Source organism: Bradyrhizobium sp. AZCC 1588 (assembly GCF_036924735.1).
GTDB lineage: Bacteria > Pseudomonadota > Alphaproteobacteria > Rhizobiales > Xanthobacteraceae > Bradyrhizobium.
This window is the reverse complement of the sequence record NZ_JAZHSC010000001.1, coordinates 4534046-4590262: the sequence shown is the minus strand read 5'-3', so window position 1 is coordinate 4590262 and position 56217 is coordinate 4534046. Positions and strand designations below refer to the sequence as shown.

At 62.5% G+C, this 56217-nt stretch carries 58 protein-coding genes and 1 tRNA gene (1 of these 59 running past the window's edge); 27 read left to right on the top strand and 32 right to left on the bottom strand.

All coding sequences use genetic code 11. From position 1 onward, the window contains the following. Both trhO and V1277_RS21595 read left to right on the top strand, forming a co-directional pair. Window positions 1–337, top strand: partial view of an oxygen-dependent tRNA uridine(34) hydroxylase TrhO gene (gene trhO, locus V1277_RS21600; RefSeq protein WP_334418019.1) — the final stretch only. It extends 416 nt beyond the left edge of the window; only the last 337 of its 753 coding nucleotides appear in the window; its start codon lies off the left edge, out of view; it ends in the stop codon at window positions 335–337. Next, complete coding sequence (locus tag V1277_RS21595; protein WP_334418018.1) at window positions 321–545, top strand: SlyX family protein; 225 nt, start codon at window positions 321–323, stop codon at window positions 543–545. The genes trhO and V1277_RS21595 overlap by 17 nt, the downstream gene beginning before the upstream one ends. A gap of 70 nt (window positions 546–615) precedes the next feature. On the opposite strand, the gene V1277_RS21590 is transcribed toward V1277_RS21595, so the two are convergent. Next, window positions 616–837 carry a hypothetical protein gene (locus tag V1277_RS21590; RefSeq protein ID WP_334367330.1) on the bottom strand — a complete coding sequence of 74 codons (222 nt, stop codon included), beginning with the start codon at window positions 835–837 and terminating at the stop codon, window positions 616–618. A gap of 132 nt (window positions 838–969) precedes the next feature. Here V1277_RS21590 and hemE point away from each other — a divergent pair, with 132 nt between their 5' ends. Next, window positions 970–2016: a uroporphyrinogen decarboxylase gene (gene hemE / locus V1277_RS21585; protein ID WP_334418017.1), complete on the top strand. Its 1047-nt coding sequence runs from the start codon at window positions 970–972 to the stop codon at window positions 2014–2016. A gap of 139 nt (window positions 2017–2155) precedes the next feature. Here the strand turns inward: hemE and V1277_RS21580 are convergent, their stop codons facing one another. From V1277_RS21580 to V1277_RS21570, 3 genes are all read right to left on the bottom strand, one after another. Continuing rightward, the gene (locus V1277_RS21580; RefSeq protein WP_334369999.1) at window positions 2156–3769 is read right to left on the bottom strand and encodes a GMC family oxidoreductase; all 1614 of its coding nucleotides are present in this window, start codon (window positions 3767–3769) and stop codon (window positions 2156–2158) included. A 107-nt stretch (window positions 3770–3876) separates the two neighbouring features. Next, window positions 3877–4650: an enoyl-CoA hydratase gene (locus V1277_RS21575; RefSeq protein ID WP_334418016.1), complete on the bottom strand. Its 774-nt coding sequence runs from the start codon at window positions 4648–4650 to the stop codon at window positions 3877–3879. Continuing rightward, a complete protein-coding gene (locus tag V1277_RS21570; RefSeq protein ID WP_334418015.1) occupies window positions 4647–5087 on the bottom strand; it encodes a MarR family winged helix-turn-helix transcriptional regulator in 441 nt (146 codons plus the stop codon). Before V1277_RS21570 ends, V1277_RS21575 begins: the two co-directional genes overlap by 4 nt. Window positions 5088–5263: 176 nt before the next feature. Between V1277_RS21570 and V1277_RS21565 the strand changes: the two genes are divergently transcribed. The 8 genes from V1277_RS21565 to V1277_RS21530 are packed head-to-tail and all read left to right on the top strand — an operon-like array spanning window position 5264 to window position 12020. Next, entirely contained in the window at window positions 5264–6028 is a 765-nt protein-coding gene (locus tag V1277_RS21565; RefSeq protein ID WP_334418014.1) for a GntR family transcriptional regulator, read from the top strand. Between the two features lie 52 nt (window positions 6029–6080). Further along, window positions 6081–7052 (top strand): ABC transporter substrate-binding protein, encoded by a 972-nt coding sequence (locus tag V1277_RS21560; protein WP_334418013.1) that lies wholly within the window; start codon window positions 6081–6083, stop codon window positions 7050–7052. Window positions 7053–7062: 10 nt separating this feature from the next. Beyond that, on the top strand, window positions 7063–7818 hold the full coding sequence (locus V1277_RS21555; protein ID WP_334418012.1) for an ABC transporter permease: 756 nt from the start codon (window positions 7063–7065) through the stop codon (window positions 7816–7818). Continuing rightward, a complete protein-coding gene (locus V1277_RS21550) occupies window positions 7797–8594 on the top strand; it encodes an ABC transporter ATP-binding protein (RefSeq protein ID WP_334418011.1) in 798 nt (265 codons plus the stop codon). Before V1277_RS21555 ends, V1277_RS21550 begins: the two co-directional genes overlap by 22 nt. Before the next feature lie 7 nt (window positions 8595–8601). Then, entirely contained in the window at window positions 8602–9402 is an 801-nt protein-coding gene (locus V1277_RS21545) for an ABC transporter permease (RefSeq protein WP_334418010.1), read from the top strand. A 12-nt stretch (window positions 9403–9414) separates the two neighbouring features. Continuing rightward, window positions 9415–10080: a polysaccharide deacetylase family protein gene (locus tag V1277_RS21540; RefSeq protein WP_334418009.1), complete on the top strand. Its 666-nt coding sequence runs from the start codon at window positions 9415–9417 to the stop codon at window positions 10078–10080. After that, window positions 10077–10946, top strand: coding sequence for a fumarylacetoacetate hydrolase family protein (locus V1277_RS21535; RefSeq protein WP_334418008.1), 870 nt, complete (start codon window positions 10077–10079; stop codon window positions 10944–10946). The genes V1277_RS21540 and V1277_RS21535 overlap by 4 nt, the downstream gene beginning before the upstream one ends. A 33-nt stretch (window positions 10947–10979) precedes the next feature. Further along, the gene (locus V1277_RS21530; RefSeq protein WP_334418007.1) at window positions 10980–12020 is read left to right on the top strand and encodes a uroporphyrinogen decarboxylase family protein; all 1041 of its coding nucleotides are present in this window, start codon (window positions 10980–10982) and stop codon (window positions 12018–12020) included. Here the strand turns inward: V1277_RS21530 and V1277_RS21525 are convergent. The 8 genes from V1277_RS21525 to V1277_RS21490 form a co-directional block, all read right to left on the bottom strand. After that, complete coding sequence (locus tag V1277_RS21525) at window positions 12013–12624, bottom strand: nuclear transport factor 2 family protein (protein ID WP_334418006.1); 612 nt, start codon at window positions 12622–12624, stop codon at window positions 12013–12015. The two genes, V1277_RS21530 and V1277_RS21525, sit on opposite strands and share 8 nt — an antisense overlap. A 110-nt stretch (window positions 12625–12734) precedes the next feature. Further along, window positions 12735–13004, bottom strand: coding sequence for a hypothetical protein (locus V1277_RS21520; RefSeq protein ID WP_334418005.1), 270 nt, complete (start codon window positions 13002–13004; stop codon window positions 12735–12737). Next, window positions 13001–13909, bottom strand: a complete 909-nt coding sequence (locus V1277_RS21515) for a DUF2778 domain-containing protein (protein WP_334418004.1) — start codon at window positions 13907–13909, stop codon at window positions 13001–13003. The genes V1277_RS21520 and V1277_RS21515 overlap by 4 nt, the downstream gene beginning before the upstream one ends. Before the next feature lie 282 nt (window positions 13910–14191). Next, window positions 14192–14617 (bottom strand): DOPA 4,5-dioxygenase family protein, encoded by a 426-nt coding sequence (locus V1277_RS21510; RefSeq protein WP_334418003.1) that lies wholly within the window; start codon window positions 14615–14617, stop codon window positions 14192–14194. A gap of 63 nt (window positions 14618–14680) precedes the next feature. Next, on the bottom strand, window positions 14681–15241 hold the full coding sequence (locus V1277_RS21505) for a carboxymuconolactone decarboxylase family protein (RefSeq protein ID WP_334418002.1): 561 nt from the start codon (window positions 15239–15241) through the stop codon (window positions 14681–14683). A 94-nt stretch (window positions 15242–15335) separates the two neighbouring features. Continuing rightward, a complete protein-coding gene (locus tag V1277_RS21500) occupies window positions 15336–15869 on the bottom strand; it encodes a VOC family protein (protein ID WP_334418001.1) in 534 nt (177 codons plus the stop codon). Window positions 15870–16088: 219 nt separating this feature from the next. Next, window positions 16089–17309, bottom strand: a complete 1221-nt coding sequence (locus V1277_RS21495) for a cytochrome P450 (protein WP_334418000.1) — start codon at window positions 17307–17309, stop codon at window positions 16089–16091. A 60-nt stretch (window positions 17310–17369) separates the two neighbouring features. Beyond that, window positions 17370–17579, bottom strand: coding sequence for a ferredoxin (locus tag V1277_RS21490; protein WP_334417999.1), 210 nt, complete (start codon window positions 17577–17579; stop codon window positions 17370–17372). Window positions 17580–17732: 153 nt separating this feature from the next. Here V1277_RS21490 and V1277_RS21485 point away from each other — a divergent pair, with 153 nt between their 5' ends. The 3 genes from V1277_RS21485 to V1277_RS21475 all read left to right on the top strand — a co-directional run bounded on the left by V1277_RS21485 (window position 17733) and on the right by V1277_RS21475 (window position 20695). Further along, window positions 17733–18371, top strand: coding sequence for a TetR/AcrR family transcriptional regulator (locus tag V1277_RS21485; RefSeq protein ID WP_334367310.1), 639 nt, complete (start codon window positions 17733–17735; stop codon window positions 18369–18371). Further along, entirely contained in the window at window positions 18368–19549 is a 1182-nt protein-coding gene (gene nhaA, locus V1277_RS21480; protein WP_334417998.1) for a Na+/H+ antiporter NhaA, read from the top strand. The genes V1277_RS21485 and nhaA overlap by 4 nt, the downstream gene beginning before the upstream one ends. A 276-nt stretch (window positions 19550–19825) precedes the next feature. Then, a complete protein-coding gene (locus tag V1277_RS21475) occupies window positions 19826–20695 on the top strand; it encodes a hypothetical protein (RefSeq protein WP_334417997.1) in 870 nt (289 codons plus the stop codon). 80 nt (window positions 20696–20775) lie between these two features. On the opposite strand, the gene V1277_RS21470 is transcribed toward V1277_RS21475, so the two are convergent. From V1277_RS21470 to nirB, 3 genes are read right to left on the bottom strand one after another with little or no spacing between them, the layout of a single operon-like run. Then, on the bottom strand, window positions 20776–23433 hold the full coding sequence (locus tag V1277_RS21470) for a nitrate reductase (RefSeq protein WP_334417996.1): 2658 nt from the start codon (window positions 23431–23433) through the stop codon (window positions 20776–20778). Between the two features lie 12 nt (window positions 23434–23445). Next, complete coding sequence (nirD, locus tag V1277_RS21465) at window positions 23446–23781, bottom strand: nitrite reductase small subunit NirD (RefSeq protein WP_334417995.1); 336 nt, start codon at window positions 23779–23781, stop codon at window positions 23446–23448. Next, complete coding sequence (gene nirB, locus V1277_RS21460) at window positions 23778–26237, bottom strand: nitrite reductase large subunit NirB (protein ID WP_334417994.1); 2460 nt, start codon at window positions 26235–26237, stop codon at window positions 23778–23780. Before nirB ends, nirD begins: the two co-directional genes overlap by 4 nt. 650 nt (window positions 26238–26887) lie before the next feature. Here nirB and V1277_RS21455 point away from each other — a divergent pair. After that, window positions 26888–28147, top strand: a complete 1260-nt coding sequence (locus V1277_RS21455; RefSeq protein ID WP_334370025.1) for an MFS transporter — start codon at window positions 26888–26890, stop codon at window positions 28145–28147. 34 nt (window positions 28148–28181) lie between these two features. Beyond that, window positions 28182–29894, top strand: a complete 1713-nt coding sequence (locus tag V1277_RS21450) for a protein kinase domain-containing protein (RefSeq protein ID WP_334417993.1) — start codon at window positions 28182–28184, stop codon at window positions 29892–29894. A 72-nt stretch (window positions 29895–29966) separates the two neighbouring features. On the opposite strand, the gene V1277_RS21445 is transcribed toward V1277_RS21450, so the two are convergent. The 7 genes from V1277_RS21445 to V1277_RS21415 form a co-directional block, all read right to left on the bottom strand. Next, window positions 29967–31403: an NAD-dependent succinate-semialdehyde dehydrogenase gene (locus V1277_RS21445; protein WP_334417992.1), complete on the bottom strand. Its 1437-nt coding sequence runs from the start codon at window positions 31401–31403 to the stop codon at window positions 29967–29969. Window positions 31404–31497: 94 nt separating this feature from the next. After that, complete coding sequence (locus V1277_RS21440; RefSeq protein ID WP_334417991.1) at window positions 31498–32157, bottom strand: ATP-binding cassette domain-containing protein; 660 nt, start codon at window positions 32155–32157, stop codon at window positions 31498–31500. Beyond that, complete coding sequence (locus V1277_RS21435) at window positions 32157–32858, bottom strand: ABC transporter ATP-binding protein (protein ID WP_334417990.1); 702 nt, start codon at window positions 32856–32858, stop codon at window positions 32157–32159. Before V1277_RS21435 ends, V1277_RS21440 begins: the two co-directional genes overlap by 1 nt. Further along, window positions 32855–33598, bottom strand: a complete 744-nt coding sequence (locus tag V1277_RS21430; protein ID WP_334417989.1) for an ABC transporter ATP-binding protein — start codon at window positions 33596–33598, stop codon at window positions 32855–32857. The genes V1277_RS21435 and V1277_RS21430 overlap by 4 nt, the downstream gene beginning before the upstream one ends. Then, window positions 33589–34632, bottom strand: a complete 1044-nt coding sequence (locus V1277_RS21425) for a branched-chain amino acid ABC transporter permease (RefSeq protein ID WP_334417988.1) — start codon at window positions 34630–34632, stop codon at window positions 33589–33591. Before V1277_RS21425 ends, V1277_RS21430 begins: the two co-directional genes overlap by 10 nt. Before the next feature lie 2 nt (window positions 34633–34634). Continuing rightward, a complete protein-coding gene (locus V1277_RS21420; RefSeq protein ID WP_334417987.1) occupies window positions 34635–35555 on the bottom strand; it encodes a branched-chain amino acid ABC transporter permease in 921 nt (306 codons plus the stop codon). Between the two features lie 71 nt (window positions 35556–35626). Continuing rightward, a complete protein-coding gene (locus V1277_RS21415; protein WP_334417986.1) occupies window positions 35627–36922 on the bottom strand; it encodes an ABC transporter substrate-binding protein in 1296 nt (431 codons plus the stop codon). Between the two features lie 136 nt (window positions 36923–37058). Between V1277_RS21415 and V1277_RS21410 the strand changes: the two genes are divergently transcribed. Next, window positions 37059–37895 carry a MurR/RpiR family transcriptional regulator gene (locus V1277_RS21410; RefSeq protein WP_334417985.1) on the top strand — a complete coding sequence of 279 codons (837 nt, stop codon included), beginning with the start codon at window positions 37059–37061 and terminating at the stop codon, window positions 37893–37895. A 28-nt stretch (window positions 37896–37923) separates the two neighbouring features. Next, window positions 37924–38748 (top strand): SDR family NAD(P)-dependent oxidoreductase, encoded by an 825-nt coding sequence (locus V1277_RS21405; RefSeq protein WP_334417984.1) that lies wholly within the window; start codon window positions 37924–37926, stop codon window positions 38746–38748. A 35-nt stretch (window positions 38749–38783) separates the two neighbouring features. Here the strand turns inward: V1277_RS21405 and ald are convergent, their stop codons facing one another. Next, complete coding sequence (gene ald, locus V1277_RS21400) at window positions 38784–39899, bottom strand: alanine dehydrogenase (RefSeq protein ID WP_334417983.1); 1116 nt, start codon at window positions 39897–39899, stop codon at window positions 38784–38786. Between the two features lie 142 nt (window positions 39900–40041). Between ald and V1277_RS21395 the strand changes: the two genes are divergently transcribed. Both V1277_RS21395 and V1277_RS21390 read left to right on the top strand, forming a co-directional pair. After that, window positions 40042–40515, top strand: a complete 474-nt coding sequence (locus tag V1277_RS21395; RefSeq protein ID WP_245309210.1) for an Lrp/AsnC family transcriptional regulator — start codon at window positions 40042–40044, stop codon at window positions 40513–40515. Window positions 40516–40740: 225 nt separating this feature from the next. Further along, window positions 40741–40923 carry a hypothetical protein gene (locus V1277_RS21390; protein WP_334417982.1) on the top strand — a complete coding sequence of 61 codons (183 nt, stop codon included), beginning with the start codon at window positions 40741–40743 and terminating at the stop codon, window positions 40921–40923. Between the two features lie 45 nt (window positions 40924–40968). On the opposite strand, the gene V1277_RS21385 is transcribed toward V1277_RS21390, so the two are convergent. Together V1277_RS21385 and V1277_RS21380 are read right to left on the bottom strand one after the other, a co-directional pair. Next, the gene (locus V1277_RS21385) at window positions 40969–41889 is read right to left on the bottom strand and encodes an SDR family NAD(P)-dependent oxidoreductase (protein ID WP_334417981.1); all 921 of its coding nucleotides are present in this window, start codon (window positions 41887–41889) and stop codon (window positions 40969–40971) included. 329 nt (window positions 41890–42218) lie between these two features. Beyond that, window positions 42219–42683 carry a YbhB/YbcL family Raf kinase inhibitor-like protein gene (locus tag V1277_RS21380; RefSeq protein ID WP_334370031.1) on the bottom strand — a complete coding sequence of 155 codons (465 nt, stop codon included), beginning with the start codon at window positions 42681–42683 and terminating at the stop codon, window positions 42219–42221. A gap of 232 nt (window positions 42684–42915) precedes the next feature. Here V1277_RS21380 and V1277_RS21375 point away from each other — a divergent pair, with 232 nt between their 5' ends. Further along, complete coding sequence (locus V1277_RS21375) at window positions 42916–44250, top strand: erythromycin esterase family protein (protein WP_334417980.1); 1335 nt, start codon at window positions 42916–42918, stop codon at window positions 44248–44250. A gap of 2 nt (window positions 44251–44252) precedes the next feature. After that, window positions 44253–45587, top strand: coding sequence for a phosphoribosyltransferase family protein (locus tag V1277_RS21370; protein ID WP_334417979.1), 1335 nt, complete (start codon window positions 44253–44255; stop codon window positions 45585–45587). 90 nt (window positions 45588–45677) lie between these two features. Here V1277_RS21370 and greA read toward each other — a convergent pair whose 3' ends face one another. Continuing rightward, window positions 45678–46184: a transcription elongation factor GreA gene (gene greA / locus V1277_RS21365; RefSeq protein WP_334417978.1), complete on the bottom strand. Its 507-nt coding sequence runs from the start codon at window positions 46182–46184 to the stop codon at window positions 45678–45680. Window positions 46185–46453: 269 nt separating this feature from the next. Here greA and pdxR point away from each other — a divergent pair, with 269 nt between their 5' ends. The 5 genes from pdxR (at window position 46454) to V1277_RS21340 (ending at window position 51296) form a co-directional block, all read left to right on the top strand. Next, a complete protein-coding gene (gene pdxR, locus V1277_RS21360) occupies window positions 46454–47911 on the top strand; it encodes a MocR-like pyridoxine biosynthesis transcription factor PdxR (protein WP_442894506.1) in 1458 nt (485 codons plus the stop codon). Window positions 47912–48178: 267 nt separating this feature from the next. Then, window positions 48179–48445, top strand: coding sequence for a DUF1127 domain-containing protein (locus V1277_RS21355; RefSeq protein ID WP_334417976.1), 267 nt, complete (start codon window positions 48179–48181; stop codon window positions 48443–48445). Continuing rightward, the gene (locus tag V1277_RS21350) at window positions 48442–49071 is read left to right on the top strand and encodes a LysE family translocator (RefSeq protein WP_334417975.1); all 630 of its coding nucleotides are present in this window, start codon (window positions 48442–48444) and stop codon (window positions 49069–49071) included. Before V1277_RS21355 ends, V1277_RS21350 begins: the two co-directional genes overlap by 4 nt. A gap of 53 nt (window positions 49072–49124) precedes the next feature. Then, window positions 49125–50321, top strand: coding sequence for an acyl-CoA dehydrogenase family protein (locus V1277_RS21345; RefSeq protein ID WP_334417974.1), 1197 nt, complete (start codon window positions 49125–49127; stop codon window positions 50319–50321). A gap of 678 nt (window positions 50322–50999) precedes the next feature. Beyond that, window positions 51000–51296, top strand: coding sequence for a hypothetical protein (locus tag V1277_RS21340; RefSeq protein WP_334417973.1), 297 nt, complete (start codon window positions 51000–51002; stop codon window positions 51294–51296). A 454-nt stretch (window positions 51297–51750) separates the two neighbouring features. On the opposite strand, the gene V1277_RS21335 is transcribed toward V1277_RS21340, so the two are convergent. From V1277_RS21335 to mnmA, 6 genes are all read right to left on the bottom strand, one after another. Further along, window positions 51751–52713: a KAP family P-loop NTPase fold protein gene (locus tag V1277_RS21335; RefSeq protein WP_334417972.1), complete on the bottom strand. Its 963-nt coding sequence runs from the start codon at window positions 52711–52713 to the stop codon at window positions 51751–51753. Next, on the bottom strand, window positions 52610–53260 hold the full coding sequence (locus V1277_RS21330) for a P-loop NTPase fold protein (RefSeq protein ID WP_334417971.1): 651 nt from the start codon (window positions 53258–53260) through the stop codon (window positions 52610–52612). The genes V1277_RS21335 and V1277_RS21330 overlap by 104 nt, the downstream gene beginning before the upstream one ends. A gap of 139 nt (window positions 53261–53399) precedes the next feature. Further along, window positions 53400–53476, bottom strand: a tRNA-Met gene (locus V1277_RS21325). 116 nt (window positions 53477–53592) lie between these two features. Then, entirely contained in the window at window positions 53593–53976 is a 384-nt protein-coding gene (locus V1277_RS21320; RefSeq protein ID WP_334417970.1) for a hypothetical protein, read from the bottom strand. A gap of 92 nt (window positions 53977–54068) precedes the next feature. Beyond that, window positions 54069–54707 carry a class I SAM-dependent methyltransferase gene (locus tag V1277_RS21315; protein WP_334417969.1) on the bottom strand — a complete coding sequence of 213 codons (639 nt, stop codon included), beginning with the start codon at window positions 54705–54707 and terminating at the stop codon, window positions 54069–54071. Window positions 54708–54728: 21 nt separating this feature from the next. Next, window positions 54729–55928 carry a tRNA 2-thiouridine(34) synthase MnmA gene (mnmA, locus tag V1277_RS21310; protein WP_334417968.1) on the bottom strand — a complete coding sequence of 400 codons (1200 nt, stop codon included), beginning with the start codon at window positions 55926–55928 and terminating at the stop codon, window positions 54729–54731. Window positions 55929–56217 lie beyond the last annotated feature (289 nt).

Here is a 56217-nt window from a genome sequence, read left to right as displayed (position 1 = left end):
CGAAGTGGCGATGGGGACGTTCGAAGGCGCCGTCGACCCCGGCATCAAGAGCTTTGGGCAGTTCAAGGAATTCGCCGCACAGAAGCTCGATCCGGCGAAGCACAAGCGGATTGCGATGTTCTGTACCGGCGGTATCCGATGCGAGAAGGCCAGCGCCTATCTGCTGGCGCACGGATTTGACGAGGTCTATCATCTCAAGGGCGGCATCCTCCGCTATCTCGAAGGCGTACCGGAGAATGAGAGCCGCTGGCGCGGTGAATGCTTCGTGTTCGACGAACGCGTGGCGCTGGGCCACGGCCTGCGGCAGCGGCGAGGGAACGATGGCGCGCACGAATGACGTCACCGCACTGAGCGAGCGCCTCGACGCACTGGAAATACGGGCGACGTTCCAGGATGAGACGATCGAGGTGCTAAACCACACGATTACCGCACAGTGGCACCAGATCGACGCGTTGACGCGCCAATTGGCTGAACTGAAGGAGCGCCTGCGGGAAGCCGAAAACAACTTGCCCGGCCCGGCGAACGAGCCGCCGCCGCATTATTGAAGTACAAACAGAAACGGCCTCCCCTTGGGGAAACCGTTTGCCACGCGAGACGATTCGCGCCATTTTTGCATTAGCGGAAGGCGGCGCGAACCTTGTGCCACAGCGATGGATTCTCGTGTTCGTGATCGGCTTTCGATGGCGCTGGTTGCGCAGCGCTCACGGGGTCTGATGCCGGAAAGGTGTCGACCAGCCCAGCCTCGAGTTTTTCATGGGTTTCCCGGTCGGCCTTCAGCGCTTCGCGAGGATCGTCGGCGTGCTTGTCATGCGCAGCAGGATTGAACTTCTGGGCCATAGGTACCTCCATGAATGAGATAACGGTCCCGTTTTACGCCGGTTCCACGTTTGCCTTCGCTATCCGTCCTTGGCCTCGAGGGAACCTGCGTGTATCAGAGGCGCATCAGCCGCGCCCGCAGGAATCCACGTTTTGTCTCAGAAATCCGTCGTGAAACCTTTTGTCGAAGTGCTCTCCGGCCGCAGGCAGAAGGTGCCGCCGGTGTGGATGATGCGACAGGCCGGCCGCTATCTGCCGGAGTATCGCGAGCTGCGCGCCAAGGCGGGAAGCTTTCTCGACCTGTGCTTTACGCCGGAATATGCTGCCGAGGTAACGCTGCAGCCGATCCGCCGTTTCAACTTCGATGCTGCGATCATCTTTTCCGACATTCTCGTCATTCCCTACGCGCTCGGCCGCTCCGTGCGCTTCGAGGCCGGCGAAGGTCCGCGGCTCGATCCGCTCGATACTCCGGAGCAAGTGGCGGCGCTCGCGCGTCATGCCGATTTCGGCAAGCTCGAACCGGTCTACGAAGCGCTACGCCGCGTGAAGCGCGAGCTCGCATCTGAGATCGCGCTGATCGGTTTCTGCGGCGCGCCCTGGACGGTCGCAACCTACATGGTTGCAGGACAGGGCACGCCGGACCAGGCGCCGGCGCGGATGATGGCCTATCGTCATCCCGAGGCATTCGCTGAAATCATCGACGTGCTGGTGGAGAATTCGATCCAGTATCTGCTCGGCCAGCTCAAGGCCGGCGCCGATTGCTTGCAGATCTTCGACACCTGGGCCGGCGTGCTGCCGCCGCGCGAATTCGAGCGCTGGTCGATCGAGCCGGCGAAGCGCATCGTTGCCGGCGTACGCGCGCAAGTGCCTGATGCCAAGATCATCGGCTTTCCCCGCGGCGCCGGTGCGCTGCTGCCGGCCTATGTGGAGGCAACGGGCGTGAACGCGGTGAGTATCGACTGGGCAGCCGAACCTTCCATGATCCGCGAGCGCGTGCAGAACCGTGTCGCCGTGCAGGGCAATCTCGATCCGCTGGCGTTAATCGCAGGCGGCGCCGCACTCGACCGCGCCATCGACGACGTGCTGGCGAACTACGCGCAAGGACGGCTGATCTTCAACCTCGGCCACGGCATCCAGCCGGAAACCCCGATCGCCCATGTCGAGCAGATGCTCAAGCGGGTGCGGGAGTATAAGGGATGATGCGCGACATCGTCGTCATGCCCGCGAAGGCGGGCATCCAGTAGCCGCCAGCGGAGGTAAGAGCCGAGACGTCACGGCGTACTGGATCATCCGCCTTCGCGGATGATGACAGCGGTGTTTGCCGCTGGCGCGCTGTTGCCTACCGCGCATCCTCCAGAATCATGTCGGACGCCTTCTCGGCGATCATGATGGTCGGCGCGTTGGTATTGCCCGACATCAGGTCCGGCATGATCGAGGCGTCGACCACGCGAAGGCCCTCGATGCCGCGCACGCGCAAGCGCTGGTCGACGACCGCGAGCGCATCGCTGCCCATGCGGCAAGTCGAGGTCGGGTGATAGACCGTGCTGCCGGTGCGGCGGCAGAAGTCGAGCAATTCGTCGTCGCTCTGCACCTTCGAACCCGGATCGACTTCTGAGACCGCGTAAGCCTTCAGCGCAGGGGCTGCGAGGATCTTGCGCAGGATGCGGATGCCGTCGATGAAAGCGCGGCGATCGGTTTCGGTGGCGAGGTAGTTGATGCGGATTTCCGGCGGTTGGGAAGGATCGGCGCTCCTGATGCGCAGCGAGCCGCGGCTTTCGGGGCGCAATTGGCAGACTGATGCGGTGAAGCCGGAAAGCGCGTGAAGTTTCTCGCCCATCTTGTCGGTCGAGAACGGCAGGAAGTGGATCTGAATGTCGGGCGACGCCAGCCGTGGGCTGGTCTTGAAGAAAGCGCCTGACGTGCCGGCGGCGATCGTCAACGGTCCCTTGCGCAAGGCTGCGTACTGAATGCCCGCCATCATTTTGCGGATCGGATTGTTAACGACATCGTTGAGCGTGCACTTTTGCGAACAGCGCGTGATCAGGCGGACCTGCATGTGGTCCTGCAGATCGTTGCCGACGCCGGGCGCGTCGAGCACGATTTCGATGCCATGCTGCTTCAACAGATCCGCCGGTCCGACGCCGGAGAGCTGCAGTAGTTGCGGCGAGTTGTACGCGCCGCTGGAGACCAGAATTTCCTTGCGTGCCCGTGCAGTGCGCACGCGGCCTTCCTGCTTGTACTCGACCGCTTTGGCGCGGCGGCCTTCGAACAGGATGCGCTGTGCCAGCGCGGAAGTCTCGATGTGCAGGTTAGGCCGCTTCCTGGCGGGACGAAGATACGAGAACGCCGTGCTGGCGCGTCGGCCACGCCTTGTCGTGGTCTGGAAGAAGCCTGCGCCTTCCTGGGTCGCGCCATTGAAATCGGGATTGGTCGGAATGCCGGTCTCGGCCGCAGCGATCACAAAGGCTTCCGACAGGGGATCATGATGCCGCCAGTCGGATACCGGCAGCGGACCGTCGGCACCGTGATATTTGTCGGCGCCGCGCTGCTGGTTCTCGGCCTTCTTGAAATAGGGCAGCACGTCGTCATAGCCCCAGCCGGCATTGCCGCGCTGCCGCCATCGATCGTAGTCCTCATGCTGGCCGCGCACATAGAGCAGGCCGTTGATGGAACTGGAGCCGCCGAGCACCTTGCCGCGCGGCTGGAACACCTGCCTCCCGTTCAATCCCGGTTCCGGCTCGGTCTGGTACATCCAGTTGACGGATTTTTCCTTGAACAGTTTGCCGTAGCCGAGCGGCACGTGGATCCAGAGATTGGTGTCCTTCGGCCCGGCCTCCAGCAACAGGACGGAGTACTTGCCGTCGGCCGTCAATCGATTGGCGAGCACGCATCCGGCCGAGCCAGCGCCGACGATGACGTAATCGAATTCGGAAGTGTCATTGTTCTTGTTCATTTGTTTCCCCCGCGGGCGGCCCAAAGAGGTAGCTGGGCCGCCACGGGCGGTCAATTGCCTCGCCGTCGCAAGCAAGGAAAAACGATCTTCAATGCGGCCGGCGCCGGCTAGCTTGCCAGTTTCAAAAAGTCCGGCGGCCGGCGCTCGGCGAACGCGACAAAGGCTTCTCGCGCCTCCATCGTCTTTAAGCGAGCCGCGAACTGCTCGCTCTCCGCCCTGATCTGCGCCATCAGGAGTTCCGGATTGCGCATCAGCCGTTTGGTCGTGCTGACGGCGCCTGCCGGCTGTTTCGCCAACCGGGACGCGAAAGCCTTCGCTTCCGCATCGAGCTTGTCGAGCGGCACCACGCGGTTGGCAAGTCCCCAGGCGAATGCGGATTTGGCATCGACCGCCTCACCGAGCGCGAACATCTCGAAGGCGCGGGCATAGCCGATGCGGAGCGGCATGAGCAGGCTGGAAGCAGCTTCCGGCACCAGCGCAAGGTTGACGAACGGCGTCGACAACAGCGCATTCTCCGCCAGCACGACGAGATCGCAGTGCAAGAGCATCGTGGTGCCGATGCCGACGGCGCGGCCCTGAACGGCGGCGACCAGCGGGCGGCTCGAATGTGCAAGCGCCTGCAGGAAGCGGCCGACATGGCGCTCGCCCTGAAGTGTGCCGGTTGCAATGGCTGCAAACTCGCCGACGTCGTTGCCGGCGGTGAACATATCGCCCTCGCCGCGGATCAGCAGCACGCGGACGGATGAATCCGTCTCGGCGGCTTCGATCGCGTCCGCAAGCGCGCCGTACATCGCGTTCGTCAGCGCGTTCTTCTTGTCGGGGCGAGCCATCGTCAGGCTCAAAATCCCGTCGCTCTTCTCGATCTTGATGTGCTCGGTCATTCGTCTTCTCCTCTGGGAAATCTGCTTTGCATCGTGGAGAGCCAGCGCGCAACGACATCGATCTCGGCGTCGGTGAACCCTTCCGTGAGCCGCGCGTTGACGTCGGCGAGCCCGGCTTTCGACTGCGCCATCGCCGCGCGGCCGGCCGGCGTTAGCCAAAGACGCCACGCGCGACCGTCATCCGGATCGGCCCGTCGTTCGATCAGGTTCGCCGTCGTCATCCGGTCCACCAATCCACTGATACCGGGCGGACCGAGATCGAGTGCCGCCCCCGCTTCGCCCATCAGCACACCGTCGCGCTGGCCCAGGATGAACAGCAACCCAGACTGCGCGGCGGTGACGCCGCTGTTCTGCGTCCGCGCCGCCATCCAGCGCTGCAGCCGGCGTTGCGCGACGTTGAGCAGGAACACGAGCCGGTGCTCGCGACGCTGACTCATATCGATGAGATCAATTTATTTCGCATGCGAACTATCTAAGGCAAGTGCAGGAGGCTGTCACGATGATTTTTGATCCGGCTCATCGAGAAATATTCGGGGCTCGTCAGCTTGAAGCCGGGTTGGCGAGAAAGGAAATCAAGCGTGGACAGCGACTTAGTCGAAAAATCGATTTTCGATTGACGATCCCACCCACTCTCGCCAAGCTGCCCGCCATGAGCAGTATCGGATTGAGTTTTGGCGAGCGTCCTGCCGACGAACGGCCGCGAAGCCTGACCTCCGCCGTTCAGGAACGGCTGCGCGCGGATATTCTCTCGACCCGGCTGCTACCCGGCCAGAAGCTGCATATCGCCGGTCTCGCCAAACAGTTTTCGGTCAGCCTCGCCGCGGTGCGCGAAGCGCTGTCGCGGCTGGTCGCGGACGGATTGGTGCAGGCGTCCGACCAGCGCGGCTTTCGGGTCAGCCCGGTATCGCCCGCCGACCTCAGGGACGTGACGCAGACGCGCGTCGATATCGAAGGTCTGGCGTTGCGCCGTTCGATCGAGCGTGGCGATGCGGCATGGCTTGCCTCGGTGGAGAAATCTTTCGCGGCACTCTGCGCCGTGCCCTACACCTACCCCGACGATCCGACCCATCACTATGAAGAATGGGTGGTGCGGCACAGAGTCTTTCACCGGACGCTGGTGAACGCCTGCGGCTCGCAATGGTTGCTCGGCTTCCGCGACGTCCTGCACGAGCAGAGCGAACGCTATCGAAGGCTTGCGATCCGGCGCAACAGCGAAGAATCCCGCAATGTCGAGGCCGAACACGCGGCAATCTTGCATGCCGTGCTCAAGCGCGATGCCGATGCCGCGGTCGCGGCGCTCTCGAAGCATTTCATGACGACCATGCACCTCGTCGAACTCGCTACACCGAAACCGTTCGGAGGTGGCAACACCGCCTGATCGACCGTTCGAAGAACAAATCAAATCAAGAAAAGCAAAGGGAAACGTCACCATGAGAATCACGCGACGCCACATATTGGGAACGGTTGCGGCCGCCACCGTGCTTGGCGCATCAGGCATGGCGCAAGCTGCCGACACCGTCCGCATCGGACTTCCAACGAAAACCTACTGGCCCACGACGATTGCGGAAACCGCGGTGCGCCAAAAACTATTCGAGAAGGAAGGCATCGCGGCTGAACTCACGATCTATCGCGGCGGCGCCGAGACCTTCGAGGCGATGGCGGCGGGCGCCGCCGATGTGATCCTCGACGCGACTTCGCTGGTATCGGCCGGGCGCAAGAAGGGCGTGAACTCCAAAGTGCTCGCGAGCGCCGCAACGGGCTACTACGGCTGGCAGTTGATGACGCTTTCGAAATCGACGCTTGGGGTGAAGGACCTGAGCGGCAAGAAGGTCGCCATCACCTCCGCCGGCTCCGGCTCCGACCTGCTGGCGTTGTGGACCCAGCAGGACAAGAAGATCGAATTCACCCGCGTACCCGTCGGCGGCGGCGGCCTGGTGCCGAACCTGCTCGCCGGTAATGTCGATGCGGCCGTCGTCTATTCGCCGCTGAGCTTCCAGATCTCAAAATCAGGGGAAGCGCGCACCATCCTTGACTTCTCCAAGGAGGTGCCGCCGAACCTCGCCGCCGGCTGGATCGCGCTCGACAAATACGTGCAGGACAAGCCGCAGCTCGTACAGAAGACGCTGAACGCGCTCTATGGCGCACTGATGTACATGCGCGCCAACAAGGACGCTTCCGTCAAGCTGATTACCGAACTCTATGAAATTCCCGCCGAGATCGCGGCGCTGGAATATGAGAACACGATCATGAAGCTGGAAACCGACGGCAGCATGGACGGGCCGAAAATTCCGGAACAGCTCCAGCTCGCGCTCGACATGGCTAAAGCTGGCGGCATGAAGGACCTTGCGCCGGCCGCGGAAATTATCTCGACGCAGTTCAAGCCGGTTCCGACCAAGTTCTGAGACACGCGCGATGCAGGGTGGGTTAGCGGTAAAGGCGGCGCGGGTTGCCATTGTGGTGGCGCTGTTTGCGATATGGGAAATCCTGTCGCGGACCGGCATCGTCAACCCGCGCCTGCTTCCCTCCGCCTCCGATACGCTTTCAACGCTTGGCGAGCTCTTGCAGCGCGCGAGCGTGCGCAAGGATCTCGCGGTGACCGCGACCGAGGTGGTGACCGCGTTCGCGCTCGCCGTTCCCGTCGGCGCGATGATCGGCTTCCTGATCGCGGAGAAGCGCTATTTTGCCGAGGTGGCAAAGCCGCTGCTGTTCTTCGCCTTCAGCATTCCGAAGTCGATCTTCCTACCGATGTTCATCCTGGTGTTCGGCGTCGGCTTTTCGCAGAAGGTGGGCTTCGGTTTCTTCTCGACGATCTTCATCGTGATCATGTCGACCACGACGGCGGTGGAGTCGGTCAAGGTCGAGCATTTGACGGTCGCCCGCTCCTATGGCGCGACACCTGTTCAGACCGCGTTCCGCGTCTACCTGCCGAGCATGCTCCCCGTTCTGCTGGAAGCGCTGCGGATCTCGATGATCTTCAACCTCACCGGCGTCATTCTCGCCGAAATGTACGCCTCGCGCGACGGGATCGGGCACCAGATTGCGACCTGGGGCGAGAACTTCCAGATGAAGCAACTGCTGGCCGGCGTGGTGATGATCGCCGCCATCGCGATTGCTTTCAATGAACTGGTCAGATGGGTGGAAACACGATGCAGCCATTGGCGAACATAACCCCGCTGAAGCCGGCCGGCGCGATCGAAGTCCGCAATGTCGGGCAAATCTTCAAGACCACGACGCAAGACGTTGTCGCGCTGGAAGACGTTTCGCTCGACGTCAAGCCTGGCCGCTTCGTGGTGCTGGTCGGCCCGAGCGGTTGCGGCAAGTCGACACTTCTGATGATGATGGCGGGTTTGCGCCAGCAGACCTCCGGCACCATCACCATCAGCGGCGCGCCGATCCCCGAGCCCGATCCGAACCGGGTCGGCGTGGTGTTTCAGGAAGCCAGCCTGTTTCCCTGGCTGACGGCAGAAGAAAATGTCGAGTTTCCGCTGGCGCTGCGCGGCGTCACCAAGAGCGATCGACGCGCCAGAGCGCAGGACGCCTTGAAACTTGTGGGCCTCGAAGGCTTCGGCAAGCGCCATCCGCATGAGCTGTCGGGCGGCATGAAACAGCGCGTCTCGATCGCGCGCGGCCTGGTGCAGGATCCGCCAGTGCTGCTGATGGACGAACCGTTCGCGGCGCTCGACGAACAGACCCGCATGACCATGGGCGACGAGTTGCTGCGCATCTGGGCGGCGACCGGCAAGACGGTAGTATTCGTGACCCACAGCTTGACCGAAGCGGTCTATCTCGCCGACGAGGTGATCGTGATGTCGCCGCGCCCCGGCCGCATCGTCGATCATCTGCAGGTCTCGCTGCCCCGCCCGCGCACCTATGAGATGCTGAGCGGCGACGCGTTCGGCAGCCTGCGCGACCGCATCTGGCGGCACATCCGCAAATCGGCGTGAGGTAGGCATGAGCGCGGCAACACTTCGCAGACTGATCGTGATCGGGCTCATTGCGCTGTGGGAAATCCTGCCGCGTGCCGGCTTCATTCCGGAACTGTTTCTGCCGTCGCTGTCCTCGACGCTCGCGGCCGGATGGAACGAGGCGGGCGAATACGGCCACGCCCTTGCCGTCACGCTCTACGAGGTCGCGATCTCGATGGCGTTCGCCTGCGGCGGCGGTATCCTGCTCGGCGCCGTCGTCGGCAGCCTGCCGCGGCCGCGCATCCTGATCATGCCGATGGTCTCGAGCCTCTATGCGGTGCCGCTGGTCATCCTCTATCCCGTCTTCACGGTCTGGCTCGGCATTGGCTCGGAATCCAAGATCGCATTCGCTTCGATCTATGGTTTTCTGCCGACAATGCTGGCGACCGCTGCAGGCATCCAGACCATCGATCCGCAGTTGCTGCTGGCCGCCCGCAGCATGGGCGCCACGCTGAGCCAGCGGCTGGTTCGCGTCATCATTCCGGCAGCGATCCCGACCGTGCTGTCGGGATTGCGCGTCGGCGGCGCGCTCGTGATCGTCGGTGTGGTGGTGTCGGAAATGCTGATCTCGTCCGCGGGCATTGGCTATCTGATCTCGCGCTACCGCACCATTCTCGATAGCCCCCACGTTTTCGCCGGCGTACTGCTGGTACTGGCGATGGCGATCGCCTTCAACGCCGCCATCAAATGGATCGAGCGCAAGGCCGCGATCTGGCAGACCGGCACACGCGCCGGGCAAGACTCCGCGGGCGAAGTCGCGCCCACTGCCCTGCAGCCTGCGACCTGACGGAGTGTGAGCGTGTTCGACCTGACGCTGACATTCGACAACGGCCCCGAGCCCGGCGTCACGCCGCGCGTGCTCGATACCTTACGCGAACGCGGCATCAAGACGACGTTCTTTGTGATCGGCGAAAAGCTCGGTGATGGCGAGCGTCGCCGGCTGGCGGCGCGCGCGCATGATGAAGGCCACTGGATCGGCAATCATACCTTTACGCACTCCGTGCCGCTCGGGCAGCAACGCGATCCGGAAGCGGCACAAAGCGAGATCGGCCGGACACAAGACGTAATCGGCAACCTCGCTCATGCAGAGCGCTGGTTCAGGCCGTTCGGCGGCGGCGGCAATCTCGATCAGCGGCTCTTGAAGCCCTCCGTGGTCGACTACCTCGTTCGCAACAGGCATAGCTGCGTACTCTGGAATGCGATCCCGCGCGACTGGGACGATCCCGATGGCTGGGTCGACCGAGCCCTCGATCTGTGCCGCTCGCAGCCGTGGAGCCTGATGGTGCTGCACGATCTGCCTGGCGGCGCCATGGATCACCTTGAGCGCTTTCTCGACCGAGCAGAGGAAGCCGGCGCGCGCTTCCGCCAGGACTTTCCGCCCGACTGCGTCCCGATCCGATCGGGCAAGATCGTGCTGCCCATCCAGCCCTACGTTTCCAACATCGAAGAGAGTGTCACAACATGAGGATCGCGAGTTTCAAGGCCGGTCAAACGGCAACCTACGGCCTGGTCACGAACGCAGGCATTATCGACGCCGGAAAACGGCTCAAGGCTTATCCGACCCTGAAGTCGCTGCTCGCCAACGGATTGCTCGACGAACTGAAAGCGCTGCAGGGTGAGCGCCCCGATTACGCATTGGCCGAAATCGAGCTGCTGCCGACCGTGCCCGACCCGGACAAGATCTTCTGCATCGGCGTCAACTACGCCACGCACCTTGCCGAAAGCGGCCATCCCACGCCGCCGCATCCGATGATCTTCACCCGTTTCGCCAACAGCCAGGTCGGCGGCGGCCAGCCAATGATCCGGCCGCTGGAATCCGAGCGTTTCGACTACGAGGGCGAGATGGCCGTAATCATCGGCGAGGCCGGCCGCCGGATTTCGCGGGAAGAGGCGCTGGCGCATGTTGCGGGCTATGCGTGCTACAATGACGGCAGCATCCGCGACTGGCAGCGCCACACCTCGCAATTCGCCCCCGGCAAGAATTTTGTAGGCACCGGCGCATTCGGACCGTGGTTGGTCACGACGGACGAAATCCCTGATATCAGTAAGCAGACCATTGCGACCCGCCTCAACGGCGTCGAAGTGCAGGCCGCGCCGATCTCGGACCTCGTGTTCGATGTCCCTGCCCTGATCGCCTACTGCTCGACCTTTACCGAACTGGCTCCGGGCGACGTCATCGTCACCGGCACGACCGGCGGCGTCGGCGCCTACCGCACGCCGCCGCTGTGGATGAAGGATGGCGACGTGGTCGAGGTCGAGGTGTCCGGCATCGGCGTGCTGCGCAATCCCGTGAAGGACGAGGTTGCGGCGGCTGCGACACGCGCGGCTTGACGTGAGAGGAACAATAAGAGCAAGGAGATACTGATGAACCTGCCGAAACATCTGCTGCCGACCACCGTCGTCGGCAGCTACCCGCAGCCGGAATGGCTGGTCGATCGCGCGATGTTGTCAAAGGTGGTGCCGCGCACACGCCTGCACGCGATGTGGCGACTGCCTGCGGAGCACCTGGAAGAAGCGCAGGACGACGCCACCATCGTTGCGATCAGGGACATGGAGCGCGCCGGCATCGACATCGTGACCGACGGCGAAATCCGCCGCGAGAGCTATTCCAATCGCTTCGCCACCGCGCTTGAAGGCATCGATGACGAAAATCCGGCGATGATCACGTCGCGTAGCGGACACGAAACGCCTGTGCCGCGTGTGGTCGGTCCGGTAAAACGCCGCGGCCCGGTCGAGCTGCACGACATGGAATTTCTACGGGAGAATACCGATCGCGCGGCCAAAATCACCCTGCCCGGACCGTTCACGATGAGCCAGCAGGCGAAGAACGAGTACTACAAGGACGATGAAGAGCTGGCGATGGCATTTGCCGAAGCCGTCAACGCCGAAGCGCTCGATTTGCAAAAGGCCGGCGCGGACGTGATCCAGCTCGACGAGCCCTGGGTGCGCAACAACCCGGACCTTGCCCGCCGCTACGCCGTCAAGGCGATCAACCGCGCCCTGCAAGGCATCACCGTGCCGACCGTGGTGCATCTGTGCTTCGGCTATGCCGCGGTCGTCCCCGGCTCGACCAAGCCGGCCGGCTATTCCTTCCTTGCTGAACTTGCCGACACCAGTGCCGAGCAGATTTCGATCGAGGCGGCGCAGCCGAAACTCGATCTCGGCGTGCTCAAGGATTTATCGTCGAAGAAGATCATGCTCGGCGTGCTCGACCTCGGCAATCCCGAGATCGAAACCGCCGATGTGGTTGCCGGCCGCATCCGCAACGGCCTCAAGCACGTCGCCTCCGACCGGCTGGTCATCGCGCCCGATTGCGGCATGAAATACATGCCGCGCCATGTCGCGTTTGGGAAGCTGAAGGCGATGTGCGACGCGGCAGCGACGGTGCGCAAGGAGATCAGCTAAGCGGCCTGCCCTGCAGCCACGCCGCGCCGCGCGCATACAAAGCCTCGACCTCGGGTCCCTTCAGGCCGGGCATGTCGCGCTTGACTGTGTAGCCGATGCGGGTCTGCAAATAGGCGAGATGGCGGTAGCCCGGCGGGAATTGCTCGAGGAGAGCCTTGTCCAGCACCGGCGCCGTACCCGGCGTGACGGGGTCCATGCGATCCTTCTCATAGATCGGCTGGCGCAGCACGATGCCCCAGCGTCCCTCCCGCTTTTCGAGAAAGTCGTAGAATCTCCCGGTGCAGAGCACATCGCACAGCACGCCTTCGACCTCGGCGCGCTGCGAGATCGTCATCTTGGTCTGCGCGACCGCGCGATTTCCCGCTAAATCGACCGAGATGCCGCCGAGGAAATGCAGGATGCTGACGCCCTTGGCCCAGGCCTGCTTGCTGATTTCGATGAACTCGTCGCCGGTGCCCTGCGTCCAGGTCGCCATCATGCGGCCGTCCGGATGCCAGACCGTGCGGAAACGCTCCCAGTCTCCGGCATCGCGCCAGATCGCCCAGTTCTGCAGCAATTCCCGGATCAGGCGATTGTCTTCAATCTCGGCGTCACTTGCGGGCATGCGGGCGTTTCCTTGGGACATATCTTCTCGAGCGTCCATGAGACATACCCGCCGTGGGCATCCACTGACAAGCCGGGTAAACAAAGGCGTTGGCTGGCGGCTCGGCGCCTTCACAACAGCTTCGCGCGGACGAACAGCGCACGCAAAGCGTTGGTCGCCTGTACGGTCAGCATCGCGTTATCAGCGGCACCCTGCAGTGCTTGCACGGCCTCGGCATGCAGCGCGCGAAATTCGATCCATTCGATCGAGGAGAGATTGGTGATGAAGCGATAGGCCTGGCCTACGGTGGCGATCGACACCGTCTTGCCGTTCAGGCTGATCTTGAAGACCGCCCGCAGCGGGGTGTCGGAATCGGCGGCATCGCCCGCAACTGCGGTCATGACGGAGATGGCGAACGCCGCGACGCGGTGAGGCCTTCGCGCAGACTCGGCACGACGACGAGCCGCTTGACCTCGCCGTTCCGGTAGGCCTGCAGGAACCTGTCGTAGTCCTTGATCGAGACGCAGCCGTTGGAATCACCGTTGGGCCCGAGCAGGTAGCTGTGCACCAGCAGGCCCGTTCGCCCGTGCATTTCGTTTTCGCCAATCGGGGTCATGCGCAGCGCCGCGACACCGTGAAACAGTTTCTCGCGCGGCTTCAAATCGTAAACGTTCGGCGGGGTCGCGCCGACCATGCGCTGGTCGACATGTGCCGGATTGTCCATCAGACTGCCCAGGCCTGAGTGTGCCTCGAGTTTGGTGCCGCTCGGCAGGTAAACGGCGCGGGCCGAAATGTCATAGACGGCGGTCTGACTGTCATAGCCTAGCGCCGCCAGATCCTTGCGCTCGCTAAGCAGCCCATCCCCCGGCGTCAACGAGGCTAGCGAGAAGCGCATCGGCACCAGATCGGCAAGCTTCTCGAACATGGTGCGGTTGTCGGACGAGACCGGCTGCGGATCGCTTCTCGCCGACTGAAGGTTGGCCAGGACCGGCCGGGACCTCGGGAGCGGGATGGCCGCTTCGACTGTCGGAGCCGGCGGCGGAGGCTGCACGTTCTCCTCACGCGGCTGCTCCTCGCGCGATTGCCCGCCCAACAGGATTTCGATGTACGCGAACTCCGCATCGAAGTCCGCGCGCTGCGGGCGGGCGGCGGCACGCCAGGGATAGTTGATGGTCAGCGAACGCCGCACCGAGGCGGGGCCGAAGCGCTCGTCGAATGAGGATGTGCTGCTGACATTCGCGGATGCGGGCTTGACCAAGCCGACTACGTCGAAATCGGTCACCCAGGCGGCCAACCCCAATGCCATGGCAAGCGCCGCCGTGCCGAATGCCATCTCACGGAGCAATCGGCTACCGCGGCTTGACGCAAGCCCGGCTGCGCTGGTCTTGGCTCTATCCATTCGTCCCCGGATCGGCGCTTCGGAATCGAATGATTCCTAAGGGATTCACCGAATAAGTCCCACCATAATGCAAACCAAAGTAAGGCATAATCGAGACAATCGCTCACGGCCATCATGACCGGCCGAATTCACAGGTTCAAGCCTTGTATTGGTAAACGGGCCGGGGTTTTCGACCGGCGGAGCCGCGGCTCAAGGCCGGAGAATTGGATTGGTATTCGGTGCCGGCGCCTCTTCCATCTCGGCGTGCTCTGGCAGCTTGTCGCCATGTACGGCCAGCGCCGGTCCGATCCAGATCGGATCGACCAGATGGTCCCGCCGCGGATTGGTCGTATTCGGATGGACCAGGACGCTCAATTTGCCATGGTTGAGCATCAGCCAAGGGACCAGCTCAGAAAATACCTCGCGGGCAAAGGCGACCTGGTACATGGCCTGATCGTGCGGGCCGACCTTGACGTCGTGCCACCGTCCGAGCGTGACCGAAAAGCGCTCGCCGATCCACGTGCGCAGTTGCTCGGCCTCGGCCCGCGTGGTCGCCGGATCGTAGTAGATGTGGGCGTGATAGCTGGCGATTTCGCCTAGTGGTCGCGGATCGCTCGAACCGGGCTCACTCGTCATCCCTGTGCTCCACGCTATCGTTGGACCGGCTGATGATCGCTGCAAGCGGGGGCGTGGTCAATGTCAGCCCGTTCGCTTCTGGCCACTCTTAAAGACGGCCATACCAGCGGCTGGGTCGAGATCAACCTCGGTCGCTTCCGTCAGCCGCGCCATCGTCATGTAGAAGCCGATCGCGAGGATCGATTCGACGATCTCCTGCTCGCTGAAATGCTTGCGCATGGTGGCAAAGACCGGTTCAGCGACGCGCACGTTCTCGATCACTTCGCGGCCGAACGCCAGCAGCGCCTTTTCGGCGGCATTGAAGGCGGCGTCCTCGTATTTGCCCTGTTCGATGCAGTCGATCTGCCACTGGGTCACGCCGACGCCGAGCGCGATCGGAACATGCTGCCGCCACTCATATTCGCCGTGCTCCCATTGCGCGACTTGAAGAATTAGCAACTCACGATTGACGTGGCTGAGCTTCTGGCGGTGCAGGATCGAATTGGCGAATCGCATCGCCGGAATGAAATTGGCCTCGGCATGCGCCATCATCCGAAAGATGTTCAATACGACCGGCATCCGATCGAAGGACGCGCGCACGTCGCCGCTGGTTGCCGCCGGATCGATCAGGGGAAGTCTGGCCATTCGCCTCTCCTTGCGCTTGCTGTTCTTATTGCCATTGCGGCCGCTTCCGCGCTTTGGTCGTAACTTACTTCATAGTTGCCGAATCGCGCATCGCTCAGCGGCCACCGACTTCGCGGATCGGATCGGAGCCGTCCCAATCGGCGGCAACCCGGCGGATGTGCTCGAAGAAACTTCCCTTGCTTCCGCTGATGTCTGAAATCTCCACCACGGTGCCGGGATGGGCTTGGGTATCGAAATAGGCGAAGCGGCCTTTTTCGCCGCCGATCTGGCCCTCGTGTCCCACTTTATGGCCAAGTGACAGTGCGCGGTCGTAGAGGGCCTGATATTCGCGGGTCCAGTACGACATGTGCTGCAAGCCCTCGCAGCCGGAATCGAGAAACTCCTTGTACATCGAGGGCGCGTCGTTGCGCTGCTGGATCAACTCGATCTGGAGATCGCCGGAATTGGCGAGCGCCACGCTCATCTCCATGGCGGAGTCCTGGCCGCGGTGGCGGAAGTAATCGGTCTTGACCCTGTCGATGTAGTACCAGGGCCCGACGCCCATCACATTGACCCAATGATCCATGGCGGCGCGGATATCTCGCACCACATATCCGTTCTGGCAGATTGCACCAAAGATACGGCTCATAACGATCCACCGTCTGCTTGCCGGCGGTGTATCTCTCCGCCTCTTATGTGTCTTGACCCGCCGTTCAGGGGACCGCGTGTCCCGGACGCGGTGCAGCGCCGGCTCGGTGCAGCGCCGCAGAGCCGGGACCCATCTCAATGCGCAGGAACGGGTCCCGGCTCAGCAGCGCAGCACTTCGTGCCGCGCTGCGTCCGGGACACGATGCCCGTCCTCGAGCAATCAGTTCGTCTTCCCGAACAGCAGGGGCAACTGACGCGGGCCGCGAACGGTGCCTTCCGACCATGTGACCTTACCGGCCGGATCGAGCCTGAAATCCGGAATTCGCTTCAGCCATTCCTCGATCGCAACCGTCATTTCCATGCGGGCGAGATTGGAGCCGACGCAGCGATGAATGCCGAGGCCGAACGCGGCGTGGCGATTCTCCTTGCGGTCGATGACCACCTTGTCGGCATCGGGGAACATGGCGGGATCGCGGTTGGCGGCCGGGAACGACAGCAGCACCATGTTGCCGGGCTTGACCGGGCAGCCACTGACCGTCGTCTCCTTCATCACCTCACGTGCCATCGTCACCGGTGAGTAGGCGCGCAGCAATTCCTCAACTGCGAGCGGCATCAGCTCCGGCTCATTGACCAAGCGCTCGCGGTCCGCGGGCGTTTTCGCCAAATGCCACAGCGAGGACCCGATCGCGCTCCAGGTGGTGTCGATGCCGGCGATCAACAGCAGCCGCAGCGAACCCAGCACATGTTCGTCCGTGAGCGGGTTTCCATCCTTGTCCCTTGCCTTCATCAAGGTCGAGATCAGATCGTCGGCCGGATTCTTCCTGCGCTGCTCGATGTGGCCGGCGAAATAGCCGGTCATCTCCTTCACCGCCTCCATCAGCGCGTTGTCGTCCTTGATGCCGAGTTCAAGGATGCCGTGAATCCATTTGATGAAGAGGTCGCCGTCCTTCTCGGGAATCCCGAGCATGTGCGCGATGGCGCGGACCGGAATGTGCTTGGTGTAGCGGGCGGCGGCGTCGCATTTGCCGTCGGCAATGAACTCGTCGATCAGTTCGTTGCAGATCGCGCGGACCCGCGGCTCCAGCTTCTTCATCGCATCCGGGGTGAAGGGCGGCAGCAGAATTTGCTTGGCCGGCTTGTGCTCGGGCGGGTCTGAGGTGATCGGCGGCGCGCGGGCCGTGATCTCCGGGCGAACGTCGCGCACGATCACGCGTCGGGAAGAAAAGTGCTCGATGTCGTAGGCGATTTCTTTCACCGCCTGGTAGGTGGTCGGCATGTAGCAGCCGAGAAAGCGCTCGGTATGAACGACGGGCGAAGCCGCGCGCAGCTCTTCCCAGATCGGAAACGGATCATCCGTCCACACCGGGTCAGTGTGGTCGAAATCGTTGATCCAGTCGGTGACTGGCGGATGTTCGGGCATGATGCTGGCGGAATCGGACATCGGAGCAATTCCTCTGCTTGGTTCGTTCAGATCGTGATGGATGAAAGATCCGCGACCGGATTATTCTTCGGTCACCTCGATGGCAATTTCCGGACAATTACTCTGAGCGAGCCAGGCCTTGTCTTCCAGGCCCACAGGCACGGAACCGTCGCCTGTTTCGTGCGCGTTGCCGAATTCGTCGAGGTCGAACAGTTCGGGGGCCAGTGATTTACAACGAGCGTGTCCCTGGCATTTGTCCTGGTCGACGCGGACCTTCAGCTTTGCAGCCATCGCAGCGTTCCCCTCTTTGTGGCGCGCATTGTCTCGCGCTGCCTTTCCGTCGGCGCCGCAGTAAAGATCGGCCGCAGCACCGCGAAGTTATATCATATTACATTCGCGTTGCCGTTGTGCTGTCAAGGCAAAAGTTATAGATCATGGAACTGAATGTCGCCTCGACCCGCACGTAAAGCGCTGAATGCCTACCACCATGGGGATCTTCGTGATGCCTTGGTTCAGGCCGCGTTGCATGAAGTGGAACTGGGCGGTCCCGAAGCGATCAGCATCAGCGCGCTGGCCAAGAAACTCGGTGTCTCGCAGCCGGCGCCCTACAAGCATTTCGCCGATCGCGAGACGCTGCTGACGGCTGTGACGGCCGAAGCGTTCCGCCAGTTCAGCGCCATGATGCGTGCGGCGCTTGAAAAGCCGTCGAAGCAGTCCAAGCTGTCGCGCTTCGCGCAGCTCACGCTTGATTTCGGCCTGCGCCGCAACGGCATCTATCGCCTGATGTTCGCGTCTCGAACCATGGCTTGCGCGCCGAAAGGCAGCGAGCTGCATAGTGCAGCAATGGAGACCTTCGAGCTCCTGGTGGAGGCGCTGGAGGCGCCCGCTGTAGAACTGTTGCGCGAGCGGAGTGCTCTGAAGGTCTGGGCCTCGCTACATGGCGTGGTCATGCTCGCTGAGCAGGGATTACTCACCGGCCAGGCTGCCCATGTCAGCCGGGAAGAATTGGTCGAGGACATCGTGGCGGAAACCAAGCTCGCGCTGTCCGTTGCCATCGAGAAGGCCGGCAAGGCTGGTTCATGACGGCCAAAGCTCCGACGGCCGCGCCTCACACTGCCGACAATACCGACCTTTATGGCGGCATCGCGCTTGGCATCGCCGCAGCCGCAGCGCTCATCGTCGCTAACTCGCCGCTCGGGCCGCAGTATCAGGCGCTGTTGCACACGACCGGCGAGGTGCGGATCGGATCGATCGGACTGAGCAAGACGCTCGAACACTGGATCAACGACGGCTTGATGGCGGTATTCTTTCTGCTGGTCGGCCTCGAGATCAAACGCGAGGCGATCGAGGGTGCGCTGGCGAGCCCGAAGAAAGCGGCATTGCCCGTGATCGCCGCGTTCGGCGGATTTATCACGCCGGCCGCCATTTTTGCCGCGGTCAACTGGGGTGATGCCGAGGCGTTACGCGGCTGGGCCATACCGGCAGCCACCGACATTGCCTTTGCGCTCGGCGTCTGCGCCATGCTGGGACGCAGGGTGCCGGCTTCGCTGAAGACTTTTCTGTTGGCGCTTGCGATCATCGACGACCTCATGGCTATCATCGTCATCGCGATGTTCTATGCTGCCGACCTTTCGGTTCTGGCACTGGGGCTCGGCGCACTCGGCATCGCTGCGCTCGTGGTTCTCAACCTGCTCGATGTGCGAAGGCCCGCATTCTATCTGATCGCCGGCCTTTTCACCTGGGTCTGCGTGCTCAAATCCGGCGTGCATGCGACCCTTGCCGGTGTCGCCGTCGGCTTCGCGATGCCGCTGACCCGGCACAATGGCCACAGCCTGCTCGAGGACACCGAACATGCACTCAAGCCGTGGGTCAGTTTCGCGATCGTGCCGCTCTTTGCCTTCGCCAATGCAGGCGTATCGTTTCACGGGCTGACCTTGGAAAAGCTGACAGGGCCGATACCACTTGGGATCATTGCAGGGCTGTTCATCGGCAAGCAGATCGGCGTCTTCGGCGCTTCGCTGCTTGCCGTCAGGCTGGGCCTTGCTGCCATGCCGGACGGGGCCACGACGACGAAATTCTATGCCACGGCCATCCTGACCGGCATCGGTTTCACCATGAGCCTCTTCATCGGAACGCTCGCGTTCGACGATCAAGCCATCCTGATGCAAGTCCGGCTCGGCGTTCTCTTGGCGTCTCTGCTGTCCGGCATCGCGGCCGCGCTGATGTTCTTCGCCATCGGGAAGTCCAACGGAAAGCGATGACGGAAACATCCAACGAAACCCGTCACAATTCCTGATCTGCTGTCTTTTTCTGAGCCACGGCCGCCGGAATCCCTTGACCTAGGTCAACTTGTCCACACGGCGCAAACGCGCCACACCTGCTGCGAGATCGACGCTCGCGCACTGGCCACTGCTTGTATTCGCCGCGGCCAAATGGTCATCTTGGCCGGCGAAAGGCGGCGTCGATTGAGCACGAATTTTACCAAACCCGCTCCACCTCGGCCTCTGAGGTTCGCCTCGGCGCGATCCGTCAGGAGCGTGGCTCTCGGCGTGCTGGTGTCGTTCTGTCTTTCTGGTCTGGCCCTCGGAAAAGACAAGGATGACGATGAGGAGGATGCGGCCACAAGTAAGCCGGCCCTGCCGAACTTCTACCTCGATATGAGAACCATCTATTCGACGCTGCCATCCGGTTCGCTCTCGATCGGATTCAGCACGCCTCCCTTGTTATCGAGGCTGGCGAACCTTTCCTCGCTCCGAACCACCCGGACTTCGCCGTCCAGCCAAAGCCTCTCGGTCGATCTGCCCTTGACCGTCGATGTCAATGATCAGCTCTCGGTCTATGGCGGCGTCAGCGGAGCCACTTCGCAGGCAGGCACCGATCCCTGGTCGACGTTCTCGGTCTATGCCTTTACCGTCGGATTCCAGGCCGACATCTATCAGCAGAACGGCGGAATGTTCCCGACCATCACCATCCAGTCCAACGCGACGCGGTCGATCTCGGACGCGCCACTGGCCACGACGACCTACAACACCATCCTCGAGGCGGACTACGCGCTGAACGCGGATGAGACGCGCGGGCTGCTCGCCGGCGCGCAGTACACCAGAGCCCTGGTCGATACTCCCCTCGCCCGCGTCAGCCCCGATATCATGGGCTATGTCGGTGGCTACTATCAGTGGGACAACAACTGGAAGCTCACCGGCCGCTTCGGCGTGCAATCCTTTGGCGGTGCGCAGCTTCTGAACCTGACGCCATTTCCCGCATTCACGCAGCCGATCGTGCGGTTCGACCTCGACCGCATGGACGACAACGACAATCGGCTGTTCGGCATCACCGCGCAGATCGCCTGGACACCGAAGCCATCGTACCAGCTAACGCTGCGAACGCCGCTCTACGCGATCAAGAATTAGCGACGAAGCTGAAAGAGTCTGGACCGATCGTCCAGCGACCAGCGTTGATGAATCAGAACTGACCGACGTGACGGCTGCTTTCACGCCGGATGCGGGTCGCGCACGGCCGCGCCGCGCAATAGCTTCCCGATCTCCGGCTTGCAGGCGCCGCAATTGGTGCCGGCCTTCAGGCGCCGGCCGACGTCATCGACGCTAGCCGCTCCCTTTTGGATTTCGGCCGAGATTTGGTGCTGCCCGACACCGAAGCACGAGCAGACGATGGGCCCGATGTCGTCGCCTGTATCGAGCGGCTGTCCCGTCAGCAGCGACATCCGCGCACTCGGTGACAATTCCTGTTCCGCGAACAGGCCGGAGAGCCACGACCGCGAAACCAGCCTGTGATCGGGCGCGATGAACACGCAACCCTCCAGCCGGCCGTCGCGAACAGCGGCGTAGCGGAAGCGACCAACCTTCGGATCGCGATAGGCGATCCACTCGATGTCGTGCCCGACGCGGAGTTGCGCCCGCGCCCAATCGCGCCAGCTCGACGGCCGCTCGTCGCCGGCGAGCTCCATCCGCCAGCAGGTCCCCGAAAGCCCGCCGACCCAGTAACCCGCGGCAGGACGCTCGATCTCCCGGCGGCTGAGGATGAAGGCATGCCATTTTGGCAGATACGCGACCGCCTTGACCGGCGTGTGCTTGGACTCTGGCTGTCCAGAGATCGGATCGGTCGCCGGATTGACCAGCGCGTTGACCCGGCCGTCGCCGGCATACTCACCGTTCCAGTGCATCGGCACGAACACGCAGCCGCGCCGCTGCTCGGCGGTGACGACGACGCGCGCCACCATCTCGCCCCACGGGCTGCTCAGCCGCGCGAGCCCGCCATTCTCGACGCCGGCTGCGCGTGCATCGTCGGGGTGGAATTCCGCACAGGGCTCGAAGATGTGCGCCAGCAGCCGCGGCGATTTCCCGGTCCGCGTCATGGTGTGCCATTGATCGCGGACCCGTCCGGTATTGAGCACCAGCGGATAGTCGCGGCTGGTCGCGTTGACGGCTGCGCGCGGCGTCACCGGCACGAAACGGGCTTTGCGGTCGGTAGTGAAGAATTCGCTCGTTTCGAACATCCGCGGCGTGCCGGTCGGATATTCCCGCGTCACAGGCCATTGGATCGGAGTAAGCGCATCGTAAGCGCGGTCGTCGAGCGTGTTCAGGGCGGACAGATCGAAATCGCGCGTCCCGTTATTCTCGAAACTCGAAAGCCCGGCGTGCTCGCGGAAGATCGCCGCAGCGCCCGGATAGTCGAACCCCGAAAAGCCCATGCGCCGGGCGACATCGCAGACGGTCCGCCAATCGGCCCTTGCGGCGCCGGGTGCCGGCAGGAACGGTCGCTGCCGGGAAATGCGGCGTTCGGAGTTGGTGACGGTGCCGTCCTTTTCGCCCCAGGTGAGCGCCGGCAGCAACACGTGAGCATGACGCGTGGTGTCGGTATGCCGCATGCAATCGGACACGACAACGAGCTCGCATGCTTCAAGCGCGCGGCGCACGCGATCGGCATCCGGCAGGCTGACCAGCGGATTGGTGGACATGATCCAGACCGCCTTTATGCGCCGATCGGCGATCGCATCGAACATATCGATGGCCTTGAGGCCCTGCTTGTCTGCGATCACAGGCGATTGCCAGAACCGCTGGACGATATCGCGGTGCTGCGGGTTCTCGATCTCCATATGGGCGGCAAGCTGGTTGGCCAGCCCGCCGACTTCCCGGCCGCCCATGGCGTTGGGTTGTCCGGTCAGCGAGAACGGCCCCATACCGGGCCGCCCGATCCGGCCGGTCAACAAATGACAGTTGATGATCGAGTTGACCTTGTCGACGCCGCTGCTCGACTGGTTGATGCCTTGCGAATAGAGCGTGACGACCCGCTCGGTTTTGGCAAACCAGTCGAAGAACAACGCCACTGCGCCCTCGCTCAGCCCGCAGATGTCGGCCGTCTGTGCGACCGTCTGGCCGGCGACCTGCCGCAGCGCGGCTTCGGCGCCGGTGGTGAAGCCATCCACGAATGCGCGATCGATGGCGTTGCGCGATGCAAGATGCGCGAGCAACCCGTTGAACAGCACGGAGTCGCTGCCCGAGCGAAGCGGCAGGTGCAGATCGGCGCCGTCGCATGTCGCGGTCCGCCGCGGGTCGATCACGACGATGCGGCACGCGGGGTTGCTGGCCTTGGCCGCCACCATGCGCTGGTAGAGGATCGGATGACACCAGGCGGCATTGGAGCCGACGAGGACCAGGAGATCGGCGGTTTCGAGATCCTCATAGCAGCCCGGAACGGTGTCGCTGCCGAACGCACGCTTGTGGCCTGCCACGCTCGAGGCCATGCACAGCCGCGAGTTGGTGTCGACGTTCGCAGTGCCGATGAAGCCCTTGGCGAGCTTGTTGATGACGTAATAGTCCTCGGTGAGAATCTGGCCGGAGACATAGAAGGCGACCGAATCCGGTCCATGCTCGCGGATGATTCTGCCAAATCCCTCCGCGACATGGTCGAGCGCCGTATCCCAGCTCGTTTCCTGCCCGTTGACCACAGGGGCGAGCAGCCGCCCCTCGAGGCCAATGGTCTCGGCGAGCGCCGAGCCTTTCGCGCACAGCCGCCCGAAATTGGCGGGATGAAGCGGATCGCCCCGGACGGTCACGGCGCCGGCAGGCCCCCTGTCAGCGACAACGCCGCAGCCGACCCCGCAATACGGACAGGTTGTCTTCACTGGCACGGGCGATCACCCTCACTCGGCGGGCACAACCGCTGCCGTTTGGACGCTAAGCCAGACCATGCCGTTCTCCACCTTGGTCGGATGCGCGCGCGTGCACCCCTCGTCGGGCGCGACCGCCCTGCCGCTCTTGAGCTCGATGACGAAATTGTGCAGCGGACACGTGACCCGCTTGTTGTGGACGATGCCTTGCGACAACGGTCCGCCCTTGTGCGGACAGCGGTCGTCGAGTGCGAACACCTCGTCCTCGCTGGTCCGGAACACCGCAATGTCTCCGGAGGCCGTCCTCACCACGCGCGAGCCGAGAACGGGAATGTCGTTCAACGCCCCGATTTCGATCCATTTGGTCATGCGAGTTCGAGCTCCGCCAGCGGGGTGAATTCGTTACGGTCGACGCCGCGCTGGGCGCGCGCCGCCCAGGGGTCGCTCTGCGAGAATTGCTGCGAATGGGCGAAGCGGCTGAACAGCGCCTTGCGGTTGGCGACATCGTCGACCACCTGCTTGCGGATCGCATCGAGGCCGACCCGATCGCACCACTTGTACATGCGCTCCAGATACCATCCCTGTTCGCGATAGAGCTGCGTCAGCGCAGCGATAATTTCGAGCGTCTCCTCCTCCGTCGCTGCCTTGGCCAGGAATTCGGTTCCCTTGATGTGAAGACCGGCGGCGCCGGCGAAATGGATCTCGAATCCGGAATCGACGCAGACGACGCCGACATCCTTGCAGGTCGCTTCCGCGCAGTTGCGCGGACAGCCAGAGACCGCGAGTTTCACCTTGGCCGGCGTCCACGAGCCCCACATGAACTTTTCGAGCTTGATGCCGAGGCCGGTCGAATCCTGCGTGCCGAAACGGCACCATTCCGATCCGACACAGGTCTTCACCGTGCGCAATCCCTTGGCATAGGCATGGCCCGATACCATGCCTGCATCATTGAGATCGGCCCAGACCGCCGGCAGGTCCTCCTTCTTCACTCCCAGAAGATCGATGCGCTGTCCGCCGGTCACCTTGACGGTCGGAATCTTGAACTTGTCCGCGACGTCGGCAATGGCGCGCAATTCATCCGGCGTCGTGACGCCGCCCCACATCCGCGGCACGACAGAGTACGTTCCATCCTTCTGGATATTGGCGTGAACGCGCTCATTGATATAGCGCGACTGCTGATCGTCGCGATACTCGCCGGGCCAGGTGGCGAGCAGATAATAGTTCAGGGCAGGACGGCAGGAGTGGCACCCGTTCGGCGTCTTCCAGTCCATGAACTTCATGACATCGGGGATCGTCTTCAATCCATTCTCGACGATGACGCGGCGCGCGTCATCGTGGCTGTGATCGGTGCACGCGCACATCGGTTTGACCTTCGGCGCCGCCGAATAGTCGCCGCCGAGCGTGAAAGCGAGAACCTGCTCGACCAGGCCGGTACAGGAGCCGCACGACGACGATGCCTTGGTGTGGGCGCGCACGTCGTCGATCGTGAAGAGTTTCTTCTCGCTGATTGCCTTGACGATCGTCCCCTTGCAGACGCCGTTGCATCCGCAGATTTCCGTATCATCGCTCATGGCGGCGACCGAGTTCTTGCCGCTATGGCCGCCGTCGCCGAGATTGGCGGCGCCGAACACCAGTCGCTCGCGCATCTGCGAAACGTCAGTGCCGTCGCGCAGATGCTGGAAGTACCACGGGCCGTCGATGGTATCGCCATAGAGCACGGCGCCGACGATCTTCTTGTCGCGCAGGATGATGCGCTTGTAGACGCCGCGGGAGGCGTCCTGCATGACGATCTCTTCCTTGTCCGCACCCGGCGCGAAGTCGCCGGCGGAGAACAGGTCGATCCCGGTCACTTTCAGCTTGGTCGAAACCACCGACCCGTCATAGGTGGCGAAACCCTTCATGGCGAGGTGGTTGGCGCAGACCTTGGCCTGGTCGAACAAGGGAGCCACGAGCCCGTAGGTCTGGCGCCGGTGCTGCACGCATTCGCCGACGGCGTAGATTCGCCCGTCGTAGGTCTGCATGGTGTCGGAGACCACGATGCCGCGTTCGCAATAGAGGCCTGCCTTGCGCGCCAGCTCGACATTCGGACGGATGCCGACCGCCATCACGACCAGATCCGCAGGGATCTCCTCGCCGTCGGCGAAGCGCACACCGGTTACGCGATCCTCGCCGAGAATCGCCTCCGTTTGCGCCGGCATCTTGAACACCATGCCGCGCTCTTCCAGCGACTTGCGCAGCAATCCGCCAGCGACCTGATCGAGCTGGCGCTCCATCAGCGTGTCGAGCAGATGCACGACGGTGACGTTCATGCCGCGCTTCATCAGGCCGTTGGCGGCCTCGAGGCCGAGCAGACCGCCGCCGATCACGACGGCGTTCTTGAAGCTCGTCGAGGCCTGAACCATATGCTCGACGTCCTGGATATCGCGAAAGCCGATGACGCCCCGGAGATCCTTGCCCGGAAGCGGCAACATGATCGGGTTCGAGCCGGTGGCGATCAGCAGGCGATCGTAGGGTACCCGCGCGCCCTCTCTCGTCACGACTTCGCAGGTACGCCGATCGATCATCTCGATCATTTCGCCCTTGCGCAGCGTGATTCCGTTGTCCTCGTACCACTGCTCCGTGTTGAGCATGATGTCGTCGACGGTCTTCTCGCCGGCAAGCACGGGCGACAGCAGAATTCGGTTGTAGTTGCCGTATGGCTCGGAGCCGAACACGGTGATGTCATAGAGATGGGGCGCACGGTCCAGCAACAATTCCACCGTGCGGATGCCGGCCATGCCGTTGCCGATCACCACCAACTTCGGCTTGTTCACTTTGTCGAGCATGCTCTGCCTTCTAATTCAGGTTCCGATGGCCCCGTTCGGCGACGCAACTCTGCATCGTCGATTGGCGAGAACTATTGATGATTGAGGAGCGCCCATCGGCGGGCAGAGTATCGTCGACTATGACGATCGATATCTCATGTATTCAAGAGACGTGCCAACGCCGCGCCCGTAGTTCTTCGGGCGCAACACACGGCTTCAGCCGGTAAATCGCTAGTTGGCTGCACTTGCGCGTGCATGGATGCCCAAAAAATCACCCGTAAGGGCTATCCATTGTGCACAACCCGAATACTTCCCCGTGACTCGATGGCAATGTGCCCGTGGAAATAGCACGGCACCGACAGGGCGGCTTTGAGGAGAGCTTTTCCGTTAATACTTCGCACAGCATAATAAAACACCACACTGCACGTTCGAGCGGCTGGTTTTGCCAACAAACGGAGCAGCGGCCGCATTCGCGGCGGTTTAGGCGCACCTGGCAAGGCACTGCAAATACACGCTAAGTGGCGCGCTTGTTTGTCTGGCACGTGAATTGCTGACGTTGAGACCTAGAGTGCGTCTCAACGACGAGCCGACTCGCTTCCCAAATTCCGTCTCTTGTGCCGAGATACCGCGCGGCCCGCACGGTATCACACGCCGCTGTTCGAGGCTGCTCGATGAAGTTTGCTGAATTCAAGAAGGCCGGCCATTGGCCCACGCTGCTCGCCGCCTTTCTCTATTTCGACATAAGCTTCATGGCTTGGGTCGCGCTTGGTCCGTTGATCGTCTACATCGTGCATGACATGAACCTGGCTGTCGACGAGAAGTTCACGCTCGTCGCCATCCCGGTTCTGGCCGGCGCATTGCTGCGCGTGCCGATGGGCATACTCGCCGATCTGTTCGGCGCCAAGCGGACCGGAATTGTCGCGCAACTCGTCGTCATCGCCGCGACGTCCTGGGTTTGCTATTTCGGACTCCCGAGCAAGCTGTCGGTCGAAATCTTCGGTCTCGCGCTCGGCATCGGCGGCGCTTCGTTCGCGGTGGCGCTGCCGCAGGCGAGCCGCTGGTATCCGCCGCAATATCAGGGCGTGGTGATGGGGATCGCGGGTGCCGGCAATATGGGTGTCGTGCTCGACACGATGTTCGCGCCGACGATTGCTGAGCTTTGGGGCTGGCAAGCCGTGTTCGGCGTGCTGCTCGTTCCAATGGTGCTGATCCTCGCCTACTACGCCTATGCCGCCAAGGACGCGCCCGGAGAGCGGAAACCGATTTCGCTGAAGGCTTATGGCACGTTGCTGCGCGATCCCGACAGCCGCTGGTTCATGTTCTTCTACTTCATCACCTTCGGCGGCTTCGTCGGACTGGCCAACGCGTTGCCGCTGTATTTCACCGTGCAATATCACGTATCAGGCGTCGCAGCGGGTCTGCTGGTTTCCTTGATCGTCGCTTTCGGTTCGGGTTTCCGCCCGGTAGGCGGCATGATCGCCGACCGCATCGGCGGCATCCGCTCGCTGTCGATGTTCTTTGGCGTCGTCGTGGCGGCGTATCTCGTCATCGCCTTCATGCCGGAGGGGCCGGCCGCGCCAGCGGCTGCGGGTTGGGCGCTCACCGAAATGCCGCGGATCGCCTGGATGTCGGTGCTGCTGTTCTCCATCGGCGTGCTCGCGCTCGGCATGGGCAACGGCGCCGTGTTCCAGCTCATTCCACTTCGCTTCCGGCAGGAGATCGGCCTGATGACCGGCATGGTGGGTTGCGCCGGCGGCATCGGCGGTTTCTTCCTTGCCAAGGCCCTCGGCATCGCCAAGGGAATGACCGGCGGATTTGGCGCAGGCTTCCTGTTTTTCGGCCTGCTGGCGTTGCTTGGTTTCCTCGGACTTGCCATGGTCAAGGTGCGCTGGCGCACCACATGGGGCGCCGCATCGGGAGCGCGGGTCTGACGACGCGCGCTGCTAACTTGACAGGCCGCGCTGGGTGACGATCGGTTCGCAACGAGATCTCGGGGTTCGCGTCGGCTTCGTCAGCGAGACCGGCAAGCGCTCCGCTAACGAGGATTATGTCGGGACCTGCCTCGGCCGGTCCGGCGTAAGCAATCGCGACATCGTCGCCGCCGTCGCCGACGGTGTCGGCGGACACAAGGGCGGACGCGAAGCCGCCGAGCTCGCGGTTCGTTGCTTCATCGACGCCTATTACTCCCTCCCCGAGACGCTCGGCGTACGCCGCCGGGCGTCGCGCTCGCTGGAAGCCGCCAATAGCTGGATCTATACGCAAGGCCGCACCGATCCTCGCCTCAGCGGCATGAGCTGCGCCTTCTCGTCGATCATCCTGTCGCGGCGGCTTTGCCACATCATTCACATCGGCGACACCCGCGCCTATCGCCTGAGCGAGGGACGCCTGGAGCGGCTGACCACCGACCACATCGCCGGACGCGGCGATCTCGCTCATCTGCTCAACCGCGCCATCGGCTTCGAGGATTTTGCCCGCTTCGACTACGCGACCGTCGGGTTGCGGCAGCACGACAGGCTGCTGATCTGCAGCGACGGCGTCCATGGCGTACTCGCCGATCACCGCCTGCAGCTACTATTGAGCGAGCGCACCTCGCCGGAAGAATCCGCCCGCGCGCTGGTCGACGCGGCGCTCGATGCCGGCTCCACCGACAACATGACCGCGTTGGTGCTCGATGTCGTCGACCTGCCGCCCGCCGACCGGGACGAGCTCACCCATTCGATCGCGACGCTTCCGATTCTGGATTTGCCCGAGACGGGCGACGTGATCGATGATTTCACGCTCGGCGAAATATTGTCGGACGGACGCTACAGCCGGCTGTTCAAGGCCATCGACAAGCGGCAGGGCCGCGAAGTCGTGCTGAAGTTTCCGCATCCGCGCGTGGCCAGTGAGGGCTCCTATCGGCTCGCCTTCGTCCGCGAAGCGTGGGTCGCGGCGCGCGTGCGAAGCCTGTGGATCGGCGAGATCATCGAACTTCCTGCCGAACGGCAGACTCGGCTCTATTCGGTGATGCCGCTCTACGATGGCGAGACGCTGGAACAGCGCCTCAATCGTTCGCCGCAGCTTTCGCTGGCCGAAGGCATCGGCATCGCGACCAAGCTGGCGCGCGCGGTTGCGACCCTGCACCGGGCCGGCATCATCCATCGCGACATCAAACCCGACAACGTGATCCTGTTGAAGGGCGGCGGATTGCGGCTGGTCGATCTCGGCGTCGCGCGCGTGCCGTTGCTCGAGGACTTCCCGGCCGAGGATATTCCGGGCACGCCGAGCTATATGGCGCCGGAGTTGTTCGGCGGGCGGCCCGGCGACGAGTTTTCCGATCTCTACGCGCTCGGCGTCACCGTGTACCGGATGTTCACCGCCGCCTATCCCTACGGCGAAATCGAACCGTTCTCGCGGCCTCGCTTCGGCAAGCCAACCTACCTCTCGCGCTATCGCCCCGACCTGCCGGCGTGGCTGGACGCGGTGGTCGGCAAGGCGCTCAGCGTCGATCGTGCACAACGCTATGGCGACGTCATCGAATTCTCGCACGAGCTCGAAAACGGCGCGATGTGGGCAAAGCCCGCCGTCACGTCACGGCGCTCGCTCTACGAGCGCGATCCGCTGGTGTTCTGGAAGAGCCTGTCGGCGGGCCTGATCGTGCTCGTCATCCTCCTGCTTGCATGGATCGTAAAAAATTAGCCCGACGCTCCGGGTGGAGCGTCGGGCTACAACACGTGAGGGAAGCAAGCCGGGCTGGCTCGCCAGCCTGGTTCACACCCCGGTCTGGGTGATGAACTTGGTATTGAAATAAGCCTCCATGGCCTCGGTGCCGCCTTCCGAGCCGTAGCCGGAATCCTTGACGCCACCGAACGGCACTTCGGGCAGGGCCAGACCAAAACTGTTGATCGAGACCATGCCGGCTTCGATCGCCGCGCCGATTGCGGTCGCCGTCTTGGTCGAGCTGGTGAAGGCGTAGGACGCGAGACCGAACGGCAAGCGGTTGGCCTCCTCGGCCACCTCGTCGAAGGTCGAGAACCGCGAGATCAGCGCCAGCGGCCCGAACGGCTCCTCGTTCATGGCGCGCGCGTCCTTCGGCACCTCGCTGACGACCGTCGGCTCGAAGAAGTAGCCCTTGTTGCCGACGCGGTGGCCGCCGGTCTCGAGCTTGGCGCCCTTGCCGACCGCATCCTGCACCATGCCCTCGATGGCGGTGACGCGACGTGGATTGGCGAGCGATCCCATCTTCGAGTCGGGATCGAGACCATTGCCGACCTTCATCGACTTGGCACCTTCGACGAATTTGTCGACGAACTCACGGAACACATCATCCTGCACCAGCATGCGGGTCGGCGAGATACAGACCTGGCCGGCGTTGCGGTACTTTGCTGCCGCCAGAATCTTCGCCGCCGACGTGACGTCCGCGTCCTTGAATACGATGGCCGGCGCGTGGCCGCCCAGCTCCATGGTGGCGCGCTTCATGTGCAGGCCCGCCAAGGCCGAGAGCTGCTTGCCCACGGTGGTCGAGCCGGTGAAGGAAATCTTGCGGATCACCGGATGCGGAATGAGATATTCCGAAATCTCTGACGGCACGCCGAAGACCAGGTTGATGACGCCATCGGGCACTCCCGCGTCAGCGAACGCCTTGATCAGTTGCGCCGGAGATGCCGGGGTTTCCTCGGGCGCTTTGACGATAATGGAGCAGCCGGCTGCGAGAGCCGCGGAGAGCTTGCGAACGACCTGGTTGATCGGGAAATTCCAGGGCGAAAAGGCCGCGACCGGGCCAACCGGCTCCTTGACTGCGATCTGGTAAATGCCAGGACCACGGGCCGGGATCACCCTTCCATAGGCGCGCTTGGCTTCCTCGGCGAACCACTCGATGATGTCGGCCGCCGCCATCGCTTCGATCTTCGCCTCGGCCAGCGTCTTGCCCTGCTCCATCGTCAACAGCGGCGCGATCTCGTCATTGCGCTCGCGCATGATCGCGGCCGCCTTGCGCATGATCTTGCAGCGGTCGAACGGTGCCACCGCGCGCCAGACCCTAAAACCCTTGGCGGCGGCTTCCAGCGCCTCGTCAAGATCGGCACGGTCGGCATGCGCAACGGTGCCGATCGTCTCCTCGGTCGCCGGATTGAGCACGGCGATGGTCTTGCCCGACTGGCTCGGACGCCATTTGCCGTTGATGAAGAGCTGGGTATTCGAATATGCCACGAGACTTTCTCCCTGAGCTTATTAGTCGCCAAATGGCGCGCGGCGGAAATCAGGCGCCTATATGATGGAAGCCCGATCGAATTGCAAAGCCGATTCAGTGGTATGCGCCCGCGCGACCGACGCATAGCGCTTCCGCGGCCCGCGTCATTTCCGGACCCAGATAACTCCGGAACCGGGGCTCGCGGGTGAGCGCCGCAAAATCCGGCTGTCGCGTGACGCCACCGTCCGCGACCAGCAGATATTGTTCAGCGATTTCGGCCAGGATTTCCAGGTGCCAGGCGGCAGTCGGATGCAGGCACACCACCACGAGCCGCCCATCCGCGCGCAGTTTGCGGAAGAAATCGAGCATAAAGCCGATATAGCCGTCCTGCAGGTTGAATTGCGGCTCGTCGAACAGATGCACCACCGGCGCCGGCGTCGGCGACTTTTCGAGGAGTATCGATGGCACCAGCTTGCGGAAGCGGCGTACCTGATAGGACTGGTGATAATGGATCGCGAGGCGGTCGCGTTCGCGGTACTTGACCTTATGGATGTCTGCGCCGGCGACGTAAACGCGGCCGGACGATGGCGCATTCGAGCCGGTCATCATTTCGAACAGCGTCGTCTTGCCGGCCCCGTTCGGGCCGACCACGCCGATAACAGCGGGCCGGTCGATCACGAGATTGGCTTCAAGTGTGAACGTCGGGCGGCGCACCACGCGGCCACGCGTGTAGACCTTGCGGACCTGATCGAGGACGAGCAGCGGCGAGGCCATCAGTGAACTCCAAGCAGGCGTTGGCGCAGGCCGTGGTCGTCACGAAGCGTTGCGGCCTCTCCGCTCCAGGCGATCCGGCCGCGATCGATAACGGCGGCTTGGTCGGCGACCGACAGCGCGATCTCGGCATTCTGCTCGACCACGAGCGAGGCGACGCCCTCGTTCCGCAGCCTGCGGATGGTCGCAAGCACGTCACCAACGATTTTCGGCGCCAGCCCCTGGCTCGGCTCGTCGAACAGGATCAGCCCGGGCGATCCGACAAGCGCACGCGCGATCGCCACCATTTGCATCTCGCCGCCCGACAGGTTCTCGCATTCGCGTTCCATCAGGTACTCTAGCGGCGAGAAGATTTCGCACGCCTCCTTGACGGTCCAGCTCCGGAACTTCGTCCGCTTCTGCGCAATGCCGAGATTGCGCGCCACCGAGAGCGTCGGACACAGCCGCCGGTCGTCGGGCACCCAGCCGATCCCGCCGCGCGCGATTTCATGCGTCGGGCTATGCGTGACCTCGCGGCCGTCGAACCTGACGGCGCCTCGGCGCGGACGGGTCAGTCCCAGAATCGAACGCAGCATCGTGGTCTTGCCGGCGCCGTTAGGGCCCAGCAGCGCAAATACCTTGCCGCGCTCAAGCGACAGCGATGCGCCGAACAGCGCCTGCGTCTCACCGTAAAACGTATCGATCCCCTCGACTTGGAGAATCATGCGAACCTACCGAGGTTAGAGCGCTTGACCCATTCGTTCTGCTGCAGGTCGTGGGGCGCGCCGCGCGCGACCACTTGGCCCCAATGGATCACGGAAATGCGGTCGGCGAGCGAGAACAGGAATTCCATGTCGTGCTCGATGGCCACGATCGTGAGCTTGCCCTTGAGCCGGCCAACCAGCGTCGCGAGGCGGTGTATGCCGTCCGAGCCAAGCCCGGAAGTTGGCTCGTCCAGGCACAACACGCGGGGTCCCTGCCCCAGCGCGACCGCGATCTCGAGCGCACGGCGGTCGCCATAGCTGAGATCCTTGGCGCGAGTATCGCCCTTGTCGGCGAGGCCAACGGTAACAAGTATCTCGGACGCCTTCTCGGCAAACCCGCGTTCGCCGGCAACGGCGTGGCGCATATCGAACCCGCGGGCGCGAAAGCCCGGCAGGCCGACCATGACATTCTCGCGCGCGGAAAACTCGTCGAACAGCGTCATGATCTGGAACGAGCGGGCGACGCCCTTGGCTGCAATGCGATGCGAGCTCAGCCCCGTCACATCCTCGCCGTCGAACCGGATCGAGCCACGGCTCGGCTTGACGCGGCCGGTGAGCACGTTGAAGAATGTGGTCTTACCGGCGCCGTTCGGCCCCATCACGCCGTGGAACTCCCCCTCGGGCACTGTCAGGTCGATGCTTTCAAGCACAACGCGGTCGCCGAAGCGAACATGAACGCCGGAAACTTCGATCAGTGCCATCGTCCGCCTCCGAACAAGAGACGCAGCGCAGTGCCCCCTTGCTGCCGCATCGAATTCAGCGACCGGTTCTGCCACGCGGCCTTGATGGCTCCGGCAATCCCCTCAGGCCGGAAGAGCACGACCGCGATAAACAGCAGCCCAAAATAAAGCATCCAGGCGTTCGTCATGGCGCCGATCACGTCGCGCGCGATCAGGAACAGAAACACGCCGATGACGGGACCCCAGAAGCTGACGAGGCCGCCGCCGACCAGCGTCATCATCACGACGTAACCGGACTGATGCAGGCTCATTACATCAGGGAACGCAGCAAGCTGCGCCATCGCGAACAGGCCGCCGGCAAATCCTGATACTGCCGCCGACAGCGCGAAGATCGACGCCTTGTAGAGCCACACATTATAGCCGAGATGCGCCGCGCGGATTTCGCTCTGCTTGATCGCCGCGATAACCCGGCCATAGGGCGAATGCACCAGCCGCCACAGCGCTATAACAGCGATTCCGAAGACCATGAGGACAAAATAGTAGAACGCCACATTGCCGGCGAGATCGAACGACGCAAACCCAAAATCGGCAGGCAGCCGCGCGATCTTCAGCAGCCCGTCCTCCCCGCCGGTGACCTTGTGCGACTTGATCGCGAGCGTCCAGAAAATCTGGCCGAAGGCGATCGTCATGAAGGCATAGTAGATACCCCGCCGGTGCGAGATGAATAGCGCGACCAGCGCGCCGGCCAAACCCGCGACTGCGAATGCAGCCGCAAGGCAGACCCAGAGATTGGCGACGACATTGAACTGGCAGAGGCCGAAAGCATAGGCTCCAATGCCGAAATAGGCGCCGTGGCCGAACGACGGCAGGCCAGCGGTGCCCAGCACGAGATTGAACGCGAGCGCATAGAGCGACCAGATCAGGATCTCGATCCCGAGATAGGGATAGAGGCCGACGCGCGCGATCCAGAACGGCACGGTGGCCAGCACCAGCCACAGCACCAGCATGGTCGGTGTGATGAGCCGCGCGGAATCGGATTGCGGTGTTGGGATCATCTTCAGGCCTCGAGCACGCTTTTCTTGCCCCAGAGCCCGCGCGCCCTGAACGTCACGACCGCCACCAGCAACACGTACATCGATAGCAACGACCACTCGGAGGCGTAGGCGCCGGACAGACCGATGGCGAGCCCGACCAGAAGGCCGGCAACGACCGCGCCCCAGAAACTGCCGACGCCGCCGAGGACGATCACCAAGAATGCCGGAATGACGGCGTCGACGCCCATGTGCGGGCGTATGCCCCAGATCGGCGCCACGATAATGCCGGCGATGGCCGCCAGCATAGTGCCGAATAAGAAGACGAGCAGCCGCAGCCGCGTCAGGTTGATGCCGAGCGCGCGCACGATTTCGCTGTCATGCGCACCCGCCTTCACGGTGGCGCCGAACGAGGTCTTTTCGATCAGGAGCCAGACCAGTCCGATGACCGCGACTGCAATGCCCGCGGCATAGAAGCGGTATGTCGACCAGATCAGATCGCCGAAGATAAAGCCGCCATTGACCGCTTGCGGCACCTGCAACACGTAGTCGCGCGTGCCCCAGGTCAGGCGGATCACCTCCTCGATCACCATCGCAGCGCCAAAGGTCAGCAGCAAACCGTAAAGCGGATCCTTGCCGTAGGTCCGGCGCATGCAGAATTCGATGGCGATCCCGACGAGGCCGACCGCAGCCGGCGCCAGGATCAGCGTCGCGGCGTAGCGCCAGCCGAGCGGCAATGCCAGCCAGGACTGCGCAAGGTCAGCCGGGAACGGTGGGCGCGGCCCCATCAGTTGCATGGCGAAATAGGCACCGAGCGCGAACAGCGAGCCGTGCGCGAGATTGATCTGCTCCATGAGGCCTACGATCAGCATGAAGCCGAGCGCGATCAGCGCGAACAGGAGGCCGAGCGAGAGGCCGTTGAGGATGTGCGGAAGAAGGTCGAACAAGCTGCATTCTCATATTGCTGTTGCAGGGCAGCGGGCACACCACGCGCCCGCTGCGAATTCAAGCGGCGAACTCAAGAATCAACCGTAGGAACCTGCTCGTAGGGGACCAGCTTGCACTTGGCCTGCGCGTCGGTATCGGCCACAGCCTTTGGCTCAGTCCAACTGATGATTTCGTACAGATCGGTCTTGTCCGCAGGCTTGGGATTGCGCCGCGCCAGATAGATCGTCTGCTGCATCTGGTGCGTCATCGGATCCATATAGGCATCGAAATGCTGCATGCGGTCAGTCGCCGAGACTTTCAGATTCTCAAGCTCCTTGATGATCCTGACGTTGTTGGTCGAGCCGGCGCGCTCGATCGCGCGCAGCAATTCCCGTGTGGCCATGTAGCCGTTGTAGGAAACATTGCCGGGCACCGGAATCGAGCCCTCCTTGTTGGTAGCCTGCCATTTCTTGACGAAATCAGCGACGCCAGGCAGCGCCAGCTTGTGATACCAAGTGGTGCCGAACACGCCGAACAGGCTGTCGGGCGAGCCCCAGACGTCAGGCCAGTCCTGCTGGTTGTTGATCCAGGCAGGTTTACCGTCGAGCTTGAGCTGGGCGACCTGCTCGCGCAGCGCCTTGATGTCGTCGCCGCCGATCGCGGTCGCCACGACGTCCGGCTTCGCCTGCTGGATCTTCAAGAGGTAGGCCGTGAAGTCGCGGGTGTTCTGCGGCACCAGCAGATTGTCGACGATCTTGCCGCCGGCACCTTCGACCTGCGCTTTCGTCGCCGCCGAGGTGGTATGGCCCCACACATAATCATTCGTGAGCAGCATCCAGTTCTTGCCGATCGAATTGACGGCGTTCGCGACCGACGCCTTGGAGAAATTGGTGCCGTTGCCGTCCCAGACGAACTTGATGCGTGAGCAGTTCTCGCCCGCCTCGCTGGGTGCGGACGAATTCGTGTTCAGGTAGATGACGCCATTCTTGGCAGCGACCTGGGTGATGGCATTGGCGACGCCTGAATGCACCGCGCCGATCAGGATGGTGCAGTCTTCTCTTGTGATGAACCGCTCGGCGAGGCGGCTGCCGGTGGCCGGCGTTGTTTCGGTATCAGCCGTGATCCAGGTGATCTTGCGGCCGAGCACGCCGCCTTTGGCGTTGGCCTCGTCGATCGCCATCTGGATTCCGCGCAAATCGTCCTGCCCGCTGTTGCCGTATTGACCACTGGCATCGCAGGTCAGGCCGAGCTTGATCGGCTTGGCGGCGCCTTGCGCCCAGACACGGTTTTCCTTCCACGGTCCGAAGTAACTCGCCGTTCCGGCAAGGACACTGGCCATCAGGCTGCCCTTCAGAACGCTCCGTCGCGAAATTTCACGTCGTTTCATGGCTCCCTCCCAACCGCTTTATTTTTGTTGTTGCGGCCCATAGAATGAACGTTCTATTCTAAATGTAAAGTGGAATGTTTGAACCAGAAACTAGAACCAAGCGGCGAAACGGCCGTAATCGGGTAAAGCTGACATCATGAACAAGCCTGCCGGTACGGCGATGAGTTACGACGAGTTGCGTGGGGCGATCGCCCAACGGCATCGCGCCTTGTCTGGACGCCTGCAGCAGATCGCGGAATTCGTGCTCGATCATCCGACCGATGTCGCGTTGGGCACGGTCGCGGAGATTGCGGAGCGTTCCGGCGTGCCGCCGTCGGCCATCGTCCGCTTCGCGCATGCCCTCGGCTTCGGCGGCTTTACCCAGATGCAGGAGGTGTTCCGCTCGCGCCTCGTGGCCGGCGTGGCGCCCAGCTACAAGGCGCGGCTGGCGCGGATGAAGAGCGAGGAAAAATCAGTCCTCGGCCGCAAACCCGCGGCGGTGCTGGGGCGCTTCGTGGCGGAAGCGCAATCGGCCCTGGTGACACTCAGCCAATCCGCTCATGAGCGCCAACTCGAAGCTGCCATCATGATATTGGCGAAGGCGCGCGACATTTATCTGCTCGGACTCGGCGGCTCGTTTCCAGTAGCAACGCATCTGGCTTATGTGCTGCGGAAACTCGGGCGGCGCGTGGTGTTGCTGGACGGCACCGGCGGCAGCATCCATGAACAATCGCATCCGGCCACTTCCGAAGACGCGCTGGTCGCGATCAGCTTCCGCAACTATTACCCTGATACGGCGCGGCTATTTCCCGAACTGGTGGCGCGCAACGTGCCGGCGATCTCCATCACCGACAGTCTGCTGAGCCCGATCGTTGAGGGCGCCTCGGTCGTGTTCGAAATTCAGGACATGCCGGAGCCGGCGCTGCGCACTCTGGTCGCGCCGATGTGCCTCGTGCAGGCGCTCGCGATCGGCCTCGATCTCGCCGCAGACTGACATTTCGGGAAAATCAGGAGAGAACGTCATGGCATCACAGAACGACGCGCGGTCGCTGAAGGGCAAGGTTGCGCTGGTCACCGGCGCTGGTCGCGGGCTAGGCCGCGCGTTCGCTGAACGGCTGGCGGCGATGGGTGCCGATGTCGCCATCCATGGCATGCGCGAAAATGGACCGGCCGAATATGGCGAGGGATCGACGCTGACGGCGGTCGCGGAAGCGGTGGCGTCGGCCCATGGGGTACGCACCATCAGCGTACTCGGCGACCTTACGCAAGGCGCCGACATCGCGCGTGTCGTCGAGACCACGACGAAGCAACTGGGTCCGATCGACATTCTCGTTCACAATGCCGGCGGCGATATTGCGGCCAAAGGCGGCAAGCCGGATCCGAACGACGCCGTCGGCATTCGCGAGGAGGATGTTCGCGCGGTGCTCGATCGCAACCTGCTCTCAACCATCCTGACCTGCCAGGCGGTGGCCAAGGAAATGATGCCGAGGCGTCAGGGCCGCATCGTCACCATCGGTTCGGTCGCAGCCTTCAAGGGCCGCACAAACGGCTCGATCTATGCGGTTGCGAAAGCCGGCATGACGCATTACACGCGTTGCCTCGCCGATCAGCTCCGATCCTACGACATCACCGTGAATTGCATAGCCCCCGGCGACACCCGCACCGGCCGCTTTATGGGCACGCGCGCGGTGGATCAGAACCGGATGGTGGAAGCCGGCACACTCGATCGCATCGCGACCGTCGACGAAGTCGCGCGCGTCGTCGAAGTGTTCGCAGGTCCGTTGGGCGCGTTCGTCTCAGGCCAGGTGCTGCGCGTGGACGGCGGAGGACAGTGCTGGGCGGCGTGAAGGCGGGCCAAGAATCTTCGTAAGGCGAGTCGGCGTCACGCCGCCAAAATCATTTCGGGCGCCGATGCAGGCAAATTCTGGCTGTCGGCGACCGCGCGATTGGTGATCTGCCCGCGGTGCACGTTGAGTCCGGCGCGCAGATGCGGATCCTCGATCAGCGCGCGGATGCCCTTTTCAGCCAGCGCAAGGCCGAACGGCAGCGTGGCATTGTTGAGCGCATGGCTCGACGTCACCGGCACCGCGCCCGGCATGTTGGCGACGCAATAGTGCACGATCTCGTCGACGAGATATGTCGGTGCCTGATGGGTCGTCGGCCGCGACGTCTCGAAGCAGCCGCCCTGGTCGATTGCGACATCGACCAGCACGGCACGGCGTTTCATACGGGCGAGATGCGCGCGCGAGACGAGCTTCGGCGCGCTGGCGCCCGGCACCAGCACGGCGCCGATGACGACGTCGGCCGCAATGACTTCCTCTTCGATCGCTTCCAGCGTTGCATAGCGCGTGCGCACGCGTCCCTGGAACATCTCGTCGAGAACGCGAAGACGCGGCAGCGAGCGGTCCAGGATCGCGATATCGGCGCCGAGCCCTGCGGCCATCCGCGCGGCATGCGTGCCGACCACGCCGCCGCCGATCACCGCGATCCTGCTTGGCGCCACACCGGGCACCCCGCCGATCAGCTTGCCCATTCCGTCCGCCGATTTCCGCAAGGCAGCGCCCGCCGCCTCGATCGCCAACCGTCCCGCCACTTCACTCATCGGCGCAAGCAAAGGAAGCCCTCCATAGGCGTCGGTCACCGTCTCGTAAGCAATCGCCGTGCAGCCGGATGCCAGAAGCCCCTTGGTCTGCGCCGCGTCCGGCGCAAGGTGCAAATAGGTAAAGAGGATCTGATTGTCGCGAAGCTGGCGCCATTCGCTCGGCTGCGGCTCCTTGACCTTGACCACCATATCAGCGGTCGCGAAAATTTCCGCGGCCGTATCCACGATTGCAGCGCCGGCCGAACGGTAGACATCATCACTTGCGCCAATGCCGATCCCCGCACCCTGCTCGACGATCACCTCGTGCCCCCGCGTCACATATTCCCGCACCGAAGCCGGCGTCAGACCGACGCGATATTCCTCGACCTTGATTTCCTTGGGCACACCGATCCGCATGGGCTTGCTCCTGCATTCGAGGTTGTCTGACTGCAGATAGAGTACTTCTGAGTCGGCAACGCTTCTCGGCGAATTGCGGCTTGCTGAGCGAGATTTGCGCATATATTCTACACATTAGCCTTATAAATTGGTGACTTGTAGCGTGAATGAACTGGATCGCATTGATTATCGGATTCTGAGCGAGCTCCTCGCTGACGCCCGGGCGAGCCAGATCGAGCTCGCCGAAAAGGTTGGTCTGTCGCCGACTGCCTGCGCGCGCCGCATCCGCCAACTCGAGGAAGGTGGGATTATCAGGGGCTATCGCGCCGATCTCGAGCCGACTGCGCTCGGGCTCGTCACGACCGTCGTCGTCACCATCACGCTGGAAAAACAGAGCGAGGATTACCTGGCCGCGTTCGAAGCGGCGATCGCCCGATGTCCGGATGTCGTGTCCTGTCACTTGATGTCGGGCAGCGACGATTATCACTTGCAGGTCATCGCACGCGACATCGCGGACTTCGAGCGCATCCACAAGCAACATCTTTCACGGATGCCCGGGGTGGCGCGCATCCACTCGAGCTTTGCGATGCGCGAGGTGGTGCGCAGGGCCATCCCCGAGACGGCATTGCGGCGCTAGCCTCTTCGATCAGCTCGACGCAATCAGCAACATCCAGCCTACCAACGCATAGATGCGACGGCGAAGCGTCAGTCGTTTTCGGCGTCGTCCGGCGACCGGGCGTGTTGCGTTCCGATGCTGCCGACCGGACCAAACGCGACTTGACAGAACGCTAATCCACCGTATGTTACGTTATAACATAACGTATTTGCAAACCAAAGATGCCTTTCCGACGGGGACCCTTGCATGGGCGAAATCGTTCGACTTGTTCCGAAGCCAGAGCTTGAGCGGGCTCGCTTAATTCGAGAGGCTCGCGCGATATACGACAGCATATTTCCGCCGACGGATGCGGTCAGCCAGCACGCGGATGATCGCCTCAACCAAGAGATGCAATCGGGCAGAAAAGGCCGGGCGGTACCGGGGCTCTGACCAGCAGCGACTCGATCGCGACCGGCATTCTGCTCGCAGCTTCATCTAGTGCATGCGATTCTCGACCGGCTTGCCCTTGAGGCCGTCGTGCGAGTGCCTGAGATCGAGCGTCGGCTTGGGTTGCTCCCTCACAAAGCTCTGCACCGTCTCCCCCGGACCGCCCTTCGCAATCGTGGTGCCGCCGTCAGCAAATATCAGCGCCCCCGTTACGAAGCTCGCCTCATCCGACGCGGCGAACGCAAAGACATTGGCCATCTCCTCCGGGGTGCCGCGCCGACCGAGCACAGTACCGGCAAGAGTCTGCTTCTCCATCTGCTCGTTCATCGGCCCGGTCTCCTTATGCGTCCAGGCCGTATCGATAGGGCCGGGGCACACACAGAGGGCGCGCACGCCGTGCTTGCCCTGTTCGTAGGCCACGCCGCGCATGAAAGCGTGAAGGAAACCCTTCGAGCCGCCATAGGGCGCCGCCGTCGGCTCACCCATTTCGCCGGCCTCCGATCCCGTCGAAATCACGACACCCCGCGAGCGCTTCAGATGCGGCAGCGCAAACTTCGTCATCAGGAATGCAGAACGGACATTGTTACGCACGATGTAGTCGAACATCTCGACAGAATGATCCTGGCATTCGGCAATTTCAGGAAAGACGCCAGCATTGTTGATCAGGATGTCGAGCCTGCCGAATGCGTCGATCGCCAGGGCGATGCAGGCTTGCGCATCCACCTCGTCCGCAACATCGCCCAGAAAGGGTTCGGCCACGCCGCCGCGCGCCCGGATGGCATGGACGACGTCCTCCACCGGATCGGCGGGCAGTCCGGCAACAATGACTTTCGCACCTTCTCGCGCAAATTTATGGGCGATAGCTTCGCCGATTCCCGTCGCCGCACCTGTTACGATTGATGATTTGCCGTTCAGCCGTCCCGCCATCGTCATCCGCTCCGCTTTGCTCTGGTCCAAAGCGTTGAACACGCTCGTACCCGCGATGTTCCGCGGCGCGCGTCATCGACGTTCTTCCTGCCGCGCGTGGAACGACTGACGCAGTTTCTGCCGCGAGCGCCGAATGAACTCCGTTCCTTCGCAACATGCGGGCGCAGTCACCGGCTGAGGCTTTCAGTCGGAAAACTACAGGAGCGTCCGCGTCACTGAACCCGTGGACCGACAACAATCCAAGCCATGGAGCAACCAAGGTACGTATTCGCACGACCATCGATGCAAACAGAAGGAACAGAGTGCCGAGCGGGAGCGGGCATGCCACAGGCGCACCCCGACACCCGCTCGTTCCATGCAACGCGTCGCCACTACCTGCGGTACGTCCCGACGAGTTCAGCCTGGCCGATCATGTGCTTCTCGGCTGCTTTCCAGATGTCGACTACCGGCATGCTGGGCGACCGCGATAGCTCGTCGACATCCAAAGCCGCCAGCTTGAAGTGATAGTGATGCGTACCATGACCCTTGGGCGGCGCGGGCCCGCCATAGCCTAGTTCGCCGAAATCGTTCATGCCTTTGCCGAGACGCTCCGTCTTTGGCCCGTGACCGATGGCTTCCGGCAGCATCGACCGCTCGCCCATGACGTTGTAGATGCCCCAATGCCGAAACGTGCCGGACGGTGCATCCGGGTCCTCAACGATAAGGGCGAAGCTCTTCGTACCCGGCGGCGGATCCGACCATTGAAGCGGCGGAGACACATTCTGGCCGTCGCAAGTGTATTTGACCGGAATCGGCTGGTCGTCGTCGAATGCAGGACTCGTCAACTTGAACACCATATGCAGACTCCCGTGCTCATGAAAGGTCGCAGCGGCGGGCTCGCTCGGTCCTCCGGGGTGCAACCACACGTCTTGCCGGTCGATTCCGCCGATACGAAGGAACGTCGGACCGGCGCTTGAGTTGCCTCAACAAGGCACGCTGATCGGCGTTTCCCGCGTGCGCTCAGGACGATCCCTGCAAAGCCGCGCGTGCCGATGCCGGACAAGCGCAGCCATCTAGGGAACCCGGCGCATGGCCCTTTCACCGGAAGCTGAACAAATTCGCGAGAGGACCAATCGCGAGTTGATCGATCTCCTGCATGAGGCAGGCGAGCATCTCCCGGCTCCGGAGCAGGACGATTTCACGTCCTTTTTCGACCGGTTCGGCCCTGCGAAAATCGTGATGCTCGGCGAAGCGACACATGGCACGTCAGAATTCTATCGGGCACGTACCGCCATCACCCGCCAGTTGATCGAGCACCACGGCTTCAACATTGTCGCGGTTGAGGCCGATTGGCCGGACGCAGCAGTGCTCGATCACCTCGTGCGGCAACTGCCATCCGAGCCGCCCAAGGAGCGGCCGTTCGAACGTTTTCCGACCTGGATGTGGCGCAATATCGAAGTGAAGCAATTCATCGATTATCTGGGCTTCCACAACGACGCGTGCGCTGCGGGCCGGAGAGTCGAGTTCCGGGGGCTCGACGTCTACAGCCTCAACAGCTCCATTGCCGCTGTCATCGCGTATCTCGAACGCATCGACCCGGAACGCGCCCGCGCGGCGCGTGAACGCTATTCCTGCCTGACGCCGTGGCAGGCAGACCCTGCCGGTTATGGACGCGCCGTGCTGTCCGGCCGCGACAGTTGCGAAGACGAGGCGGTGGCTCAATTGCGCGAGCTTCTGTCGCACCGGCTTTCGCATAGAGACGGCGACGAGGCCTTCTTCAATGCCGCGCAGAATGCGCGGATCGTGCGCGCGGCCGAGCAGTATTACCGCATCATGTATCGCGGCTCGACCGAGTCGTGGAACCTGCGCGACCGTCACATGTTCGACACGCTGCAATATGTGGTGCAGGAACGCGGGCCGCAGGCGAAGGCGGTGGTCTGGGCCCACAACTCCCACATCGGCAACGCTGCGGCAACTTCGATGGGTTGGGGCGGCGAATTCAATATCGGTGAGCTCGTCCGCAATGCCTATGGCGACGAGGCCGTCTTGATCGGCTTCGGCACGGATCGCGGCACAGTGGCTGCGGCCTCCGATTGGGGCGGCGAGATGGAGATCAAGTCGGTTCGGCCGGCACGCGAGGACAGCTATGAATACCTGCTCCGCCGCACTGGTCTGGCGCGATCACTGACCGATTTGCGGCCGCCCGGCCGAGGCGAGCTGCGCGACAGGTTGACCGGTCCCAGACTCGAGCGAGCCATTGGCGTCATCTATCGACCCGAGACGGAGCTCCTCAGCCACTACTTCGAGGCGGTATTGCCCGAACAGTTCGACGCGTTCGTCTGGTTCGAAGATACCAAGGCGGTGACACCGCTTGCGACACGAGCCGTAACGGGCGCGGCAGAGACCTATCCCTTTGGGTTCTGATCATGGCGAGTGCACGGGAACAGCTCAGCGAAGTCCTGGTCGGTCCGCACCACCTTGCGGGCATTCTGGGCGTACCTCACGATGCGGTCGGCATCGTGATTTTTGCGCATGGCAGCGGTAGCGGCCGTCTAAGCCCACGCAACAACCAGGTCGCAGCGGCTCTCCGTGAGGCCGGGTTTGCCACGTTGCTGCTCGATCTCCTCAGCCCGGAGGAGGAACGCGACCGCGGCAACGTATTCGACATCCCGCTGTTGGCATCACGGCTTGCAGACGCCGCGGACTGGACCCGTGACAGGCCAGAGCTCGCGGAGTTTCCGATTGGCTATTTCGGCGCAAGCACCGGTGCAGCGGCCGCGCTGGTCGCGGCTGCCGACCGGCAAAACGTCGCTGCGGTGGTTTCGCGCGGCGGTCGCCCGGATTTGGCCGGCAATGCGCTGCACGCCGTCAGGGCGCCGACCCTGTTGATCGTTGGTGGGGCCGACCTACCGGTTATTCCGCTCAACCGTTCGGCTTTTGCGGAGCTCTCTTGCGAGAAGGACCTCGTGATCGTGCCGAAAGCGACGCATTTGTTCGAAGAACCCGGCGCGCTCGAGCAGGTGACGCAATATGCCACGCGCTGGTTCCGCCAGTTCCTGGCGTCGCCCCTCTCCGAAGAGGTGATCGACGCCGACACGGTTTTCAACGACCGGCAAGACGCCGGACGCCGGCTAGCCTCTGCGCTCATGAAGTTCAAAGACAAGGACGCGGTCGTGCTCGCGCTGCCGCGTGGGGGCGTACCCGTCGCGTTCGAGGTTGCGCAAGCGCTGCACGCCAAGCTCGACGTAGCGCTCGTGCGTAAGATCGGCGCGCCGGGTCATGAGGAGCTCGGGCTCGGCGCGGTCGTCGATGGCGCCCATCCGCAGGTCGTGCTCAATGAGGACATCGTTCGCGAGATCCAGCCGGGCGCGGCCTACCTGGAAGCCGAGATTGCCCGCCAGCTTGCCGAAATCGAACGTCGACGGCGCCTTTACCGCGGCGGTGATCCGCCGCCAGAAATTGCCGGCCGTACGACCATTGTGGTCGACGACGGCATCGCCACCGGCGGAAGCGTGAAAGCCGTGCTGAGAGCGCTCGCAAGGGCGAAGCCGGGCCGTCTCGTTCTTGCGGTGCCGGTTGCGCCACGCGATTCGCTTGACGAACTGAGTGTGGAGGCAGACGAGATCATCTGTCTCAAGAGCCCCGATCCGTTCTTTGCGGTCGGCATGCACTACAGAGATTTCGGCCAGACTTCCGATCAGGAAGTTACCGAGCTGTTGCATCGCTCCAAGGCCAGCAGCCCGAACCAGGCGCGTACGTGACGATCGCGAGAGCGCCCTCACCTGGACCTGGTAAGGCAAATACAATATCCGATGCGATACTGCGCCCGCCTCGAAGATCGAGCCGCCGTTTCACACCTGCTCGCGCCTTTTTCGCTTTGCCTCAAACCACTCCACTTGTCGGACCCCGAAAGCCTTGCCGCCGCCTGGTGTCTCGACGGCCACGGTTTCCCCTTTGCTCTTTCCGATTAACGCCCTGGCGATCGGTGAAGTTATCGAAATCTTCCCCTTGCTCGCGTCGGCTTCCGGTTCGCCGACGAGCTGCCAGACCCGCTTCTCGCCGGTGTCCTCATCAATCAGCGTCACCGTGGCGCCAAACTTGATGGTATTGCCGGAAAGCTTGGATACGTCGACGATATCGGCACGCGCGAGCTTGTCTTCCAACTCGGCAATTCGAGTGTCGTTGACACTTTGCTCTGCAAGCGCAACCTGATACTCCGAATTCTCAACCAGATTTGGATCGTCGGCGATCGCCTGCTGAATTCGCTGAATAAGATCGGGCCGCTCGATGCGGATACGGTGCCTCAGTTCATCAGCAAGGGCAGCGTAGCCCGCGGCCGTCATGGGAAGTCTTGTCATCGCGACTCTTATACCGAGTTAATCGACAAAGCATGCATTCAGACGTTCGCGCCGCGCCACCAGCGGTCGCGTACCTGCGGTGGGGAACGCCGTGCGAGGACACGGGTTCCAATTGGTGAGGTTGCCGGTTTCCCATAGTGCGGGGCCACGGCGCCTCGCCCGCTGCGCGGCTCTGACAGTCCGTGATGGAACCTGCAGAGCGGTATGATGGAACGTACACCCTTATGTAAGGTTGCCAGTCCAATGCGGAGCAAAGAGGGCTCGGTACTGTGGCTTTTCATGTCAGCCTTGTTGGTCGAGGTGACCTCAGCGGCGAGATCTACCGTCAGATCCGGCAGGCAATTCTGGACGGGCGCCTTCGGCCTGGAGAGCGGCTGTCTCCCACGCGAGAACTAGCCGCCGCGCTGACGGTTGCGCGATCGACGGTGACGATTGCTTATGAAAGCCTTGTCGCGGAAGGATTCGCGACATCCCAGGCGGGCGCCGGGACGTTCGTCAGCCATCAGCTTGGGGCGAAACGTCCGGCGTCGAAAACAAGGCGGTCGACAGTCCGCGCAGTTCGGGTGCGTGGCGTTTGGGAGACGATACCGCTTCCGACGGCCTTTGTCCGCGCGGCGGATTTCGACTTTAGAACCGGGCTTCCAGACGCTTCGTTGTTCCCACACGGAGCCTGGAGGCGGGTCGTCGCCCATGCGGTGCGCTCGCGCGAAATGGCGGCAGGCGTTTACGAGAATCCTGCGGGCAATCGGGAGCTGCGCGCGGCTATCGCTCGCCACATTGGCATCTCACGAAGCGTTTCCGGATCGCCCGACGACGTCATCGTGACTAATGGCACCCAACAGGCGCTCGACATCATCGCTCGCGTGCTCCTCGAGCCCGGCGATGTCGTTGCGATGGAAGATCCGGGCTATCAACCTCCAAAGCACTTGTTCAGGGCGCTGGGCACGCGCGTGATCGGCGTGCCGGTCGACAGCGAAGGTCTCGTCGTGGAGGCGCTGCCGGCCGAGGCAAGGGCCGTCTACGTGACGCCTTCGCATCAATACCCCCTCGGCGTGGCCATGAGCTTGTCGCGTCGACGTGCGCTGCTTGCCTGGGCCGAGCGCAACAACGCGGTTGTCGTTGAGGACGACTATGACAGCGAGTTTCGCTTCGGTGGGCGTCCGCTCGAGCCGCTTCAGACCCTCGATACGGCCGGTCGCGTTGTGTATGTCGGCACATTCTCAAAGACGTTGCTGCCGAGTCTCCGGCTGGCCTTCATGGTCGTGCCGCCGTCGCTGCGAGAGGCGATGCACAAGGCGAAGTTCGTCACCGATTGGCATACAGCGACACTGGCGCAGAGCGCGCTGGCGCGGTTCATCGACGAGGGCGCGTTTGCGCGCCACATTCGCAGGGTGAGCCGCACCTATAGCGAACGGCATCAGGTGCTGACCGCGGAGATCAAGAGCAACTTCGGCGATCATCTCGACCTTATTCCATCGAGCACCGGGCTGCATATCGCAGCCTACGCGCGAAGAGCGTCGGTTGATCACATTGATGCGATTGCATCAAGAGCCTTTGAGCTCGGCGTCGCCTTCCAAAGACTGTCGGCCGTCCGGGTGGACGGAAAGCCTCAGGCCGGCATCCTCCTGGGATATGGGGCGATCGAGACGGCGCGGATCGCCGAAGGGCTGAGGCGGCTGCGAAGTTGCTTCGATGAATGCGTGTCTCGACGCCCGAATGCGGCGTGAGCGATGTCGCTTGAGGTGACGGCACGCGACTCAGCAATCCGATCAACAACAGTCCCGAGGCGCCGCCTGAATTGGACTGATTGATCATCCGAAAATTGGATCTTCCGTCATACCGCTTCGCTTTCTAACGTTGGGCCGCTGACGCGCGCGACGTCAGGCAGTTGCGGCCGCGCGCGTTGAAACCGCAAGCACACCCTGACCGCCGACGATGGCTCGTCATCGCACGAAGGCGTGAGACGTGAACGAACTCACACGCCAGCGACGCGCATGCCGATAGTTCTACCCGCGCATCTGCGCATCAGGAGGATTATCATGTCCGTTATTGTCAATGCGCTCACGAATTGGAAGGAAGCCGCGGCGTCCAGCGATCGTCGACTTGGATGGGGATTACGGTTCCTACACTGGTGTGCCCGGTGTTCGGAGCGGTCGCGGCAGCGACAAGCCTTAGCGGAGCTCGATGACCACTTTCTCAAGGACATCGGCAAGACGCGGTCAGAGGCTATGGCCGAAGCAGCCAAGCCATTCTGGAAATGACGTCGTTCATCGCGCACTTGCTGCCGGCGGCGGCGCTGGGCTTGTTCGTCGCTATCCCGTTCGGCCCGATTGGCTTGATGTGCGTGCAGCGGACGTTGGCATTCGGAATCTGGATAGGAGCCGCGAGCGGCTTGGGTGCGGCAACAGCCCACGGGATGTTCAGTAGCCTGGCCGTGGTGAGCGGAACCGCGTTGACGCAGGTGACGCTCGCTCTGCACACGCCGCTGCGCATCACTGGAGGGATCGTGCTGGTCTTGATGGGCCTCAGAACCATTCTCGTGTCCACGGACGCGGCGCACGGCGCGACATGCGGAGATCCGACATGCCGAGATTTGCTTTCGGCCTATACATCGACCCTGTTGATCGCTGCCGCCAACCCGATGACGATACTGCCGTATCTGGGCGTCACGTCCGCGCTGGAAACCGGCAAACCGTTGATCATTGGTTGCGCGCTGGCGACGCCCATCGGTGTGATGCTCGGCAGTGCGTCCTGGTATCTCTTCCTCGCCCTCAGCACGAACACCATGTTTCCGAGCTTGCAGAAAGCCGCGCTGGATTGGTTCAACAAACTCACCGGAGTCCTCCTGATAGCCTTGGGAGCTTCGCTATGCGCCCGCATCGTCTGACGGCAACAGCGGAAAAAGAACTGGAGCCATCGAACGAAGATTAGGTGATGCACATGAAATCTGTTGATCGCATGCAGAAGAACGGCCGCCTTATGGTGGGCTCGATGGCGAGTGACACGCTTCGAACGAAGCGGGCTGTGGACGGGGTCCTGCATCTAGTCCACGCGGCCGCCGACGAAATCGAACGCAGCCGCCGCCTGCCCGACGCGGTCGTCGCCGCCCTGCGCGACACAGGGATCAACCGCCTGCTGATCCCAGCAGCCCTCGGTGGAATGGAGGCGCCGATCACAGACGTGATGGACGTCATGGAGCGCATCGCGGCGGTCGACGGCAGCGCCGGGTGGTGCGCGGCGATTGGCGCGGGGAGCAACGTGTTCGCCGGCTACGTGCCCGCAACGGGCGCACGCACGGTGTTCGCTGACCCGGATCAAGGCAATGCCACGATGTTCGCTCCGCTCGGCCGGGTGGTCAACGACCACGGCCGAGTCACGCTGAGCGGCCGCTGGCCATTCACGAGCAACTGCCTCCACAGCGCATGGGTCGGCCTTGGCGCACTATTCCATGACGCCGATGGAGCCGGTCCCGTGCCGCGCATCGTGTTCGTGCCCGTGGCCGACCTGACGATCGAGGACACCTGGGATGTCGTGGGCCTCCGCGGGACCGGCAGCCACCACGTTGCCGCCGCCGAAGTCCCGGTCTACCCGGATCGGTGCACTCGCTTCGCAGACCGGCCCTGGCCAGACGGCCCGTTATGGCGGCTGCCGATCTACACGACGCTGCTGCCTACTCTCATCGCCGTCCCGCTCGGCATCGCCCGGGGCGCCATCGACGAGATTTCGCGGCAGGCGCGCGAAGGCCGGACCGCGCGGCGGGGTCAATTGGCCGACGCGCCGATCTCGATGGCCGAACTGGCCGTCGCAGACACAAGACTGCGGGCGGCCCGGGCCGGATTGCGCACCGCTGTCGGTGAGGCGCACATGCACGCCGAGCGAGGCGAGCCGATCAGCCGGCAGCTCCAGGCTCGCATCTGCCTGGCTGGCATGCACGCCTGCGACACGAGCGTAGAGGTGACATCCACAGCGCACCACCTTGGCGGCGGCGCCGCCGCTTACCGTGGGAGCCGCCTGCTGCGGGCCCTCAGCGACGTGCAGGCCGCGCGCCAGCACCTGCTGTTCTCGCACCATCACTTGGGCGAGCTGGGCAAGCTCGTCGCCGGCCTGGACCTGGCCTATCCTCCCTACGTCATGTGACGGCCAGCCACTGGTCAGCTCGATTGCCATTGAGATCGATGCGGCAGGAGGCGGAGCTCCCAACTACGAAATATGGAAAACAACCCCATGCAAAGTAGCAATAGCCCCGGCATGATACCTTGAGCGATCCCGCGAGCACTTGACGCGTCGGGCAAATCAGCGGCACTACTCCATCATCGCGCAGACTATCTATGGGCCTGCTGTAACGCCGCCCCTCGTCGCGATTGCACACAAAATCCCTTTGACAATTGAAAGTCGCCAAAACGAGCGATCGCCTGCGCGTTGCCGAACCGTGGTACACTTCCATGAGCCATTTCCGCTTCCATAGCTTGTCATCGCCTCACCGCGGTTCTGACGTCAGACGCCGGGGCGTTTTAGCTCGCCGTCAGCTCCTGTGAGAGGCGCTCAGACCCTCGCGGCAATTGTGGGCCCAACAATCTGCCGCGCCGACAGTTCCACTCGAGCCCACCGTGGATAAGGAACTCATCCCAAATGCCGGCAAACCGCCGACGATCGATCGCCTCGCCACCGAAAATCTCACATGGCTTCCAACGTGATCTGCCGTGCGGTCGGCTTCACTACGATTGGTTCGTAGCGGCGTTAAATGAAACTTGCGGCGAGCCTTCGCAACTTTCTTTGAACCATCCGTGTTAGGATGGATCTATCAAGACAACCGAATTGAACCGAGCTGTGATCAAGGTCGAGCGAACCGGCGAAGGCGATCCACTTGAATTCGAGGTCACCGTCGGTGTGGGAAACGGCGAGACTCGCCATCACGTCACGATGGCAAGAGAGACTTGCGAACGGCTAGCGATGGGCACGCACACGCCCGAGCGTTGCATCGAGACAGCATTCCAATTCCTGCTTGATCGCGAGCCTCAGGAATCGATCCTGCGGCGTTTCGACATCACCGTGATCTCCCGTTACTTTTCCGAATTCGAGCGCGAACTGCCGCGCTACCTCTCTCGATCCTGAGAGCTTCGGCTAAAGGGCAGAATTGGTAGCGGGGAAGGGACTCGAACTCCTGACCCCAGGATTTTTTATAATGCGGTCTATCGTCCCGTCCGCGTTTGGGCCAAGTTTTCAAGCTCTATTCGTGCTTCGAATGGACGTCCAGAATGGCAAATGATCCTCCTACGAACTTGGGAATGCGCTTCGGCGGGAGAGAGGCTTTTCAGTCTGGGATGCGCGGCTTTCGTGTACCTTCAACCTCTCAAATGAACGCATCAGCGGCATGGGAACGAGAGCAGCAGGAAATACGGGACATAGTTGCTAAGCATCCTGAACTCGGCACGCTGGTCCGCAAAATGATCGCTGCTCAGACCCTACGCCGGCAATGGTGCACTACCGACATTTCTACACGCACTGCGTGTGCGTATTGCGCGTTAGAGCCGCCGCTGAGGCAGCCCCAGCGGTGCCATTTGCTTGTCTAACTTTGCCTCTTGGTAGGCTCAGACACCAACCTTCCTGCACTCCTCACCATATCAGGATATTGCCACAGCACGGACTGTATTTTTGTGCCCGGCCAAAATGTACTCGAATGCACGGCTGCGAACTCCTCAGAAAGTCGTTGAACAATCCAACGCTGATGCCGAGCGGTTGCTTCGTGATTGAGGTCATTTAGCCCACGCTGAATATGAGCGGCGAAATCGCCGGCCAAAGCAATGCCTGACACGTATTCGGCTTTCTCACCGTATTGAGACTCACGCCCAAACTGAATCTTCCAGGGCACCTCAGACTTCATGAATCTTTGCATTATCCGATTAAGGTGGCTAGTGAAGTTACCATCGAGCGACAGCGCTACTTTTTGTTGATGAGCCACTACAATAGGATAAAGAAAGGCCATCTCAACTTTTGCCTTGCCAGTCCACGCAGTGACGAAACTCCGCAAGATGTCGTAAACTTGCTCAATATCCCGAGGAGGAAGTCCAAAGAAATCGAAACCTCCGGTCAAATACGATTCCAAATCTATCTGAGGCGGCAACGATACTTTCGACTCCGCGATAGGCTGTCGCTGTAAAAGCTCCCCGATAAACTCTCTGTTCGACACACGATCGAAATGATAGGTGCGATTGAAGAACCGGGCTAGATAGCCTTCACTATTGAACCCACTTCCGTAAACTGCGCCGACGGAATGGCTCAATTGGACCGTATCAGTTGCGACGACAAAGACGACCTGATCGATATCGAACAGGTGTTTCATCCGCTCAAGCATTGCGATGGCAAAAGGCGGACGGCAACGATCAAGTTCGTCGACAAATACAAACAAGGGTAGAGGCTGGTTCTTGCTAGATAGGACCTCGAGAAACGCGCCAAGGTTCCGCCTGAATGTTGCGATTGTCCTCTTGGCTTCCCCGGAAGGTTGCCAAAAGGTTCTTACCCTGCTCGTCAACGATGTCGCCAAGTTTCTTTGATATGTCCTCAACACTCTTTTCGGCGCCTTCTGGCACACCTGTTTTTAGGATCGAGCCAATTTCGTCGATTCCGGATCCAAGTACTTTTCTCGCTAGATGGACCGTTGCGCCCTTTGCCGCGGCAACCGCTAGTGCACCACCGGTTCGCTTAGCTGCCTCCCATCGGTCCCGGGCTCGCTTTTCCTTTTTGACGAGCGGAGCTACCGCTTGGTCGATCGCATCCATTACCGACAGTAATGGGTCCTCGGCGTGATCGTCCTGCCACGCATTCACGTGGGCAACGATAAAACCTTCGGCCGCAAGCTGTTTGCCGAATCTTGAAAGAAAGAATGACTTTCCTCGCCCCCACTCCGCGTCGATATTCAAAACATAGGACGCGGGCAGTCCTGCTTCCTCTCGTTCGCGAATTCGGCCGAGTAAAAACGCTCGCAAGAACGAAGCATCCTCGGCTCGCCCGAGGCGATCCTGAGCCCAGATCTGTTGATTGGAATTCGCTACCTCTGTGGTAGCAGGCTGCGTGACCATGTCGCGATCATGTCGCGCCTACTCGCCGCCAGTCGACAGGAATGATTGATAATCAACGACATTTTCTCGCAACAAGCGCGACATGAATCCGCTCTAAGCGACGAGAGCTAAAAATTTGACGTCAGATCAAACACTTGTCTGGTAGCGGGAGAGGGACTCGAACCCCCGACCCCAGGATTATGATTCCCGTGCTCTAACCAGCTGAGCTACCCCGCCACGGCATCGCGGTGGCGGCAGGCAATGCCGCGGTCGCGAACGCGCGGCATATAAGGAGCGGGTCGATGACCTGTCAAGCAAAGCGAGCCGTCCGGCCAGGCATCTGCAAAATTGCGCTATTTCGGCCGGATTGACGGGTCGCCGCCGGGGCTGCCGGGCGGCGGAATCACCGGCGTCTTGCCATCTTCCGGCGTGGGCGCATGGATTTCGGGATCAACGCCCGGGGGCGGACACAATACGCCCTCCGAGCGGGCCAATTTGTCGCCGAGCGGCTCGGTCCGCTGACCGGTGGTCGTTCCTTCCCGCGCCTTTCCTTCCGGAACCGTCGCGCCGGAATTCGGCGCCGGCTGCATCGGGGCGCAATTGGCGGCGGCGCGGTCGGGCGATGGCGGTGCGGTCTGGGCGGGCGGCGTCGCCGGGCTGGGCGGGGCCTGAGCGCCCGCCATACTCGTAGCCGTCATCAACACACATGAAAGAAGAAGTGCCCGGTGCATTGCCATGTCGGGAAAACGGTCCGCGCGCGCGGAGGTTCCGCAGTTGGTTCGCCGCTTTTTTGTTTGACGCGTTTTCTTGAGCGAAAACGCTATGCGCTTCACGATTTCCGAAAACGGATCAGCGAAAAATGTCCCATCGGCGGCATCGGCCGCCGCTCGGTCAAGGTGACGCCGCCATGTTTGGCGGCCCAGTTGGTCAGGCGTTCCCACGGAAATTCCGGCCGCCAGCCCAGCCGCCGCGCCAGTGGCGCGAACGCCAGTTCGAACGCGCGGCGCGGACCGGTTTCGGCGCCGATGTGATTGACCAGAATGAGCTCGCCGCCCGGTTTCAGCACGCGGATGAAATCATCCAGCGTGCGTTCCGGATCCGGCACCGCCGTGATGACATATTGCGCCACCACCGCATCGAAAAACGAATCCGGAAACGCCAGGTTCTTGGCGTCCATCACCGCTAGCGCTTCGACATTGGTCAGGCCGAACTCGCGCACGCGCTTGAGCGCCCGCCGCAGCATCGGCTCGGAAATGTCGACGCCGCACAATTTCGTGTTGCGCGAGTATTCAGACAGCGACAGCCCGGTACCGACGCCGACGTCGAGAACACGTCCGCCGATTTTGTCGGCCGCCGCAATGGTCGATCGGCGGCCCTCGTCGAACACCTTGCCGAAAACCAGATCGTAGACCGGCGCCCAGCGCCCATAAGCTTTTTCGACCCCCTCGCGGTCGATGTCCCCAGCCATTCCCTCTGCCCCGATTTTTTCTTAAGTGCGCATCACCTCGGCGAGCGGCGCGGCCTTTTCCTGCGCCCCTCCCCTCGTCACCGGATGGCGTGCGGTCGCGCTCTTGATGAATCCGCCGCCGAGCACGCGCGCCTGTCCCGCAGGCGCATCGTAGAACACGCAGGCCTGGCCGGGCGATACGCCCTCTTCGCCGGCAACGAGTTCGACCTCATAACCGCCATCGACCGCGCGCAACCAGGCCGGCTGCGGCGCGCGCGTCGATCGCACGCGCACGAACATCTCGATGCCGTCGCCGATGACGCGGTCGAGCAGCCCGTCGCCGATCCAATTGACGTCACGCAGCAGGATGCGATCCATCCGCAACGCCTCGCGCGGCCCCACCACGACGCGGCGGCTGGTGGCATCGAGCTTGACGACATAGAGCGGCGCGCCGGCTGCAATGCCCAGTCCCTTGCGCTGGCCGACGGTGAAATGAACGATCCCTTGATGGCGGCCGATTGTATGGCCCTCGAGATCGACGATGTCGCCGGGCTCGATTGCGCCGGGCTTGAGGCGGCCGATAATGTCGGTGTAGCGCCCGGTCGGCACGAAGCAGATATCCTGGCTGTCCTGCTTTTCGGCGACTTCGAGGCCGAAGCGCCGCGCCAGCTCGCGCGTCTGCGGCTTGGTCATGTCGCCGAGCGGAAAGCGTAAGTAATCGAGCTGCTCGCGCGTGGTCGCGAACAGGAAATAGCTCTGGTCGCGATCGGAATCCGCGGCGCAGACCAGTGCGCGCGATCCGTCGGCAAGGCGGCGCGAGGCGACATAGTGTCCGGTCGCGAGCGCCTGCGCGCCGAGCTCACGCGCGGTCGCCAAGAGATCGCGAAACTTGATCGAGCGGTTGCACTCGATGCAGGGCACCGGCGTTTCGCCGAGCGCGTAGCTGTCGGCGAAATTGTCGATCACGGATTCGCGGAAGCGGCTCTCGTAGTCGAGCACGTAATGCGGAATGCCGATTCGCTCCGCCACGTTGCGGGCGTCGTGGATGTCCCGTCCCGCGCAGCAGGCCCCCTTGCGATGGGTGGCAGCGCCATGGTCGTAAAGCTGCAGCGTGATCCCGACCACGTCATAGCCTTCGGACTTCAGCAAGGCAGCCGTCACCGAGGAATCGACGCCGCCGGACATGGCGACCACGATCCGTGTGTCCTGCGGACGGCCTTCGAGATCCAAACTGTTTCGCATGCCAGGGGTCATCGACTTCAATCGCGAACGCTCCATCGCGGTTCGCGGCCAGGGTTTAAAAAGCCTTTATGCATAAGGCCTTAAGGCGCAATTCGGCCATACCGGGCCGGATCGGACGCCGCTCTTTAATATAGGCCGTATTCCCGTGAAGCAATCAGCCGATCCCCATTTTGGAGCTTGTCCAGGACGGCAAATCTTGCCGCCGGGCAGAAAAGGCGGCCGTGGTCACGCTCCGGGATCCGGACGTCATCTTTTTAAGTATTTGAAATAACTTGATATTTTTTACCAC

What these genes read in the sequence shown, in the direction of transcription:
- V1277_RS21375 (WP_334417980.1), top strand. Translation starts at nt 42,916, where the DNA reads ATGGCCCTTTCACCGGAAGCTGAACAAATTCGCGAGAGGACCAATCGC.
- V1277_RS21330 (WP_334417971.1), bottom strand. Translation starts at nt 53,260, where the DNA reads ATGGTCACGCAGCCTGCTACCACAGAGGTAGCGAATTCCAATCAACAG.
- V1277_RS21535 (WP_334418008.1), top strand. Translation starts at nt 10,077, where the DNA reads ATGAGGATCGCGAGTTTCAAGGCCGGTCAAACGGCAACCTACGGCCTG.
- ald (WP_334417983.1), bottom strand. Translation starts at nt 39,899, where the DNA reads ATGCGGATCGGTGTGCCCAAGGAAATCAAGGTCGAGGAATATCGCGTC.
- V1277_RS21380 (WP_334370031.1), bottom strand. Translation starts at nt 42,683, where the DNA reads ATGGTGTTCAAGTTGACGAGTCCTGCATTCGACGACGACCAGCCGATT.
- V1277_RS21425 (WP_334417988.1), bottom strand. Translation starts at nt 34,632, where the DNA reads ATGATCCCAACACCGCAATCCGATTCCGCGCGGCTCATCACACCGACC.
- V1277_RS21560 (WP_334418013.1), top strand. Translation starts at nt 6,081, where the DNA reads ATGAGAATCACGCGACGCCACATATTGGGAACGGTTGCGGCCGCCACC.
- V1277_RS21525 (WP_334418006.1), bottom strand. Translation starts at nt 12,624, where the DNA reads ATGCCCGCAAGTGACGCCGAGATTGAAGACAATCGCCTGATCCGGGAA.
- V1277_RS21590 (WP_334367330.1), bottom strand. Translation starts at nt 837, where the DNA reads ATGGCCCAGAAGTTCAATCCTGCTGCGCATGACAAGCACGCCGACGAT.
- V1277_RS21575 (WP_334418016.1), bottom strand. Translation starts at nt 4,650, where the DNA reads ATGACCGAGCACATCAAGATCGAGAAGAGCGACGGGATTTTGAGCCTG.
- V1277_RS21405 (WP_334417984.1), top strand. Translation starts at nt 37,924, where the DNA reads ATGGCATCACAGAACGACGCGCGGTCGCTGAAGGGCAAGGTTGCGCTG.
- V1277_RS21515 (WP_334418004.1), bottom strand. Translation starts at nt 13,909, where the DNA reads ATGGCATTGGGGTTGGCCGCCTGGGTGACCGATTTCGACGTAGTCGGC.
- V1277_RS21345 (WP_334417974.1), top strand. Translation starts at nt 49,125, where the DNA reads ATGAAATCTGTTGATCGCATGCAGAAGAACGGCCGCCTTATGGTGGGC.
- V1277_RS21435 (WP_334417990.1), bottom strand. Translation starts at nt 32,858, where the DNA reads ATGATTCTCCAAGTCGAGGGGATCGATACGTTTTACGGTGAGACGCAG.
- V1277_RS21545 (WP_334418010.1), top strand. Translation starts at nt 8,602, where the DNA reads ATGAGCGCGGCAACACTTCGCAGACTGATCGTGATCGGGCTCATTGCG.
- V1277_RS21580 (WP_334369999.1), bottom strand. Translation starts at nt 3,769, where the DNA reads ATGAACAAGAACAATGACACTTCCGAATTCGATTACGTCATCGTCGGC.
- V1277_RS21490 (WP_334417999.1), bottom strand. Translation starts at nt 17,579, where the DNA reads ATGGCTGCAAAGCTGAAGGTCCGCGTCGACCAGGACAAATGCCAGGGA.
- V1277_RS21505 (WP_334418002.1), bottom strand. Translation starts at nt 15,241, where the DNA reads ATGGCCAGACTTCCCCTGATCGATCCGGCGGCAACCAGCGGCGACGTG.
- V1277_RS21500 (WP_334418001.1), bottom strand. Translation starts at nt 15,869, where the DNA reads ATGAGCCGTATCTTTGGTGCAATCTGCCAGAACGGATATGTGGTGCGA.
- V1277_RS21355 (WP_334417976.1), top strand. Translation starts at nt 48,179, where the DNA reads ATGCCGATAGTTCTACCCGCGCATCTGCGCATCAGGAGGATTATCATG.
- V1277_RS21520 (WP_334418005.1), bottom strand. Translation starts at nt 13,004, where the DNA reads ATGACCGCAGTTGCGGGCGATGCCGCCGATTCCGACACCCCGCTGCGG.
- V1277_RS21390 (WP_334417982.1), top strand. Translation starts at nt 40,741, where the DNA reads ATGGGCGAAATCGTTCGACTTGTTCCGAAGCCAGAGCTTGAGCGGGCT.
- V1277_RS21530 (WP_334418007.1), top strand. Translation starts at nt 10,980, where the DNA reads ATGAACCTGCCGAAACATCTGCTGCCGACCACCGTCGTCGGCAGCTAC.
- V1277_RS21455 (WP_334370025.1), top strand. Translation starts at nt 26,888, where the DNA reads ATGAAGTTTGCTGAATTCAAGAAGGCCGGCCATTGGCCCACGCTGCTC.
- V1277_RS21440 (WP_334417991.1), bottom strand. Translation starts at nt 32,157, where the DNA reads ATGGCCTCGCCGCTGCTCGTCCTCGATCAGGTCCGCAAGGTCTACACG.
- nhaA (WP_334417998.1), top strand. Translation starts at nt 18,368, where the DNA reads ATGACGGCCAAAGCTCCGACGGCCGCGCCTCACACTGCCGACAATACC.
- V1277_RS21485 (WP_334367310.1), top strand. Translation starts at nt 17,733, where the DNA reads ATGTCGCCTCGACCCGCACGTAAAGCGCTGAATGCCTACCACCATGGG.
- V1277_RS21550 (WP_334418011.1), top strand. Translation starts at nt 7,797, where the DNA reads ATGCAGCCATTGGCGAACATAACCCCGCTGAAGCCGGCCGGCGCGATC.
- V1277_RS21320 (WP_334417970.1), bottom strand. Translation starts at nt 53,976, where the DNA reads ATGGCAATGCACCGGGCACTTCTTCTTTCATGTGTGTTGATGACGGCT.
- V1277_RS21555 (WP_334418012.1), top strand. Translation starts at nt 7,063, where the DNA reads ATGCAGGGTGGGTTAGCGGTAAAGGCGGCGCGGGTTGCCATTGTGGTG.
- V1277_RS21510 (WP_334418003.1), bottom strand. Translation starts at nt 14,617, where the DNA reads ATGACGAGTGAGCCCGGTTCGAGCGATCCGCGACCACTAGGCGAAATC.
- V1277_RS21430 (WP_334417989.1), bottom strand. Translation starts at nt 33,598, where the DNA reads ATGGCACTGATCGAAGTTTCCGGCGTTCATGTTCGCTTCGGCGACCGC.
- greA (WP_334417978.1), bottom strand. Translation starts at nt 46,184, where the DNA reads ATGACAAGACTTCCCATGACGGCCGCGGGCTACGCTGCCCTTGCTGAT.
- V1277_RS21350 (WP_334417975.1), top strand. Translation starts at nt 48,442, where the DNA reads ATGACGTCGTTCATCGCGCACTTGCTGCCGGCGGCGGCGCTGGGCTTG.
- V1277_RS21495 (WP_334418000.1), bottom strand. Translation starts at nt 17,309, where the DNA reads ATGTCCGATTCCGCCAGCATCATGCCCGAACATCCGCCAGTCACCGAC.
- V1277_RS21595 (WP_334418018.1), top strand. Translation starts at nt 321, where the DNA reads ATGGCGCGCACGAATGACGTCACCGCACTGAGCGAGCGCCTCGACGCA.
- V1277_RS21570 (WP_334418015.1), bottom strand. Translation starts at nt 5,087, where the DNA reads ATGAGTCAGCGTCGCGAGCACCGGCTCGTGTTCCTGCTCAACGTCGCG.
- V1277_RS21410 (WP_334417985.1), top strand. Translation starts at nt 37,059, where the DNA reads ATGAACAAGCCTGCCGGTACGGCGATGAGTTACGACGAGTTGCGTGGG.
- V1277_RS21415 (WP_334417986.1), bottom strand. Translation starts at nt 36,922, where the DNA reads ATGAAACGACGTGAAATTTCGCGACGGAGCGTTCTGAAGGGCAGCCTG.
- mnmA (WP_334417968.1), bottom strand. Translation starts at nt 55,928, where the DNA reads ATGCGAAACAGTTTGGATCTCGAAGGCCGTCCGCAGGACACACGGATC.
- V1277_RS21315 (WP_334417969.1), bottom strand. Translation starts at nt 54,707, where the DNA reads ATGGCTGGGGACATCGACCGCGAGGGGGTCGAAAAAGCTTATGGGCGC.
- V1277_RS21370 (WP_334417979.1), top strand. Translation starts at nt 44,253, where the DNA reads ATGGCGAGTGCACGGGAACAGCTCAGCGAAGTCCTGGTCGGTCCGCAC.
- nirD (WP_334417995.1), bottom strand. Translation starts at nt 23,781, where the DNA reads ATGACCAAATGGATCGAAATCGGGGCGTTGAACGACATTCCCGTTCTC.
- nirB (WP_334417994.1), bottom strand. Translation starts at nt 26,237, where the DNA reads ATGCTCGACAAAGTGAACAAGCCGAAGTTGGTGGTGATCGGCAACGGC.